General features: G+C 73.2%; 50 protein-coding genes (1 of these 50 only partly in view). 18 read left to right on the top strand and 32 right to left on the bottom strand.

From position 1 onward, the window contains the following. A protein-coding gene (locus ACFYSC_RS05095; RefSeq protein ID WP_389956856.1) for a LysE family translocator crosses the window boundary here: on the top strand, positions 1-119 show its final stretch. It extends 514 nt beyond the left edge of the window; 119 of the gene's 633 nt are visible here — the last part of the coding sequence; its start codon lies beyond the left edge, outside the window; its stop codon occupies positions 117-119. Positions 120-141: 22 nt separating this feature from the next. On the opposite strand, the gene ACFYSC_RS05090 is transcribed toward ACFYSC_RS05095, so the two are convergent. The 8 genes from ACFYSC_RS05090 to hppD all read right to left on the bottom strand — a co-directional run bounded on the left by ACFYSC_RS05090 (position 142) and on the right by hppD (position 9,195). After that, positions 142-1,323, bottom strand: a complete 1,182-nt coding sequence (locus tag ACFYSC_RS05090; protein ID WP_389956853.1) for an ABC transporter permease — start codon at positions 1,321-1,323, stop codon at positions 142-144. 46 nt (positions 1,324-1,369) lie between these two features. Next, positions 1,370-2,089, bottom strand: coding sequence for an ABC transporter ATP-binding protein (locus ACFYSC_RS05085; protein WP_389956850.1), 720 nt, complete (start codon positions 2,087-2,089; stop codon positions 1,370-1,372). Then, positions 2,082-3,854 (bottom strand): peptidoglycan-binding protein, encoded by a 1,773-nt coding sequence (locus ACFYSC_RS05080; RefSeq protein WP_389956847.1) that lies wholly within the window; start codon positions 3,852-3,854, stop codon positions 2,082-2,084. The genes ACFYSC_RS05085 and ACFYSC_RS05080 overlap by 8 nt, the downstream gene beginning before the upstream one ends. A gap of 139 nt (positions 3,855-3,993) precedes the next feature. Beyond that, entirely contained in the window at positions 3,994-4,869 is an 876-nt protein-coding gene (locus ACFYSC_RS05075) for a hypothetical protein (RefSeq protein ID WP_389956845.1), read from the bottom strand. A gap of 146 nt (positions 4,870-5,015) precedes the next feature. Continuing rightward, positions 5,016-5,948 carry a hypothetical protein gene (locus ACFYSC_RS05070; RefSeq protein ID WP_389956842.1) on the bottom strand — a complete coding sequence of 311 codons (933 nt, stop codon included), beginning with the start codon at positions 5,946-5,948 and terminating at the stop codon, positions 5,016-5,018. Beyond that, entirely contained in the window at positions 5,945-6,283 is a 339-nt protein-coding gene (locus ACFYSC_RS05065) for a PadR family transcriptional regulator (protein ID WP_389956838.1), read from the bottom strand. Before ACFYSC_RS05065 ends, ACFYSC_RS05070 begins: the two co-directional genes overlap by 4 nt. A 143-nt stretch (positions 6,284-6,426) precedes the next feature. Beyond that, positions 6,427-7,899: a M1 family metallopeptidase gene (locus ACFYSC_RS05060; protein ID WP_389956835.1), complete on the bottom strand. Its 1,473-nt coding sequence runs from the start codon at positions 7,897-7,899 to the stop codon at positions 6,427-6,429. A gap of 186 nt (positions 7,900-8,085) precedes the next feature. Next, entirely contained in the window at positions 8,086-9,195 is a 1,110-nt protein-coding gene (gene hppD / locus ACFYSC_RS05055; RefSeq protein ID WP_362931127.1) for a 4-hydroxyphenylpyruvate dioxygenase, read from the bottom strand. Positions 9,196-9,297: 102 nt separating this feature from the next. On the opposite strand from hppD, the gene ACFYSC_RS05050 reads away from it, so the two are divergent. Further along, positions 9,298-9,777 carry an Lrp/AsnC family transcriptional regulator gene (locus ACFYSC_RS05050; protein WP_389956832.1) on the top strand — a complete coding sequence of 160 codons (480 nt, stop codon included), beginning with the start codon at positions 9,298-9,300 and terminating at the stop codon, positions 9,775-9,777. Between the two features lie 104 nt (positions 9,778-9,881). After that, positions 9,882-12,095, top strand: coding sequence for a transglycosylase domain-containing protein (locus tag ACFYSC_RS05045; protein WP_389956829.1), 2,214 nt, complete (start codon positions 9,882-9,884; stop codon positions 12,093-12,095). Positions 12,096-12,259: 164 nt separating this feature from the next. Here ACFYSC_RS05045 and ACFYSC_RS05040 read toward each other — a convergent pair whose 3' ends face one another. The 7 genes from ACFYSC_RS05040 to ACFYSC_RS05010 form a co-directional block, all read right to left on the bottom strand. Further along, positions 12,260-14,266, bottom strand: a complete 2,007-nt coding sequence (locus ACFYSC_RS05040; protein ID WP_389956827.1) for a thioredoxin domain-containing protein — start codon at positions 14,264-14,266, stop codon at positions 12,260-12,262. An 83-nt stretch (positions 14,267-14,349) separates the two neighbouring features. Beyond that, positions 14,350-15,144, bottom strand: a complete 795-nt coding sequence (locus tag ACFYSC_RS05035; RefSeq protein ID WP_389956824.1) for an SDR family NAD(P)-dependent oxidoreductase — start codon at positions 15,142-15,144, stop codon at positions 14,350-14,352. Next, positions 15,144-16,355, bottom strand: a complete 1,212-nt coding sequence (locus ACFYSC_RS05030) for a ketopantoate reductase family protein (protein WP_389956821.1) — start codon at positions 16,353-16,355, stop codon at positions 15,144-15,146. Before ACFYSC_RS05030 ends, ACFYSC_RS05035 begins: the two co-directional genes overlap by 1 nt. Beyond that, positions 16,352-17,623, bottom strand: a complete 1,272-nt coding sequence (locus ACFYSC_RS05025) for an amidohydrolase (protein WP_389956818.1) — start codon at positions 17,621-17,623, stop codon at positions 16,352-16,354. Before ACFYSC_RS05025 ends, ACFYSC_RS05030 begins: the two co-directional genes overlap by 4 nt. Then, positions 17,620-18,936, bottom strand: a complete 1,317-nt coding sequence (locus tag ACFYSC_RS05020) for an amidohydrolase (RefSeq protein WP_389956815.1) — start codon at positions 18,934-18,936, stop codon at positions 17,620-17,622. The genes ACFYSC_RS05025 and ACFYSC_RS05020 overlap by 4 nt, the downstream gene beginning before the upstream one ends. A gap of 20 nt (positions 18,937-18,956) precedes the next feature. Then, complete coding sequence (locus ACFYSC_RS05015) at positions 18,957-20,009, bottom strand: dipeptidase (RefSeq protein WP_389956812.1); 1,053 nt, start codon at positions 20,007-20,009, stop codon at positions 18,957-18,959. Continuing rightward, the gene (locus ACFYSC_RS05010) at positions 20,006-21,316 is read right to left on the bottom strand and encodes an MFS transporter (protein WP_389956809.1); all 1,311 of its coding nucleotides are present in this window, start codon (positions 21,314-21,316) and stop codon (positions 20,006-20,008) included. Before ACFYSC_RS05010 ends, ACFYSC_RS05015 begins: the two co-directional genes overlap by 4 nt. Positions 21,317-21,455: 139 nt before the next feature. Here ACFYSC_RS05010 and ACFYSC_RS05005 point away from each other — a divergent pair, with 139 nt between their 5' ends. Together ACFYSC_RS05005 and ACFYSC_RS05000 are read left to right on the top strand one after the other, a co-directional pair. Next, a complete protein-coding gene (locus ACFYSC_RS05005; protein ID WP_389956806.1) occupies positions 21,456-22,454 on the top strand; it encodes an Lrp/AsnC family transcriptional regulator in 999 nt (332 codons plus the stop codon). A 128-nt stretch (positions 22,455-22,582) separates the two neighbouring features. Then, entirely contained in the window at positions 22,583-23,731 is a 1,149-nt protein-coding gene (locus ACFYSC_RS05000; RefSeq protein ID WP_389956803.1) for a hypothetical protein, read from the top strand. Positions 23,732-23,920: 189 nt separating this feature from the next. On the opposite strand, the gene ACFYSC_RS04995 is transcribed toward ACFYSC_RS05000, so the two are convergent. Both ACFYSC_RS04995 and mca read right to left on the bottom strand, forming a co-directional pair. Next, positions 23,921-24,103: a hypothetical protein gene (locus ACFYSC_RS04995; RefSeq protein ID WP_389956801.1), complete on the bottom strand. Its 183-nt coding sequence runs from the start codon at positions 24,101-24,103 to the stop codon at positions 23,921-23,923. Between the two features lie 34 nt (positions 24,104-24,137). Further along, positions 24,138-25,028, bottom strand: a complete 891-nt coding sequence (mca, locus tag ACFYSC_RS04990; protein WP_389956798.1) for a mycothiol conjugate amidase Mca — start codon at positions 25,026-25,028, stop codon at positions 24,138-24,140. A 243-nt stretch (positions 25,029-25,271) separates the two neighbouring features. Here mca and ACFYSC_RS04985 point away from each other — a divergent pair, with 243 nt between their 5' ends. From ACFYSC_RS04985 to ACFYSC_RS04935, 11 genes are all read left to right on the top strand, one after another. Next, entirely contained in the window at positions 25,272-25,700 is a 429-nt protein-coding gene (locus ACFYSC_RS04985) for a DUF4307 domain-containing protein (RefSeq protein ID WP_389956795.1), read from the top strand. A 111-nt stretch (positions 25,701-25,811) separates the two neighbouring features. Beyond that, complete coding sequence (greA, locus tag ACFYSC_RS04980; protein ID WP_389956792.1) at positions 25,812-26,327, top strand: transcription elongation factor GreA; 516 nt, start codon at positions 25,812-25,814, stop codon at positions 26,325-26,327. 240 nt (positions 26,328-26,567) lie between these two features. Continuing rightward, positions 26,568-27,860: a C40 family peptidase gene (locus tag ACFYSC_RS04975; protein WP_389956789.1), complete on the top strand. Its 1,293-nt coding sequence runs from the start codon at positions 26,568-26,570 to the stop codon at positions 27,858-27,860. A gap of 172 nt (positions 27,861-28,032) precedes the next feature. Continuing rightward, a complete protein-coding gene (locus tag ACFYSC_RS04970) occupies positions 28,033-28,560 on the top strand; it encodes a hypothetical protein (protein WP_362931163.1) in 528 nt (175 codons plus the stop codon). Between the two features lie 289 nt (positions 28,561-28,849). Further along, positions 28,850-30,652: a phosphoenolpyruvate carboxykinase (GTP) gene (locus ACFYSC_RS04965; RefSeq protein WP_389956785.1), complete on the top strand. Its 1,803-nt coding sequence runs from the start codon at positions 28,850-28,852 to the stop codon at positions 30,650-30,652. 142 nt (positions 30,653-30,794) lie between these two features. Beyond that, positions 30,795-31,814, top strand: a complete 1,020-nt coding sequence (locus ACFYSC_RS04960; protein WP_389956782.1) for a TIGR04222 domain-containing membrane protein — start codon at positions 30,795-30,797, stop codon at positions 31,812-31,814. Beyond that, on the top strand, positions 31,807-32,658 hold the full coding sequence (locus tag ACFYSC_RS04955; protein ID WP_389956779.1) for a DUF692 family multinuclear iron-containing protein: 852 nt from the start codon (positions 31,807-31,809) through the stop codon (positions 32,656-32,658). Before ACFYSC_RS04960 ends, ACFYSC_RS04955 begins: the two co-directional genes overlap by 8 nt. Before the next feature lie 76 nt (positions 32,659-32,734). After that, a complete protein-coding gene (locus tag ACFYSC_RS04950) occupies positions 32,735-33,127 on the top strand; it encodes a hypothetical protein (protein WP_389956776.1) in 393 nt (130 codons plus the stop codon). 1 nt (position 33,128) lies between these two features. Then, on the top strand, positions 33,129-33,662 hold the full coding sequence (locus ACFYSC_RS04945) for a hypothetical protein (protein WP_389956773.1): 534 nt from the start codon (positions 33,129-33,131) through the stop codon (positions 33,660-33,662). A gap of 82 nt (positions 33,663-33,744) precedes the next feature. Then, positions 33,745-34,512: an isoprenyl transferase gene (locus ACFYSC_RS04940; RefSeq protein ID WP_362931175.1), complete on the top strand. Its 768-nt coding sequence runs from the start codon at positions 33,745-33,747 to the stop codon at positions 34,510-34,512. Between the two features lie 246 nt (positions 34,513-34,758). Next, positions 34,759-36,087 (top strand): PhoH family protein, encoded by a 1,329-nt coding sequence (locus ACFYSC_RS04935; RefSeq protein ID WP_389956770.1) that lies wholly within the window; start codon positions 34,759-34,761, stop codon positions 36,085-36,087. A gap of 69 nt (positions 36,088-36,156) precedes the next feature. On the opposite strand, the gene ACFYSC_RS04930 is transcribed toward ACFYSC_RS04935, so the two are convergent. The 3 genes from ACFYSC_RS04930 to ACFYSC_RS04920 form a co-directional block, all read right to left on the bottom strand. Continuing rightward, a complete protein-coding gene (locus ACFYSC_RS04930) occupies positions 36,157-36,732 on the bottom strand; it encodes a hypothetical protein (protein WP_389956767.1) in 576 nt (191 codons plus the stop codon). 74 nt (positions 36,733-36,806) lie between these two features. Next, positions 36,807-38,210 carry a sensor histidine kinase gene (locus ACFYSC_RS04925; RefSeq protein WP_389956764.1) on the bottom strand — a complete coding sequence of 468 codons (1,404 nt, stop codon included), beginning with the start codon at positions 38,208-38,210 and terminating at the stop codon, positions 36,807-36,809. Next, positions 38,207-38,881, bottom strand: a complete 675-nt coding sequence (locus ACFYSC_RS04920) for a response regulator (RefSeq protein ID WP_389956761.1) — start codon at positions 38,879-38,881, stop codon at positions 38,207-38,209. Before ACFYSC_RS04920 ends, ACFYSC_RS04925 begins: the two co-directional genes overlap by 4 nt. Before the next feature lie 297 nt (positions 38,882-39,178). Between ACFYSC_RS04920 and ACFYSC_RS04915 the strand changes: the two genes are divergently transcribed. Together ACFYSC_RS04915 and ACFYSC_RS04910 are read left to right on the top strand one after the other, a co-directional pair. Beyond that, positions 39,179-39,967 carry a lytic transglycosylase domain-containing protein gene (locus ACFYSC_RS04915; RefSeq protein WP_389956758.1) on the top strand — a complete coding sequence of 263 codons (789 nt, stop codon included), beginning with the start codon at positions 39,179-39,181 and terminating at the stop codon, positions 39,965-39,967. 60 nt (positions 39,968-40,027) lie between these two features. Further along, positions 40,028-42,031, top strand: a complete 2,004-nt coding sequence (locus ACFYSC_RS04910) for a glycosyltransferase family 2 protein (RefSeq protein WP_389956755.1) — start codon at positions 40,028-40,030, stop codon at positions 42,029-42,031. A gap of 97 nt (positions 42,032-42,128) precedes the next feature. On the opposite strand, the gene ACFYSC_RS04905 is transcribed toward ACFYSC_RS04910, so the two are convergent. From ACFYSC_RS04905 to ACFYSC_RS04850, 12 genes are all read right to left on the bottom strand, one after another. Further along, positions 42,129-43,493, bottom strand: a complete 1,365-nt coding sequence (locus ACFYSC_RS04905) for a tannase/feruloyl esterase family alpha/beta hydrolase (RefSeq protein ID WP_389956752.1) — start codon at positions 43,491-43,493, stop codon at positions 42,129-42,131. Positions 43,494-43,496: 3 nt separating this feature from the next. Further along, a complete protein-coding gene (locus ACFYSC_RS04900; protein WP_389956750.1) occupies positions 43,497-44,516 on the bottom strand; it encodes an alpha/beta fold hydrolase in 1,020 nt (339 codons plus the stop codon). A gap of 21 nt (positions 44,517-44,537) precedes the next feature. Further along, positions 44,538-45,872 carry an MFS transporter gene (locus ACFYSC_RS04895; RefSeq protein WP_389956747.1) on the bottom strand — a complete coding sequence of 445 codons (1,335 nt, stop codon included), beginning with the start codon at positions 45,870-45,872 and terminating at the stop codon, positions 44,538-44,540. Positions 45,873-46,202: 330 nt separating this feature from the next. Beyond that, positions 46,203-48,137, bottom strand: a complete 1,935-nt coding sequence (locus tag ACFYSC_RS04890; RefSeq protein ID WP_389956744.1) for a helix-turn-helix domain-containing protein — start codon at positions 48,135-48,137, stop codon at positions 46,203-46,205. A 184-nt stretch (positions 48,138-48,321) separates the two neighbouring features. Continuing rightward, positions 48,322-49,065, bottom strand: coding sequence for a 3-hydroxybutyrate dehydrogenase (locus ACFYSC_RS04885; protein ID WP_389957927.1), 744 nt, complete (start codon positions 49,063-49,065; stop codon positions 48,322-48,324). A 297-nt stretch (positions 49,066-49,362) separates the two neighbouring features. Beyond that, on the bottom strand, positions 49,363-49,749 hold the full coding sequence (locus ACFYSC_RS04880; RefSeq protein WP_389956741.1) for a tautomerase family protein: 387 nt from the start codon (positions 49,747-49,749) through the stop codon (positions 49,363-49,365). 232 nt (positions 49,750-49,981) lie between these two features. Beyond that, a complete protein-coding gene (locus ACFYSC_RS04875) occupies positions 49,982-51,373 on the bottom strand; it encodes a class II fumarate hydratase (RefSeq protein WP_389956739.1) in 1,392 nt (463 codons plus the stop codon). 184 nt (positions 51,374-51,557) lie between these two features. Continuing rightward, positions 51,558-51,971, bottom strand: a complete 414-nt coding sequence (locus ACFYSC_RS04870) for a VOC family protein (RefSeq protein ID WP_389956736.1) — start codon at positions 51,969-51,971, stop codon at positions 51,558-51,560. Between the two features lie 132 nt (positions 51,972-52,103). Further along, positions 52,104-53,819 (bottom strand): serine/threonine-protein kinase, encoded by a 1,716-nt coding sequence (locus ACFYSC_RS04865; RefSeq protein WP_389956734.1) that lies wholly within the window; start codon positions 53,817-53,819, stop codon positions 52,104-52,106. Positions 53,820-53,854: 35 nt separating this feature from the next. Further along, entirely contained in the window at positions 53,855-55,012 is a 1,158-nt protein-coding gene (locus ACFYSC_RS04860; RefSeq protein ID WP_389956731.1) for a serine/threonine-protein kinase, read from the bottom strand. Positions 55,013-55,249: 237 nt separating this feature from the next. Continuing rightward, on the bottom strand, positions 55,250-55,678 hold the full coding sequence (locus ACFYSC_RS04855) for a TIGR03668 family PPOX class F420-dependent oxidoreductase (RefSeq protein ID WP_389956728.1): 429 nt from the start codon (positions 55,676-55,678) through the stop codon (positions 55,250-55,252). Between the two features lie 6 nt (positions 55,679-55,684). Further along, a complete protein-coding gene (locus ACFYSC_RS04850) occupies positions 55,685-57,337 on the bottom strand; it encodes a fumarate hydratase (protein WP_389956725.1) in 1,653 nt (550 codons plus the stop codon). Between the last annotated feature and the right edge of the window lie 62 nt (positions 57,338-57,399).

Raw genomic sequence — 57,399 nt, 5'->3', positions numbered from 1 at the left:
TCGTCGGCGCGCTGCGCAGGGTCTTCGCCCGGCCCACGGCGCACCGGGTGATCGACGGTCTCTCCGGGACGGTCCTCGTCGCGCTGGGCATCCGCCTGGCCTTCTCCGCCCGCCCCTGACTCCCGGGATGGGAACCCCCGCTCACCGCAGGGCGTCCGCCGGTTCCATGCGGGCGGCGCGGAGGGCGGGGTAGAGGCCGGCGAGCAGGCCGACCAGGGCGCCCGCCACGGGCGCGGCCAGGGCGAGGCGGGCGTCGAGGACGGGGGTCCACCGCTGCGCGGCCGAGATGGCGACGACGGAGACCAGGCCGGCTCCGGCGCCGATCACCCCGCCGGTCATGCCGATCAGGGTGGACTCCAGGAGGAACTGGGCGGCGATGTGGCGGCGGGCGGCGCCCAGGGAGCGGCGCAGGCCGATCTCGGCGACGCGTTCCATCACGGTGACCAGGGTGACGTTGGCGATGCCGACCGCGCCGACCACCAGGGAGACCAGGCCGAGGATCAGGAAGAGGCCGTTGACGTCGTCCTGGACGCCGTCGCGGGCGCGCTTGGGGGTGGGCGGCGAGATGACCTGGAGCTCGTCGTGGTGGTTGGGGCTCAGCGCGACGGGAGCCTGGCGGGCGATCAGGTCGGCGGCCCCGAGGGAGGTGTTGACCAGCACGCGGGTGACGTTCCTCAGTCCGAGACCGGCGCCGGCCGTGGGCGGCACGATCACCGCGGTGGACAGGACCTGCTCGCGGCCCAGGCCGCCCAGGACGCCGATCACCGTGTAGGCGCGGTCCTCGATGAAGACGGCGGGGGCGCCTGTCAGGCGGGTGACGCCCAGCATCCGCGCGGCCTGGTCGCCGAGGACGACCACGCGGTCACCGCGCCGCACGTGGCCCGCGTCGAAGAAGCGGCCCTCGACCATCCGGCCGCGGGCGGCCCGCGGCAGCTCGGGGTCGCCGGCCACCACGGCGAGGGTCTGGCCGGTGACCCGGGTGGGATCGACGAGGTCGTTGGCCGTGACCCGCAGGTTGGAGCTCTCCTCGGTCTGGGCGAGGGCGGCGGCGGAGGTGACCCCGCGGAGCCGCCGCACCTCGGCGGGGGAGTCCCAGCCGACGAGGGGGCCGCTCCCGGGTTTGGCCGGCACCTCGACCGTGATCGCGGTGGCGGTCAGCTCGTCGAACCGGCCGACGATCTGGTTCCCGGCGGTGGCGGCGACACCCAGGGTGATCACCAGGGTCGTGATGCCGAGGACGGTGCCCAGCGTGGTCAGCGCGGAGCGGACCGGGCGGGCGAGCACGCCGGCCAGGGCCTCGGCCCACAGGTCGCGGATGTCCATGGTCTCCTCTCACGGGGTACGGCTCTCACGGGGTACGGCCGGGCGGTCACTCCTCGGTCAGGACGCCGTCGCCGATGCGGACGCGGCGGCCGGCGCGGGCGCTCACCTCGTCCTCGTGGGTGATCACCAGGAGGGTGAGGCCGCGGGCGTGCAGGCCGTCGAACAGGTCGAGCACCGCCTCGGTGTTGCCGCTGTCGAGGTTGCCGGTGGGCTCGTCGCACAGCAGGAGGGCGGGCTCGCCCATCAGCGCGCGGGCGATCGCCACCCGCTGCCGCTCGCCCCCGGACAGCCGTCCGGGCGGGAACTCCACCCGGTGGGACATGCCGACCAGTTCCAGCGCCTCCAGCGCCCGCCGCCGCCGGTGCCGGCGCGGGTGCCCGCCGTAGACCTCGGCGAGCATGACGTTCTCCGCGACGGTCCGGTGCGGCAGCAGGTGGAAGGACTGGTAGACGAAGCCGATCTCGCGTCCCCGCAGCCTCGTCCGCGCGGCGTCCCCGAGGACGGTCGTCTCGGTGCCGTTCAGCAGGTAGGAGCCGGAGGTGGGCCGGTCCAGCAGGCCGAGCGTGTTCAGCAGGGTGGACTTGCCCGATCCCGAGGGGCCCACGATGGCCACGTAGTCCCCCCGCCGGATCCGCAGGCGGACGTCACGGAGCGCCCGCACGGGCGGGTCCGTGGGGAACACCCGGCTGACGGCGTCCAGGACGATGACGTCGGGCATGGCATCGGACATGACGTCGGACGTGACATCGGGCATGGCGTCAGGCATCGCTCACCACCACCCGGTCGCCCTCCTTCAGCGTGCCGGGCCGTACGGGGGTCACCTCGACGTCGCCGTCGGCGGCCAGCCCGGTCCTGACCTCCACGTCGGACACCCGGTCGCCACCCCCCGGCAGGGCGACCCGGACCCTCGCGCGGCCGTCGGCGGAGGTGACGACGGCGGCGACCGGCACGGCGAGCACCGCGCCGCCGGTCGCGCCGACGGAGATCCTGGCGGTGACCGGTGTGCCGACCGCTTCCCTCAGGCCCTCGGTCCTCGTCGGGGTGAGCAGGACCGGCACGGATCCCGTCGCGTCGCCGAAGGGACTCGTCGCCTTCTTCTTCTCCCCGGCGTCACCGCCGTCCGCGCCGGTGTCCGAGGGTTCGGCGTCCTTGCCGGTGGCGGTCAGCACCGCCGGGAACGCCGCGCCGTCGGCGGTCTCCAGGGTCGCCTTCAGACCCTTGCGCAGCAGCTTGGCCTCGTCCCGGTCCACCGAGCCGGTCACCGCGAAGGACGAGCTGGTCACGGTGGCGACCTTGCCCTCGACGGCGTCCCCGGGCCGGACCGCGGCCTTGCCGAGCCGGGCGGGCAGCGTGGACAGGAAGACGATCTCCCCGGGCGGGACGCTGACGCCGTAGGACTTCAGGTACTCGGCCAGGAGCGCCTTGGCGCCCGCCACGTCACGGCGGCCGTTGGCGACCTTCAGCCGGAGCGGGGAGAGCCGCCGGGCCTCGCGCAACGCCTGGCCGGCGGTGGCGACGGCGTCCTCGGCGACGCGCACCTCCTTGGTCAGCCCGGCGAGGCGGGTGGCCTTGCCCGCCCGGGCCTCGTCGTCGAAGGCGGCCAGCGCGTCCTGGGCGGCCCGCAGGTTCTCCCGGGCATTGGAAGCCTTGGCCTCCAGGAGCGTCTTGTCCTCCTCGGGCTTGGCGGCGGCGAGCGCCTGGCCGGCGGCCAGGACCGCCTCCTCCGCCTGCCGTACGGCCCCGGTCAGCTCGGTGAGGCGGGTGGCCTCCTCGGGGCTGATGTCGCGTGCCCTCTCCTCGGCCAGCGCGTTCCGCGCCGCCCGCAGGTCCTCGCGGGCGTTGTCCAGTTTGACCGTCAGGGGCTTGACGTCGCGCCCGGTGTCGAGGGCCGCCGTGTCGGTGAGGAGGTCCTCCTCGGCGGTCCGCACGGCCTGCCGGAGGGTCTCCAGCTCCCGGCGGGCGGCCAGGTCGGGCTCCTGCGCCCGGTAGCCGCGCGCGGCGTACCAGCGGCGTACGACGGCGGCGGTGGCGGAGTCGAAGACGCCGGTGGACGGCGCGCGGTACCCGAGGCGCCGCAGCGCCGCCTGAAGCTGCCGGACGTCGGCGCCGCCGGTGCCGGGCGCCATCGTCCGGTGCATGGGGACCTTGCCGCGCAGGGCGAACACCGGGCGGCCGTTGACCTCCAGCAGCACCGACCCCTCCTTGATCTTCCCGGGGCGGGGGGCGCGGGTGACCCGCTGGAGCCCGCCGCCGGCGGCCGCCCCGGCGGCGTCGGTTCCCCCGGCGCCACCCACCACGCCGGCGAGGGTCACCGGCAGCGGCGAGCCGTACGCCAGGGTGCCGCTGACGGCGATGGCACTGGTCAGCTTCTTCCGCGCGACGGGGGAGGTGACGAGGGACGCTTTGGGCGGCCGGCGCAGCGCGGCCTCGTCGGCGGGGGAGCGCAGCCGCGTGCCGACGGCCCAGCCGGCGCCGGCGACCAGGACGACCCCGGCCAGGATCCCGCCCAGCACGCGGCGCCTGTTCCTCACCGCCGCGGCCATCGGAGCCCTCTGAGCGCTCTGAACCCTCTGAACTCGCAGAACCCACGGAGCCGCCGGAGCCGCCGAAGCCACCGAAGCCGCCGGACCGTCGGGGGGCGGGAGCCCCGACGGCACGCGGGGAGCCGCGTCACCACTGGATCACCCCGTGGCCGAACTCGTCGTAGGCCTTCGTCATCTTGTTGCCAGCGGCGTAGGCGGGGTAGAAGTCCCGGCCGCACTCCAGGTCGTCGAGCGCCGCCTTGATCTCCCTGTCCAGGTACGGCCGGGCCTGCGCGGCCGTCAGCTTCGGCTGGTACTCGGCCCCGTCGACGGGGTCCTCGGCCTGCTCCCTGCCGAGCCGGTTCAGCTCAGCCCTCAGCTCCGCGCCGCCGGCCTCGGTGACCTTCGTGGGCCGGAGCGAGGCGACCTTGTAGCCCTTGCCCCGGAGGCACTCGCCGTACTTCCGAGCCAGCTCGATGAGCTTGGGATCGCCGTCCGTCTCGCGGTCCGCCTGCTCCAGGCGGCGGTTGAGCTGGTCGTAGTAGTCCTGCTCGCTGGTCACGGTCTTGCCGGTGAACTTCTTGATCGCAGCGTTGCGGCAGTCCACGTCCGCCTCGCCCCACGCGGCGAGCTGGGTCGCCGACAGGGAGTTCTTGATCGGCTGGTTGGCGGTGTTGTCGTAGATCTCGTACTGGGCGGCGGCCGGGTCGTCCGGGTAGACGAACTCGGCGAAGTACTTGAACCCGTACTTCTGCCGGAACCGCTTCATCGTCTCGTAGTCGCCGGCGTCGAGCTTGCGCTTCTCGTCGCTGACCCGCTTGGGCGGCGGGACGTTCATGTTGTATTTGAAGCCCTTGCGCTTCATGCAGTCGGCGCGGTCGGACTCCATCTGACGGATCCTGTTCTGCGTCGCGTCGGAGGGGGAGGGCGTGGCGGCGGCCTGCGTCGCGGCCGGTCCGCCGCAGCCGGTCAGCGCGGCCAGGGCCAGGCCGATCGCGGGCACGGCGAGGAGAACTCGTGGCATGGTGACCTCGTTTCGGCACGCGGGCGGGCCGCGGGTGCGGCGACCGCTCGCGGTGGGTGAGGGGTTCGGGAGGACCGCGGAGGCCCGCGGGAGCCCGTGGGGAAGAGCCGTCCGGAGCCTTCGAGGGCGGGGCCGGGGGACGACGGCTAGAGGGCGGGGTGCCGCCTCGCGCGGTACGGCACGGCCGCGGCGAGCGCGGTGGCGAGGAGCACCACGGCCAGGTGGGCGAGGTCGGGCTCGGAGTGGACGCCGAGGTTCTCGGCGTAGACGGCGCAGACGGCGACGAGATGGACGCCGGCCGCCACGGCCCAGCGCGGGTCGCGCGCCACGTGGCCGGCCCGGGCCGCGAACAGCAGAAGCGCGAGCTCCAGCCCGGTCCTGACCATGTCGAGGGCGTCGCCGCCGCGGCCGAAGTCGAGTCCGGCCGGGTCGGCGCCGGCCAGCAGCGGGACCGCCGGAAGCCAGAGCCACGAGCGCCTGCCGAGCCGGCCCCGGTGAGGGGTCAGCACCAGCAGGCCCAGGAAGGTCAGCCCGTAGCCGACCATCGGAGCCACCGGCCCGCCGCCGCCGTAGAGAGCCCCGGCGTGCCAGGCGGGCGGGGCGTCGACGGGCAGCAGGGTCGGATCCAGCCAGGGGTGTCCCAGCGTGATCGCGCACACCTTCGCCGCGACGAGCGCCACGACCGGGAGGGCGAGCCGTACCCGGCCGCGCAGGACGAGCAGGAGGGCCAGCGCCGACAGGCTTGCCCAGATCGGCACCGACGCCGCGTACGGCACCAGCGTCGCGAGCTGGACGGCGCACAGCGCGGTCACCCCGAGGTGCAGGCCGTCGAGCCAGGCCGGCCGGTCCGCCGCCGCGACGATCCTGGCCCGCAGCCCGCCGGAGACCAGCGCCCGCGCCTCGCGGAGCGGGGGCAGCGCGCGTCCCGGCTCCGCCGTTTCGAGCAGGGTGGCGATGATCTCGCCGCCGTGCTCGGCGCGGTAGCGGCGGGGGTAGCACAGCAGCAGTCGCCGGTAGCGGCGCTCCAGGGAGCTCCCGCCCGCCCCCGTGGCGGCGGGCGGCTCCAGGGCCGCGGTCACGCGAACGCCGATCCGGGACGGAGCCGTCCGGTCACCACCGAAGCGGCCTGCTGCATGCGCAGCGCCTCGGCGGAGACGACGTCGTGCCCGTGGTCGGTGAGCCGGAAGTATCTCCGGGGCCTGCCCTCGACGACCTCCTCGCGGTCCACGGCGATCAGGCCGTTCGCCGCCAGCCGGTCGAGCGCGCCGTACAGCGTGCCGACCGGCAGCCGCACCCGGCTCTCGGAGAGGTCGAGCGTCCGCTTGATGATCCCGTGGCCGTGCAGCGGGCCGTCGAGCAGCGAGGCGAGGATGAAGTAGGTCGCCTCACTGACCGCTGGTGATCCTTTAGCCATGCGGGAGACCATACTTCGGTTGGCGAAGTATGGTCAACTCGGGCATCCCCCATGAGGGCGGGCGAGTCCGTCCGGGTGCCGGGACGCGGCCGGGCCGGTGCGGTGCGGCCGGTGGTCCCGGGGCGGATCCGGCCTGGCGGGTGTCAGGCGGCGGGTCTGACCGGTTTGAACAGCCAGGCGTCGAAGAGGGCGTCGAGCTGCCTGCCGGAGATCCGCTCCGCCAGGGCGACGAACTCCTCGGTCGTCACGTAGCCGTAGCGGTGCTCGGCCGTCCAGGTCCGCAGGACCTTGAAGAACGCCGCGTCGCCGATGCTCCGCCGCAGCGCGTGCAGCGCCATCCCGCCGCGCCGGTAGACGGAGTCGTTGAACAGGTCCTGCGACTGCGCGCGGCCGGGGGGATACTTCCAGATCGCGTCGCCCGCGGGGTGCGCGTCGTACGTGGCGCGGAAGGACCGCTCGGCGGGGACGCCGTTGTGCTCCTTCCACAGCCACTCGGCGTACGTCGCGAAGCCCTCGTTGAGCCACAGGTCCTTCCACCGCCGGATGCTCAGGCTGTCGCCGAACCACTGGTGGGCCAGCTCGTGGGCGACGGTGTCGTCGTCGGGGACGAACCCGCCGTACATGGGCTTGGTCTGGTTCTCCAGGGCGTAACCCGCGGAGAAGTCGTCGATCACGCCGCCGGTGGAGGAGAACGGGTAGGGGCCGAACACCGTGCTCCAGTAGTCGGTGATCCGCCCCGACTGGCTGTACAGCCTGCCCAGGGAGTCGCGGTAGCGGGGGTCGACCGCCGCGAGGTTCGCGATCCCGGAGGCCGTCGTGCCCTGACGCAGCTCGAACCGGCCCAGCGTGATGGTGGCGAGGTAACTCGCCATGGGGTGGCTCTCGCGCCAGCGGAAGGTCGTCCTGCCCCCGCTCGTCACCGGGGCGCCGACCATCTCGCCGTTGGCCAGCACGGTCAGTCCGGCCGGGACGGTGACCTCGAAGTCGTAGCGGGCCTTGTCGGCGGGATGGTCGTTGCCGGGGAACCAGGTCTTGGCGCCGTTGGGCTCGCTGGTGACGAAGGCGCCGTCACGGGTCGGGATGAATCCGTAGGTGCCGAGGTTGGAAGAACCGGTGATCGGCTTGGGCTCACCGTCGTAGGAGACCACGACGGTGAAGCGGCCGGAGGCCGAGAGGGGCGTCGCGGGAGTGACGGTCAGCTCGGTGCCGGCCCGGGTGAACGTCGCCGCCCGCCCGTCCACGGTGACCCGGGCGACGCGGAAGCCCGACAGGTCGAGGTTGAACGCGTCCAGGTCCTGGGTGGCCTTCGCCGTGATCGTGGCCACGCCCTCCAGGCGCCGGGAGGGCGGATCGTAGCCGATCCGCAGGCCGTAGTGCTCGACGTCGTAGCCGCCGTTGCCGTCGGTGGGGAAGTCGGGATCGCCGATCCCGGGGGCCCCGATCCGCCCCGATCGCCGGGCGTCGTGCCGGGGCGCCGGATCGCCGTCGGCGACGTGGGCCGCGGGGGCCGCCTCCCCCTTCGATGCCGTGCACGCGGTCGCGCCGACCCCGCCGAACGCGGCGAGCGTGCTGAGAAACGTGGCGGTTGCCCCGATGGCCAGTCGACCGGACGCCATGCCCGTGGATCCCCCTTCCGGGCCCGGACCGTGCCGGGCACCGCACGCAGACTACGTGACGGGGAGGTGCTACCCACGGTAACGGAGCATCGGCCGGGGGTGTCCGTGGGGTCGTGTCGCGGATGACCCGTTCGCGCCGCGGCCTTTCCGGGCGGCAGGACGCCCGGAAAGGCCGCGCGGGCGGCGTCAGAGGTTGCCGCGGCGGTCCTGCTCGCGCTCGATCGCCTCGAAGAGCGCCTTGAAGTTGCCCTTGCCGAAGCCGAGCGAGCCGTGCCGCTCGATCAGCTCGAAGAACACCGTCGGGCGGTCCTGAACCGGCTTGGTGAAGATCTGCAGGAGGTAGCCGTCCTCGTCGCGGTCGACCAGGATCTTGCGCTTCTTCAGCTCCTCGATCGGGGCGCGGACCTCGCCGATGCGGGCGCGCAGCTCCGGGTCGTCGTAGTAGGAGTCGGGCGTGTCGAGGAAGTCGACGCCGGCGGCCCGCATGTGGTCCACGGCGCTGAGGATGTCGTTGGTGGCCAGCGCGACGTGCTGGACGCCCGGACCGCCGTAGAACTCCAGGTACTCGTCGATCTGCGACTTCTTCCGGGAGACCGCCGGCTCGTTGAGCGGGAACTTCACCTTGCGGGTGCCGTCCGCGACGACCTTCGACATCAGCGCCGAGTACTCGGTGGCGATGTCGTCGCCGACGAACTCGGCCATGTTGGTGAAGCCCATGACCTTCTTGTAGAACTCCACCCACTCGTCCATCCGGCCGAGCTCGACGTTGCCCACGCAGTGGTCGACGGCCTGGAAGAAACGGCCGTTCTTCACCGCGGGCGCGGCGACGATCGGCTCGGCGGCGACGAAGCCCGGCAGGTACGGCCCGCTGTAGTTGGACCGGTCGACCAGGGTGTGCCGGGTCTCGCCGTAGGTGGCGATCGCCGCCATCACGACCTTCCCGTGCTCGTCCTCCACGGTGTACGGCTCGGCCAGCCCCCGGGCGCCCTGGGAGATCGCGTAGGAGTAGGCGGCCTCCACGTCGGGGACGTCGATGGCCAGGTCGATGATGCCGTCGCCGTGCTCGGCGACGTGCCGGGACACCCCGGTGCCCGCGCGCACCGCGCCACGCAGCTCGAACCGGGCGCCGCCGGAGGTCAGGACGTAGGAGACCTCGTCACGGCTGCCGGTCTCGGGCCCCCGGTACGCCACCAGCTTCATGCCGAAGGCGCTGGAGTAGTAATGGGCGGCCTGCTTGGCGTTGCCCACGGCGAAGACCACGGCGTCCATGCCGTTCACAGGAAAGTTGTCCCTCATGCCGATACTTTCGGATTTCATGAGCTGTGTGCGCAAGAGTTACGTGAATCACTGGACAATATGCCCATTCAGCCGCGCGCCTTCCGGGGGTATCTGGACATCATGACGATCGATCAGCTCGACGCCCGGCTCATCGCCCTGCTCACCAGGGAACCGAGGCTCGGGGTGCTGGAGTGCTCCCGGCGGCTGGGCGTGGCCCGGGGCACCGTGCAGGCCCGCCTCGACCGGCTGGCCGCCCGGGGAGTGATCACCGGGTTCGGGCCCGACGTGTCGCCCGCGGCGCTCGGCTACGACGTCACCGCGTTCGTCACCCTGCAGATCCGTCAGATCAGTGGGCACGACCCGGTCGTCGACCAGCTCGCCGCCATCCCCGAGGTGCTGGAGGTGCACACGATCACCGGCGGGGACGACATGCTCTGCCGGGTCGTGGCGCGCAGCAATGCCGATCTCCAGCGGGTCATTGACCTGATCGTTGACGTCCACGGGGTGGTCAGGACCTCGTCGGTGATCGCCTTGGACACTCCCGTGCCATACCGGGTCCTCCCTTTGGTGGCCGATGTGCCGCGCCAGGTCAAGAGCTAGCCGTACCATCCCAAGCAGGGTTCAGGCACCGTTATGCATCGTTTACCCTTACGGTTCGCGCAGCTGACGGGGGGTCGGCCGCGCCAGGGGATGGGGGTCACCGCGTGCGAGAGGGCGGGAAGAGAAGGCCGGGACGGCGGTTCCTGCGGCTGACGCTGATCGCCTTGGGCGTCGTCATCGTCTCCATGGTGGGCGTTCTCGGGGTGGTGTGGGCGATGACCCCCATCCCGGACAGCACACAGCCGAAGGCCACCGCGCAGGGCTCGGTGATCTACTATCGCGACGGCAAGACCGTGCTGGCCAAGCAGGGGGTGAACCGCCGCAGCGTGCCCCTGGCCCAGGTGCCGGAGAGCGTCAGGAACGCCGTCATCGCCGCCGAGAACCGCTCCTTCTACGACGACAAGGGCGTCTCGCTCAGGGGCACCTTCCGCGCCATGTGGTCCACGGTCACCGGGCAGCAGCTCCAGGGCGGCTCGACGATCACCCAGCAGATGGTCCGCAACTACTACAGCGGCCTGAGCCAGGAACGTTCCATCGTCCGAAAGCTCAAGGAGGTGATGATCTCCTTGAAGGTCGACCAGTCCAAGCCCAAGGACTGGGTGCTGGAGCAGTACCTCAACACGATCTACTTCGGCCGGGGCGCCGACGGCGTCCAGGCCGCGGCCCAGGCGTACTTCGGCAAGGACGTCGCCAAGCTCGACGTCGCCGAGGGCGCCTACCTCGCCGCGGTGATCCAGCAGCCGTCCCGGTTCGCCGACCCGCACGGCGCCGACCTCGACGCCGCCCGGACGCGCTGGCGGTCGGTGGTCGACGGTATGACGCAGATCGGCGCACTGACGCCCCAGCAGGCCGCCGCCACCACCTTCCCCGTCCTCAGGAAGCCCCGCCCGGTCTTCTCCCTCAAGGGCCAGCAGGGCTACATGCTCGACCAGGTGGCCGCCGAGCTCAAGCGCCGGGGATACACCGACGAGACCGTCAACCAGGGCGGCCTGAAGATCGTTTCGACCTTCGACAAGAACCTCATGGCCGCGGCCCAGCGGGCCGTCACCTCCGTCATGCCCGCCGGCACCGCGAAGAAGGTCCGCACCGGCCTGGCCGCCGTCGACCCCGGCACCGGCGAGGTCGTCGCCTTCTACGGCGGGCGCGACTACGACGCCAACAAGTTCGACAACTCCTTCTCCGCCAAGGTGCAGGCCGGCTCGACGTTCAAGGCGTACACGCTGGCCGCGGCGCTGGAGAACGGCCTCGGCCTCGGCACGCGGGTGAACGGCAACTCGCCGATGACGGTCGCCTCCGCCCCCGACCACCCCATCCCCAACTCCGGCGGCACCTCCTACGGCCAGATCGACCTCGTCACCGCCACCCGCAACTCGGTGAACACCGCCTTCGTCGACCTCGGGCAGAAGGTCGGCCTGGACAAGGTCGTCAAGGCGGCCAAGGCCGCGGGCATCCCCGCCGAGCAGCTCACCCCGCACCGCGGCGCGGCCACGCTCCCGCTGGGCGTGGCGTCGGTGAGCGCGGTGCAGAACGCCTCCGGCTTCGCGACGTTCGCCGCGGGCGGCGTCCACCGCGACGCCCACGTGATCCGGTCGGTGACCGACGCCACGGGCAAGGTCACGAAGTTCGACGCCAAGGGCAGGCGGGCCTTCGGCGAGCAGACCGCCGCCGACGCCACCTACGCGCTCACCCAGGTCGTCGAGGGCGGCACCGGCTCGGCCGCCCGCCTCTACGACCGGCCGGTGGCCGGCAAGACCGGCACCACCGACGGCTCGGTGTCGGTGTGGTTCGCCGGCTTCACCCCGCAGCTCGCGACCGCGGTGGACATGTTCCGCGACGACCACAAGCCGGTGGTCATCAACGGAGCCGTCCAGTACGGCGGAAGCTACCCCGCGCAGGTCTGGCGGGCCTTCATGACCGAGGCGATGAAGGGCAAGCCGGTCAAGGAGTTCCCCGAGCCGTCCGACTACGGCTACGACCCCTACGGCGGCGACGGCCCCTCCGCCTCGCCCGACGACGGCTACGGCGACGACGGTTACGGCGACGGCGGCTTCCGCGACGACCCGTCCGCCCCGCCGTTCGACGACGGCCCGCCGTCCCCCGACCCCGGGGACCGCGGGACCGGCCCCCGGAACGACGGCCCCGGGGACGGCCAGGGCGACGGCACGGGCCCGCAGAACGACCCCCGGAACGGCCCACCGGACCGCACGGGCGACGGCGGCCCCGGCCAGGGCTTCGGCGACGGGACCGGCGGCGGCGACCCCCGCACCCAGGACCCCGCCCGGCAGGAGGGCCCCGCCCAACGGTTCCCCGTCGGCTGACCGCGCCGGGCGCCCCGGACGGCCCCCGCCTTCCAGAGGTTCCCGTCGCCTGACCGCTCCGCCGTGTCCCGGATGGCTCCCACACGGATGCCGCGGATCACGCGGTGATCCGCCCGGCCCCGCGGCGGCCCTTCCGGCCGGCCCGGGGCCGCGCCGCCCGCGGGTCAGGCGGTCAGCTCGGCCCGGAGCGCCTCCGGCGTGGTGACGGGCATCCGGCAGGTGAACCCGCGGCACACATATGCCGCCGGGGCCCCGTCCACCGTCCCCCGGCCTTCCAGGAGGGGGACGCCGGCCGTGCCGGGCTCGCCGAGCGCCACGACCATGCCCGGAGCGGGCGACATCAGGGCCGCGCGGTGCAGCGCGACGGTCGCCGGGTCACCGGCCGGACCCACCACCGCGACCTCCACGGGGCCGGAGACGGCCGCCTGGGCCACCGCCAGCCCCCACCCGGCGAACCGGGCGTGCCGGTCGGCCAGGACGCTCACCGTGCCCAGAGCCGCCTCCGCGGCCTCCCGGTGCCGTGCCGAGCCGGTCAGCGCCCCGTACGACAGCAGCGCGCCCGCGACGGCGAACCACCCCGACGGGGTCGCGTTGTCGGTGGGGTCCTGCGGGCGCTGGAACAGCCGCTCGGCGTCGTCGGCGGTGTCGAAGAACCCGCCGGCGCCGTCCGCGAACCGGTCGAGCGCGCCGTCCAGCAGCGTCCCGGCGAGCCGGAACCAGCGGATCTCACCGGTCACGCCGTACAGCGCGAGCAGGCCCTCGGCCAGGTCGGCGTAGTCCTCCAGGACGCCGGCGCCGGTGCCGGCCCGGCCGCCGAGCGACGTGCGCAGCAGCCGGCCACCCTGATCGACGTGCACCTCGTCGATCAGGGTGGCCGCGGCCCGCGCCGCCTCCACCAGGTCGGGCCGGTCGAACAGCGCCCCGGCCTCGGCGAGGGCGGCGATCGCCAGGCCGTTCCAGGCGGCCACCACCTTGTCGTCGCGGCCGGGCCGTACCCGCTCGGACCGGGCGGCCAGCAGGGCGGCGCGGACGCGGGCGAACCGCTCGGGGTCGTCGGGGTCGGCCAGGAGCTGCAGCACCGAGGTGCCGTGCTCGAACGTGCCGGTCACCTCGAACAGCGAGACGGCCCAGGCTCCGTCGTCCTCGCCCAGGACCCCGGTGATCTCCTCGGGCGTCCAGACGTAGAACTTCCCCTCCACGCCCTCGCTGTCGGCGTCCAGGGCCGAGGCGAAGCCGCCCTCGGGGGTGCGCATCTCGGCCAGCAGCCAATCGGCGGTCTCCAGCGCCACCCGCCGGGCGAGCACCGACCCGGTCGAGCGCCACCAGTGCGTGTAGACCCGCAGCAGCAGGGCGTTGTCGTAGAGCATCTTCTCGAAGTGCGGCACCACCCAGCCGGCGTCCACGCTGTATCGGGCGAAGCCGCCGCGCAACTGGTCGTAGATGCCGCCCCGCGCCATCGCCTCCAGGGTCCGCTCGGCCATGGCCGCCGCCTCGCCCGCGGCGCTCCGGTCGCCCTCCGGGCCGGCGGGCCGGGAGGCGGCGGCGTAGCGCAGCAGGAACTCCAGAGCCATCGACGGCGGGAACTTCGGCGCCCCGCCGAACCCGCCGCGGTCGGGGTCGAAGGACTGCCGCAGGCTCCGCACGGCCCGGTCCAGCGTGTCGCGGTCCGGCACCGGGCCCGACGGCAGCGCCGCCTGCTCGTTCAGCGCCTGGACGATCTTGGAGCCCTGATCCAGCACCGCCTCGCGGTCACGGGCCCAGGCGTTCGCCACCCCGGTCAGCAGCCGCTGGAAGTGGGGCCGCGGGAAGTACGTGCCGGCGTAGAAGGGGTGCCCGTCCGGGGTGGCGAAGACCGTCATCGGCCACCCGCCCTGGCCGGTCATGGCCTGGGTCGCGGTCATGTAGACCGCGTCCACGTCCGGACGCTCCTCCCGGTCGACCTTGACGTTGACGAAGTGCTCGTTCATCAGCGCGGCGGTCTCGCCGTCCTCGAAGGACTCGTGCGCCATGACGTGACACCAGTGGCAGGCCGAATAGCCGACGCTGATCAGCAGCGGCACGTCCCTGCGCCGGGCCTCGTCGAACGCCTCCTGTCCCCAGGGGCGCCATTCGACGGGGTTGTCCGCGTGCTGCAGCAGGTACGGGGAGGTCTCACCGGCGAGCCTGTTCATACGCCCACACTCTCACAGGCCCCGGCGTCGCCTCGCGGGCGTGCCGGGGCCGCGCTCCCGGCGGACCGGGAGGAGACGGCGGGTCAGCGGGGTGACTGCGCCGAGGTGGGTTCCGTCCAGTGCACCGGAAGCGCGGGGTTGCCCGCCGACGAGCCGCCGTCCACCCGCAGCACCGCGCCGGTGGTCCAGGCGGCCTCGGGTGAGGCGAGGAAGAACACCGCGGCGGCCACGTCGGCCGGCTGCCCGACCCGGCCGAGCGGGTTGCCGGAGACCGCCGCCGCGTACTCCTCGGTGATCGGGTTCACCTCCTGGCTGCTGCCGGCCACGAACCCGGGCGACACGGCGTTCACCCGGATCCCCGCGGCGCCGAGCTCGACCGCGCAGGAGCGGGTGAGCATCTCCAGCGCCGCCTTGGACGTCGAGTAGTGCGCCGCGCCCGGTCTGGCTCGGATCGCCGCGCCCGAGGCCAGGTTGACCACGCTCGCCGGGCGGCCCTCGGCCACGGCCAGCCGGGCCAGCGCCACCGTGGTCAGCATGGGGGCCCGGGTGTTGACGGCCAGCACGTGGTCCCACATCGGCGCGGTCATCTCCAGCAGCGGGGTCGCGGGCCAGATGCCCGCCGCGTTCACCAGCACGTCCACCGGGCCGGACCTCTGCCACGCCCGGTCGACGACCTCCCCCGCGCCGGGGCCGCCCAGGTCCGCCGTGACGGCGTCCGTGGCGACGCCGTACGCCGACGCGATCGCGCCGAGCCGCTCGCGCAGCGGCTCCTCCCGGGCGTCGACCCCGGTGATCCGGTCGCCCGCCGCGGCGAACCGTTCGGCGATGGCGCCGCCGAGGCCGCCCGCGACTCCGGTGATCAGTACGTGACGTGACATCAGGTGTTCCTCTCCTCGTCGTGAAGCGCCTCGGGGTCCCCGCCGGGGGCCTCGCCGTGAACCGTGTCCGGTGCCTCGCCGTGAACCGTGCCCGGTGTCCCGCCGTGAACCGTGCCCGGTGTCCCGCCGTGAACCGTGCCCGGTGTCCCGCCGTGAACCGCGCCGGGGCTCCCGCCGTACGCCGTGCCGGTGTTCCCGCCGAGGACCGCGTGTTCGAGCTCGGCCGGGTTGTCCCGGGACATCGGCCGCCGTCCGGCCTCCAGCTCGCCGATCAGCCGGAGCACGGCCTCGACGCCGGGGCACCGGAGGCCGTGGCCTTCCGCGAGGCGCAGTACGGGGCCGTACTGGGCCGGGACCTCCGTGGGGCGGCGCCGGACCGCCAGGTCCCGCCAGATGCCGGTCCTGGTCTTCGGCTGCGTGCGCAGCCAGGCGCAGAACCCGGCCAGGGCGGCGCGCGTGAGGTCCGGCGGCGCGTCCTCGGCGAACGCGTCCGCCCGCCAGGCGTCGAACGACTCCGGCGTGACCCCCTGCGCCGCGGCGACGGCGTAGACCTCCCGGGCCAGCGCGACGGTGAGCCCGGGATGCCGCTCGATGGTGTCGGCGACCGGGTCGTCGCTGGTGGCGCTGGCCGCGGCGACCGCGCCGTAGGCGAGCTTGGACCACAGGAAACCGGCGACGTTCCCGTTCGCCGTCGCCGGGCCCCACGCCTGAAGGTCCGCGACGATCCTCCGCACCCGGGGGCCGGCCGTGCCGTCGAGCTCGCCGACCACCAGCGCGCCGGGCCCGCCGTCGGCGATCACCCCCGGCTCGACCAGGTCGGCGAACAGGTTCACGAAGGCGGAGACGGTCCGCCGGGCCCCCACGGCCGCCGCGATCTCCGGTTCGCACAGGCCGTTCTGCAGGCTCACCACGAACCCGTCCTCGGCCAGCCTGGGGGCGATCCACCGCGCGGCCGTCGCGGTGGCGTTCGCCTTCACCGCGAGCAGCACGTCGTGCAGCGGTTCCGTCACCTCGCCGGGGGTGCGGGCCTCGATCCGCACGGTCCGCTCGGTGCCGTCGGCGCGGCGGATGGTCAGGCCCCGCTCGCGCACCGCCGCCACCTGCGCGGCGTCGGAGTCGACGACGAGCACCCGGTGGCCGGCCCCGGCCAGGTGGAAGGCGATCGTGCCGCCGATGGCGCCACCGCCGACGACGGTGTAGGTCCCGCTCACCACTGTCCTCCTCGTACGGCTCGCTCCAGCCAGGCCACCGCCACCGGCAGCACCTCCTCGTCCACGTCGAATCCGGGGGAGTGGGGAGGGCCGGGGCCGTCCGACCCGACGACGGCGTAGCCCGCCACGCCCCCCGCCTCCTGCACGGCCCGCATCAGCAGGCTCGCGTCGTCGCTCGCGCCGAGCGGATGGGTGGCGCGCACCTCGGCCAGCCCCTCGGCGGCGGAGGTCAGCGCCGCCGCGACCGCCGGGTCGGTCGTGGCCGCGGTTGCGTGCCCGGTGCGGGTCAGTTCGACGTCGACCTCGTGCATCGCCGCGGCGGCGCGTACGACGACCTCGGCGCGCCGCGCCAGCTCGTCCGCCACGCCGGCCGTGTCCGCGCGCGTCTCGTACGCCAGCTCCGCCTCTCCGGCGATCACGTTGGCCGCGACCCCGCCCTGCAGCCGCCCGACGTTGATCCGCGTGGCCGCCCCGGCGAAGCGGGGCAGCGCGTGCAGGTTCAGCGTGGCCGTCGCGGCGGCGAGGAGCGCGTTGCGCCCCTGTTCGGGCGCCTTGGCGGCGTGCGCCTCGCGGCCGGTGAACCTGGCCAGGTGCTTGGACGTGGCGATCAGCTCGGTGGCCGCCGGGGCGAGCCGCCCGCTGGGCAGGCCGAATCCGAGGTGGATCGCGAGCAGCACGTCCACGTCCGCGCAGGCGCCCGCCGCCACCATGGGCTGCGCGCCGCGCACCCCCTCCTCGGCGGGCTGGAACAGCAGCCGCACGGTGCCGGGGAAGTCGCGTGTGGACAGGGCCGCGGCCAGGGCGAGGCCGATCGCGACGTGCCCGTCGTGGCCGCAGGCGTGCATCACGCCCGGGTGCCGGGAGGCGAAGCCCCGCAGAAGCGGCGGGTGGCCGTCGTCGGCCGTCTCGGTGATGGGCAGCGCGTCCATGTCGAAGCGCAGCGCGACCGTCGGTCCGGGCCGGTCGCCGCGCAGGGCGGCGACCACGGCGGTGCAGCCGCCGGAGAACCGGGTCACCAGGTCCTCCGGCACGCCCTCGGCCGCCGCGCGGCCGGCCGCGTGCTCCAGCACGGCCGCTCCGGGCAGGCCGGGCAGCCCGGCCGCGTCGAACACCTCCCGCCCGGAGCGGACGCTCCAGCCGAGGTCGCGCAGCGCGGTGTCGACCCTGGCGGCGGTGCGGATCTCGGTGAAGCCGAGCTCGGGGTGGGCGTGCAGGTCACGGCGTACGGCGACCACGTCGGTCACGTCGCGGGGCCACGGGGACGTCATGACGGCAGGTCCGGCCCGCTGACGGCGAACTCCGCCCGCGCGGCGTCGAACAGCTCGGGGTCGGCGAGCAGGTCGGCTCCGGCGCAGGCCAGCGCGGTGGCCATCCGCAGCATGGCCTGCTGCGCCCGGGGCAGGGCGACCGCCTCGGCCATGGCCGCGGAGTGGGTCGGCGTGCCGGTGTCCATCACCTGCAGGTAGGGGTGGACGGTCGGCAGCACCAGGCTGACGTTGCCGATGTCGGAGGAGCCGGTGCCGCCGCGCAGCACCGGCTGCTCGACGGTGACGCCCTGGCGGCGCAGGTGCCCGGCGACCAGGCCGGCGATCAGGTGGTTGTTCTTGCGTTCGGCGTAGCCGAGTCCCCGGCTGATCCGGACCGTCGTCCCGGTCGCGGTGGCGGCGGCGCCGGCGACCGCCTCGACCCGGCCGACGATGTCGTCCACGACGTCGCCGGTGAGCGCCCTGACCATGAACTCGGCGCGGGTGTAGGCGGGCACCACGTTGGGCGCGTCACCGCCGTGCGTGATGATCCCGTGCAGGCGGCTGGTCTCCGGCACGAACTGGCGCAGCGCGTCCACCCCGGTGAAGAACTGGATCATCGCGGCCAGCGCGCTGCGCCCGTCCTGGGCGCTGGCGGCCGCGTGCGCGGCCACGCCGTGGAACTCCAGCACGAGCTGGCGGGTGGCGGTGGCGTGCCGGATCGGCATCGTCGTGTCGCCGGGATGGAACATCAGCGCGGCGTCCACGCCGTCGAACACGCCGGCCTCCAGCAGCAGCACCTTGCCGCCCGCGCCCTCCTCGCCCGGCGTGCCGACGCAGGTCACCGTGCCGGGCAGCTCCGGCGCGGCGCGGCGCAGCGCGATCGCCGCGCCGGCCCCGCCGGCCGCGATCAGGTTGTGCCCGCACCCGTGCCCGATGCCGGGCAGCGCGTCGTACTCGCAGAGGAAGGCGAGCACCGGCGACCCGGCGCCCGCGGTGCCGCGGAACGCGGTGGGCAGGCCGCCCACCCCCTCCTCCACCGCGAAGTCCGCGCGCAGCAGGTCGGTCAGCCGCCCGGCCGCGTACTTCTCGTTCATCGCCAGCTCGGGGTGGGCGTGCAGGTCCAGGCTCAGGCCGATCAGGTCGTCCGACAGCCCGCGGATCTCTTCCTCGATCCGCTCGTGGATCTCGGCGGCGGCGCCGCTCACAGGGATCTCCTTCGTCGTGGGGTGGGTCGGCCGTACGGCGGGCCGGCCGCCGTACGGGTCGTACGGGGAGAGCCGGCCGTACGGCGGCCCGGCCGCCGTACGGGGCGTGCCCGCCGTACGGCCGGGCATGTGACCGGGCGTACGGCGGGTCAGCGCAGCACCGCGTCGAGCACGCGGCGGGCGTTGCCGCCGAGGACCTTGGCGATGTCGGCGTCGGTCCAGCCGCGCCGTACCAGCCAGCCGGCGGCGTTGCGCGGCGCCTCCGCGGGGTTCTCCATGCCGGAGACGTACCCGGGCAGCGCGAGCCCCTCGTGGCCGGGCACCGGCTGCGGCGCCCATCCGGCGGCCGCGTACAGGCCGGTGTGGTCGCCGAAGAAGGTGTCGGGGCCGAGACCGACGTGGTCGACGCCGACGAGCTCCGCGATGTACTCGACGTGCGCCATCACCGCGTCCAGGTCGTGCTCGGGGCTGCCCTCCACCCTGGTGGAGCCCGGCGCGGCCTCCACGCCGATCACCCCCGAGGTGCCGGCGACCGCGCGCAGCACGTCGTCGGGTTTCATCCGCGGGCTGGGCCACAGGGCCCGCGCGCCGGCGTGGCTGATCACCACCGGCGCCTCGCTGATCGCGGCGGCCTCGACGGCGGTGCGGTCGCCGGTGTGGGACAGGTCGACCAGCATGCCGAGCCGGTTCATCTCGGCCACCGCCCGCCGGCCGAGCGGGGTGAGGCCCCCGTCGACCGGCTGCCCGAGCCCGCCCCCGAGGGGGTTGCCCGCGTTGTAGGCGAGGCCGGCGGAGCGGATCCCGGCGTCGTACAGGTCCGCGATGCCGTCCAGGTCGGCGCCGATGCTGCCCAGGTCCTCCAGGGCCGGCAGGATCACGGGCCCGGAGGCGACGGCGGCGAGGGCGTCGCGCATCCGGCGGGCCCAGCGCAGCAGCCGGTCCTGGTCGGGTTCGGCCAGCGAGCTGGCCAGCACCACGTCCAGCCCGGAACGTTCCAGGCCGGCGTGTCCCAGGTGCTCGGTCCCGCTCTCGCCGTACTCCGCCCAGCTCTCCGGGGTGAGGGGGTCGGGCAGCCGGACCGGGTGGTCGTGCAGCGACACCACCGTCCCGGACATCAGGCGGTCCACCCGCTCGCGCTGCCGGTCGTCGAGGTCCAGCGGGTACGGCGGCAGCCGGTCCACGTCCGCGGCGAGGGGGATCACGCGCGCATCTCCACGTCGTGCGTGTCCACGCCCCTGGTCTCCCGCATGAAGTAGAAGAACACCCCCGTGACCAGCGCGCAGACGCTGACGTAGAGCGGGACGGCCCAGAGGTTGCCGCGGGCGCCGAAGAACTGCATCACGCTGGGCGCGGTGCCGCCGAAGATCGCGTTCGAGATGGCGTACGGCAGGGCGATGCCGATGGTGCGGACCTGCGGCGGGAACAGTTCGGCGAAGACCGTCGCGAGGTTGGAGTGGTTGAGCGACAGGAACGCCATGCCGACCAGCGACACGATCAGCACGCTGCCGAAGCTCGGGCCCAGCATGGACAGCAGGGGGAACGGCAGGATCACGAACGCCGCCGCGTAGACCAGCATCGTCGGCCGGCGTCCGAACCGGTCGGACAGCAGCGCCGCGAACGGCAGGATCACGACGAAGAAGGCGAGTGCGAGGGTGTTGGCCAGCTGCGCGTCCGCCTTGTCGGCGTTCTGGGTGAGCACCGCGTAGGTGGGCAGGTAGGTCAGCCACATGTAGGTGATCACCGAGCCGGCGATGGAGATGCCGAACACGAACCACGCGCCGCGCCGGTGACCCGCGGTCATGGCGCCCAGCGGGCGCTGCTCCCGCTTCCCGCTCTGCTCCAGCAGGCGGAACGCCTCCGGCTCGGCGAGGCGCCGCCGGATGTACATGCCGACCAGGCCGATCACCGCGCCGAGGGCGAACGGGACCCGCCAGCCCCAGGAGGACATGGCGGCGTCGTCGAGGACCCGGGTGAGCACGGTGGCGCTCAGCGACGCGCACAGGATGCCCAGCACCACCGAGACCTGCTGGAAGGATCCGGCGAAGGCGCGGCGTCCCGGCTTGGCCCACTCGACGAGGAACGAGGCCGACGTGCCGAACTCGCCGCCGGTGGAGAACCCCTGCAGCAGCCGGCCGACGATGAGGATCGCCGGGGCGAGCCAGCCGACCGCGTCGTAGGTGGGGGCCAGGGCGATGAGCAGGCTGCCCCCGGCCATCAGCAGGATGGTGAGGGTCATGCCGTGCCGGCGCCCGTGCCGGTCCGCGTAGACGCCGAGCACGGTCGCGCCGACCGGCCGCATGAAGAAGCTGATCGCGAACACCAGCAGCGTCGACAGGGTGGCGGTGGTGCCGCCGCCGGGGAAGAACTGGTCGGCGAAGTACACGGCGAAGAACCCGTACACCGACCAGTCGAACCACTCGACGAAGTTGCCGATGGTGCCGCCGACCAGCGCGTTCGCGGTGCCACCCGCGGTCCGGGCCCCGGGGGCGGCCGTGGTGGAGGAGGACATGTGCGACTCCACGGAAGAAATAGGGAGGGGGGTGATGATGCATCACATAGTGCGACTTGCATACGCTAAACAGCAATGTTGATGATAAATCTGCATGAATACGTCAATTTGTGCTTGCCGGGTGAAGGATGTCGCTCGCATGGATGAGGTCGACCTCCGCGTCATCGCCGCCCTGATCGCCGACCCGCGCGCGAGCTGGCCCGCGGTCGCCAGGGCGGTGAACGTCTCCGAGGCCACGGTGTCCCGGCGCGCGGCCAGGATCCTCTCCTCGGGACTGGTCCACGTCGCGGCGACCCTCGACGTGCTGGCCACCGGCCGCGGCGTGCCCGTGTTCGTACGGGTGCGGTGCGAGCCGCGCAGGACGGTGTCGGTCGCCAACGCGCTCACCGGCTGGCCGAGCGTGCGGTTCGTCTCCCTGGTCTCCGGGGCGGCCGACTGCCTGGTCGAACTGGTGGCCGCCGACCGCAGCGACCTGCTCGACCTCACCCTGCTGCGGCTGCCGGAACTGGACGGGGTCGTCGGCAGCAGCTCCGAGATCGTGCTGCGCCGCTTCACCACCGGGGTGGGCTGGGACCCGGGCCTGCTGGACCCCGCGGCGGTGACGGCCCTGCGCGCGGGCCGGCTCGACCGCTGGGACAGGGCGCACCCCACCGAACTCGTGCCGCCGCTGTCCGACGTGGACGAGCTGCTGGTCGCGGCCCTCGCCGAGGACGGCCGGATGCGCTGGCGGGACCTCGCGGCCCGCGTGGGGACCATGGAGAGCACCGCGCGCCGGCGGGTGGAGAACCTGTGCAGGTCCGGCGCGCTGAGGCTGCGCACGATCGTCGAGCCGGAGACGCTGGGACTGCCGGTGACCGCGTTCCTGTGGCTGCGGGTCGACCCGCACCGGGTCGACGCGGTGGCCGAGGAGCTGGCACGGCATCCGGCGGTGCTGCTCCTGTGCGCGACGGCCGGCGAGCACACCATCTGCGGGGAGGTGGCGGTGGCGGAGTACTCGGACCTGCACGGGTTCCTCACCGGCACCCTCGGCGCGATCCCCGGGATCCGCGACGTGGACGTGACGATGGGCCTGCAGACCCTGAAACGCGCCTCCATCGTCAGCCCGTGGTTCCCCCAGCCACCCCCCTCGCCGCTCTGATCACCCCTGACGCTCTCCGCCGGGAGCGCGGGGGTACGGGGGGCGCCGTACGGCTCGGCGGGGCGGCGCGCCGCCGGGAGCGGGGGATAGGTGTGTTCGGGAGGGTTCGGGGCGTAGGCTCGTTGAGCGTGGATCTCGACTTCGTCCGCGTGCACGCCGCAAGGCCGGTCGCGGAGCTGACCCGGCGTGATGTGGTGCGCGCGTTGCTCGCCGTGCCGTCCGGCGTGGCACTGGTGGCCCTTCCCGACCTGCGCCGGGCGATGGAGCGGGCCGGCAACCCGCTGACCGCGCCCTTCTGGGAGTCCGCCAGGACGGCGCTGGGGGCGATCGAGTCGGGCGCCGCGACCGTGGGCGACGTGCAGCGCTGGCTGGAGTCCACCGGCACCGAGCCGCTGCTGCTGACCCGGAGCATGTTCGTCTGGCCCGAGGAGGACGAGCGCGGGCCGGTCGCCGAGGAGATGTTCCACCGGCTGGTCGCCCACCTGGAGCGGAGGGTCGCCGCGGGCGAGATCGACCCGGACGCCCTCGCGCTGGGCGACGAGTCGGCCAGGACCTCCTACGAGGAGATCCAGGAGCGCTGGCTCGGCGCCCCGCTGCCCGACGGGCGGGTGCCCAGGGACGCGGTGAGCGACGAGCAGGACGAGGAGCTGTCGGCCGCCTGGCACGAGGAGGAGGCGTTCGCCCTCGGCGAGCTGCGGCGCATCATGGCCGACCTGCCCGAGGCCGAGCGGCCCGGAGAGGCGCTGCGGGCGGCGAGCACCCGGCTGCGCGAGCTGATGACGGCCCCCGGCTACCCGGGCAACGTGCTGCGCGCCTGCGCCGGCTACGAGGGCGGCCCGCTGCCGGCCGACGACGAGGAGCTGTGGCTCACGGTCGCGGCGGGGATAGCCGGGCCGATCTCCGACCTGCCGGAGGAGGGCGACACGGCCGACGCGTTCGCCGACCTGGAGGGCGAGCTGAACTCCGAGGACTCCGTGCTGGCGGCGCTGTGCGCGATCGACCACGCCGACTGGCTGGCGGTGGTGGCCGCGCTGGCCAGGCGCGGCCCAGGGGTGCTGGCCTCACCGGAGCGGATCGCCCGGCTCATCGCGGAGTCGGAGGACATCGACGTCCGGATGGACGAGCCGGAGGACCTGGAGTCGGCGGAGGCGCTGTTCGGGTCGGTCACGCCGCTGTGGGCCTGCCTCGGGATCGTCGACCGGAGCGAGGTGCTCACCCCGCTGGGCCACTGGGGCCTGCCCAGGGCCCTGGACCGGGCCTGGTCGGAGGCCGGCTGAGCGGCCGTACGGCCGGAGCCGCGGCGGGCCCGGTCACGGCGGGCCGAGCCCGTACGGCCGGGCCGCGCGGGCCGGGTGGCGGCGTACGGCGGCCCGGCCGCGAGCGGCGCGGAGACGCCGGTCCCACCGGCGCGGGAACGCCGGCCCCGCTCCCGGGGCACGGCCGGCGGGACCCCGCGGCGGATGCGGTCAGGCGTTTCCGCCGGGCTTGCGGGGGTCCCGCTCGGCGGGAAGGTCGATCTTGGAGATCTGCTTCCGCATCGACTTGACGAGCAGGAAAAGCGCGAAGCCGATGGCGGCGACGACGAGGAAGCCCAGCACACCCGGGCTGACGTCGCCTTGGGCGGCGGCGGCGAACACGATGGAAGTCACCTCTCAAGTCTGCCACCGCCCCCCGGCGGTCCCGTCAGTGGCGGGCGGGGGAGGTCTCCTCGGCCAGGACACCGGTGAACAGGTCGTCCTCGGGAAGCTCGGTGTCCACCAGGGAACGCGCCAGGTGGTAGTCCTCGGTCGGCCAGACCTCGATCTGCACGTCGCGCGGGCAGACGAACCAGAACCCGTCGGGGTCGACCTGGGTGGCGTGCGCGATCAGCGCCTGGTCGCGGACCTCGAAGTAGTCCCCGCAGGGGACCCGGGTGGTGACCGGCCACCTGTCCTTCTGCGGGCGGTCCTCCCAGCGGGCGATCCAGTCGCTGTAGGGGGAGCCGAGGCCGCGGGAGACCATCGCCTCGTGCAGGGCCTCGAACCGCTCCCGGGTGAAACCCATGTGGTAGTAGAGCTTCAGGGGCTGCCAGGGCTCGCCGGCGTCCGGGTAGCGGTCGGGGTCGCCGGCCGCCTCGAACGCCTCCACCGAGACCTTGTTGGTCATGATGTGGTCGGGGTGGGGGTAGCCGCCGTCGTCGTCGTAGGTGAGGATCACGTGCGGCCGGAAGTCGCGCACGGCCGCGACCAGCGGCGCCGCGGCGGTCTCCAGCGGCTGGAGGGCGAAGCAGCCCTCGGGCAGCGGCTCGTTCTCGTCCTCGGGCAGGCCCGAGTCGACGAAGCCCAGGAACCGCTGCCGCACGCCCAGGATCTCGCGGGCGCGCTCCATCTCCAGGCGGCGGACCTCGCCGATGTTCTCGAGGATGTCGGGACGGTCCATCTTGGGGTTGAGGATGGAACCGCGCTCTCCGCCCGTGAGGGTGCAGACCAGCACCTCCACGCCCTCGGCGACGTAACGTGCCATCGTGGCGGCGCCCTTGCTCGACTCGTCGTCGGGGTGCGCGTGAACGGCCATAAGCCTCAGCGGTGCACTCACGGGGCTCGCTGTCTCCTCTTTGTCTGTCACGCTCATCTGTCTGTCACGCTCGGATCTCCGTCTGCCCCGCCGCGGCCCGGGGGACCGGCCGCCCGCGCGAGCCCTGGAGCGCCGTGCCGTTCCACAACCCGGCCTGAGGCACTCTAGAGAGAGGTTAGTTTCTCGTGGGCGGTCGCGGGGGCGACGCCCCCGCGGGGGACAATTGTCTCGGACAACGCCGCGGTAGTGCTTGGAGATTCCGTCATGGCCATCAGTGAGGCCGAGCAGGGCCGGGAGCCCCGGCCCGTGCTCGGCAGTCCCGGCGACTTCCCGGAGCGGGAGCGCCGCCGGGGCAACTTCGTCGTGCACATAGTGATCGCCATCCTGTGCGCGGTGTGCGCCGCCGGATGGGGTTACGTCATGTGGGCGTCGAAGGGCAGCACCGACGTCATCGACGAGGTCATCGCGTTCGACGCCAACCGCAGCGATTCCCTGCAGATCACCTTCGAGGTGGTCAAGCCGTCCGACCGCGCCGCCGTCTGCCGGCTGCGGGCCGTGGACGTCAACCACGTCGAAGTGGGCAGCCGTGAGATCGATATTCCTGCTGGTAAGGGATATATCCGCCTCACCGAGCGGCTGCAGACCAGTGCCCAGGCGACTTCCGGCTCGGTCCAATACTGTCATCTCGTATAGTGAGATATTTGGGGAAGCGTTCGAGCCGTTAACTTGTTAGCCTGTCGAGATTCGACCGTGCGCCACCCAGCGTACGAATGCCTGTCCGAGTACGAAGCCCCCTTCAAGAGGATGCAAGGAGAACCCGTGGCCGACTCCCACAACGAGAGCGTCACCTGGCTCACTCAGGAGGCGTACGACCGCCTGAAGGCGGAGCTGGAATACCTCTCGGGGCCCGGGCGCGTCGACATCGCCAAGAAGATCGAGGCGGCCCGCGAAGAGGGTGACCTGAAGGAGAACGGCGGCTACCACGCCGCCAAGGACGAGCAGGGCAAGATGGAGGCCCGGATCTTCCATCTCCGCCAGATCGTCGACAACGCCAAGGTGGGTGAGGCGCCCCGCACCGAGGGCGTCGTGGGCCCCGGCATGACCGTCACCGTCCGTTTCGAGGGCGATGACGAGGAGGTCACGTTCCTGCTGGCCTCCCGTGAGGAGAGCGGCGCCCCGATCGACGTCTACTCGCCGAAGTCGCCCCTCGGCTCGGCGATCAACGGCAAGAAGGTGGGCGAGAAGGCCACCTACACGATGCCGAACGGCCGCTCCAACTCGGTGGAGATCCTCGACGCCGTGCCGTACGTCGGCAGCTGACCCGCCGGCCCGTGACCTTCCGGGCCGAGATGCTCCCAGCCGGCGGATCCGCCGGGACACCGTCCCGGCGGATCTCCGTGTGCGGGGGCTTCGCGCCGCGTAGGTCCGCGCGCCGCCGGGGAGAGCGCCGTTCCGGTCGCGCGGCGATAAGTCGTTAGAGAACTTTTAGCGGCTTTCCGTGCGTCATCGCCTGATTTCCGGCACTCTTGGTCTGGCACCGGGTTGAGGGAAGGAGACGACGTGTTCGAGGGGCGGACGCGCGTCTCCCAGCTGATCCACGAGGCCCGGCAGGACCTCGCCTACGCGCCGCGCATCCGGCGCGCCGAGCCCGGCCTCCCGCGGCGCCGGCGCCTGTTCCCCGTCGTCCTGCTCCTCCTCGTCACCGCCCTGGCGGCCGGGACGCTGGTCGTCGTCACCCTGCCCGAGCGGGTCCCCGAGACCACGGTCGCCCTGCGCAGGCCGGTCACCACGGAGACCGTCCGGGCCGCCGCCACGCCGGCTCCCGCGGCCACGGGGAACGCGTCCCCCCGGGTGGCGCCGCTCACCTCGATCCACAAGCCCAGCATGTTCGTCGTCGCGAACCGGGCGCTGAGCTCGGCCGTGGTCGCGAAGGTCGCCCAGATCCCCGGGGTGCGGGCGGTGGAGCGCGCCGACGCCGCCGAGGTGGGCATGGACGGCAAGCGCGTGCAGACCCTGGGGGTCGATCCCTCGACGTTCCGCGCCTACACTCCCAAGCCGACCGCCCGCTCCGACCGCCTCTGGCACAACGTCGCCACCGGCGAGATGGCCGTCTCCTTCGTCCTGGGCAACGACGGCGGCATGCCGCTGGGCAAGGTCGTGAACGCGGCCGGGCGCAACCTGCGGGTGGGCGCCTACGCGACGATGGGCATGGGCGCCATCGACGCGGTCGTCTCCCGGGACACCGCGCGGGCGCTGGGCGTCCCGGAGAACAACGCGCTGGTGGTGAGCGCGCCCAGGGCCGGCACCGCCAGGCTGCGCGCCGCCCTGCTGCGGGCCCTGCCCAAGGGCAGCCAGGTCGCCGCGATCGACCCGGTGCTGCGGGCGCCCGTGCAGCAGCCCGGGAAGGAGTCCGGGAAGCAGCCCGGGCGCACGGTCTGGCCGGCGGGCTCCTTCATGACCGCGGGCCAGATCAGGGTGGCCCTCACCGCGGCCGCCGGCAAGCTCGGCCGGCCGTACGTGTGGGGGGCCGAGGGACCCGACACCTTCGACTGCTCGGGCCTGGTGCAGTGGGCCTTCGCCCAGGCGGGCGTGAGGATGCCCCGGGTGACGCACCAGCAGTTCGTCACCGGCCCGCAGGTCCCGCTCTCCCAGGCCCAGCCCGGCGACCTGCTGTTCTGGCGGTCCGACCCCACCAACCCCGGGTACGTCTCGCACGTGGCGATCTACTGGGGCGACGGCAAGATGCTCCAGGCTCCGCGGACCGGTGACGTGGTCAAGTTCAGCCCGATCAGCACCCGCAACCTCGCCGGGGTCGTCCGGGTCAGCCCGGTCGCCGCGGCCCGCGTCCGCTGACCCGCGGGGTCCTTCCCCCCACCCCCCCGCGTACGGCCCCGGCCGGCCACGCGACGCGCTCGCCTTCCCGGACGTCCCGCCCGGACGGCCGCATGGCCTGCCCGCGCCCGTTTCCCGCGTACGGCGGATCCGCCCCTGTTCCCAACGTCTTTAGCGTTGTAATGTCGATTACATGGATATCGAGGAAGCAACACAGAAGCTGCGCGGCTGGTTCTCCGGGCGGCTGCCCGAGGACTGGTTCGAGGGGCAGCCCGAGATCGTCCTGGACCGCGAGGAGATCACGGTGATCGGCCGGCTCCCCGCACCCTCCTTCGCCGACGACGTCTCGGAGGTGGAGCGCGCCGCAGCACTGGAGGGCGGCATGCAGCGGTTCCGCGAGGAGACCCGGGAGCGGCGCATCGAGATCGCCCTGGAGGCGGAGCGCCGCTTCCGCCGCAAGGTCTCCTGGGGGATCGAGGTGGGCGACGAGACGGTGATGTTCACCACACTGTCGGTCCCCGTCATGACGCGGCTGAGGCAGCCGGAACGCCGGGTGCTGGACACCCTCGTGGCCGCCGGAGTGGCCCGCAGCCGCAGTGACGCGCTGGCCTGGTGCGTCCGTCTGGTCGGCAGGAACACCGACTCCTGGCTGGCGGATCTGCGGGACGCGCTGCGGCACGTGGACCAGGTCCGGGCCGCCGGACCCGACCTGGATTCGTGAGCCTGGTCAGGGAAAACGGCCGCGAATTGGTCTGAACCTGTTCATTGATTGGTTTAGACCTTTCTCAGTGGCCTATACCACTGCGGTAAGCGTCTTTTTAGGCTCGCTTCTTTTGGGTAGGTCGTCTCAATCGACATGCCCCCTGCCAGCTCATACGTCCGGGAGCCGGGCGGGTGAGGGGCCAGGGCGACCGCCGGCCGCGTCAATTCACTGGTCTACGCCAATTGGATCGGACGCGGTTTCCTGGTCAATGATGTTTTGGCCCTGAGAAGCGTAAGGAGCCGTAGCAGTGTCCGTTATCGAGGACGTAACCGCCCCCAGCCCGACCAGCCACGCCGGACTGGCCGCCTGGGTCGCCGAGATCGCCCAGCTGACGCAGCCCGACCGGATCGAGTGGTGCGACGGCTCGGAAGCCGAGTGGACGCGCCTCACGAACCTCCTGGTCGAACAGGGCACGTTCAAGCGCCTGGCCAAGCGGCAGAACAGCTTCTACGCCGCCTCCGACCCCAGCGACGTCGCCCGCGTGGAGGACCGGACCTACATCTGCTCCGAGCGCGAGGAGGACGCCGGGCCGACCAACAACTGGATCGCCCCGGACGAGATGCGCAGGACCTTCGGGGAGCTCTTCTCCGGCTGCATGCGCGGCCGCACCATGTACGTCGTGCCGTTCTGCATGGGTCCGCTCGGCGGCGAGATCTCGCAGCTCGGCGTCGAGATCACCGACTCGCCGTACGTCGCCGTGTCGATGCGAGTCATGACCCGCATGGGCGAGGCCGCGCTGCGGCTCATCGAGGAGCGCGGCGACTTCGTCAAGGCCGTCCACTCGGTCGGCGCCCCGCTCGGACCCGGCCAGGCGGACGTGCCGTGGCCGTGCAACTCCACCAAGTACATCAGCCACTTCCCCGAGACCCGTGAGATCTGGTCCTACGGCTCGGGCTACGGCGGCAACGCGCTGCTCGGCAAGAAGTGCTACGCGCTGCGCATCGCCAGCACGATGGCCCGCGACGAGGGCTGGCTGGCCGAGCACATGCTCATCCTCAAGCTGACCCCGCCGGAGGGCGAGACCCGCTACGTCGCGGCCGCGTTCCCGAGCGCGTGCGGCAAGACCAACCTGGCCATGCTCCAGCCGACCATCCCCGGCTGGAAGGTCGAGACGATCGGCGACGACATCGCCTGGATGCGGTTCGGCGACGACGGCCGCCTGTACGCCATCAACCCCGAAGCGGGCTTCTTCGGCGTGGCGCCCGGCACCGGCGAGTCCACCAACGCCAACGCGATCAGGACGCTCTGGGGCAACAGCGTCTTCACGAACGTCGCCCTCACCGACGACGGCGACGTGTGGTGGGAGGGGCTCACCGACGAGCCCCCGGCGCACCTGACCGACTGGAAGGGCCGCGACTGGACCCCGGACAGCGAGGAGCCGGCCGCGCACCCGAACGCCCGGTTCACCGTGCCCGCCGGCCAGTGCCCGACCATCGCCCCCGAGTGGCAGGACCCCAAGGGCGTGCCGATCTCGGCGATCCTGTTCGGCGGGCGCCGCGCCACCGCGGTGCCGCTGGTCACCGAGTCGCTGAGCTGGCAGCACGGCGTCTTCACCGGGGCCAACATCGCCTCCGAGAAGACCGCCGCGGCCGAGGGCAAGGTCGGCGAGCTGCGCCGCGACCCGTTCGCGATGCTGCCGTTCTGCGGTTACAACATGGGCGACTACTTCGGCCACTGGATCAACGTCGGCCGTCGGGAGGGCGTCCGGCTGCCGAAGATCTACTACGTCAACTGGTTCCGCAAGAACGACGAGGGCGATTTCATCTGGCCCGGCTTCGGGGAGAACATCCGCGTCCTGAAGTGGATCGTCGACCGGATCAACGGCAGGGCCGAGGCGGTGGAGACCCCGATCGGCCTGCTGCCCGCCGAGCTCGACACCGACGGCCTCGGCCTCTCCGCCGAGGACCTGCGGACCCTGCTGAGCGTCGACACCGAGGTCTGGAAGGAGGAGGCCGCGCTGATCCCGGCCTTCTTCGAGACCTTCGGCGACCACCTCCCCAAGGAGCTCTGGGACGAGTACAACGCCCTGGTCGAGCGCCTGGGCGGGTAGCGCCGGCCGCCGCACCCCGGAGCGATCCGGGATGCGGCGGGAAACGGCCGAAAAACGGTCTCCGCGGCGAACTTCCGTGATGCCCCGATCGTCTACATGACGGCGGGGCATCCGCATCTCCTCCACCCCCAGGAGGCCGGACATGGCAGCAACACTGCTCGTCGTCGCACTGATCCTCCTCGCCGCCGTGGGCTTCACCGCGTCGGCCCTGTCCAGGGAGCATCGCCGGGTCCGCTCGGCCTCATCCGTCACCCTCACCGGCTCACCCGGTCACTACGAGCTGGCCTACCTGGCCGGTGGGCCGTTGCGGGCGGTCAACACCGCCCTGGCCGTGCTCGCCAGGGGCGGCGGCGTCCGCGTGTCCCGGGGCGGCCAGGTCAGCCTGGTCGCCGGGGCCCCGCCGTCCCCCGACCCGATCGAGCGGGCCGTCCTCGAGGCGCTCCGCGTCCGGGGCGGGTCCTGCCAGGCCGGGCAGCTGCGTCACGCCGTGGCCGAGGACCAGGCCATGAACGACCTGCGCGACGGCCTGACGCGGGCGGGTCTTCTCATTCCCGACGGCGCGGTCGCCCCGGCCAGGAGGCTGCTCAACGTCCTGCTGGTCCTCACCGTCATCGCCGTCGCCTTCGAGGTCCTCGCCTTCGGCCCCCTCGTCTTCGAGTTCCTCACCGTCATGTTCATCAGGGGCGGGGGAGGGCTCGCCGTGGTGACGCTGCTGGCCGGCGCCCTCGCCGCGGTCGTCGGCCTGACGACCTACCAGCGCCGGAGGCGTGAGCTGCGCGGCATGCTGACCGACGCCGGACGTGAGGTCCTCGCCGACGCCGGCAGAACCCACGTGCGGGGCGTCCCCCGTGCCGCGGGCCTGCCCCTGTACGCCGCGGTCGGCGTCCCGGTCGCCCTGTACGGCCTCGCCGAGGCCGGTGACCCCGTCCTCGCCGAGGAACTGGCGCACCGGCACGCGCACGGCACCACGAGCTGCGCCTCCGGCTCCTGCGGGGGCTCCTCCGGATCGTCGGGCGACGGCGGCTCCTTCGGCGGGGGCGGCGACTTCGGCTCGGGCGGCTGGGGCGACTCCGGCGGCTCCGACGGCGGCGGGTCGAGTTGCGGCGGTGGATCGAGCTGCGGTGGCGGTGGCTGCGGTGGAGGGGGGTGCGGCGGTGGCTGAGCGGCACGCCGGGACGGTGCGGGGAGGCGACATGACGGGGACCGGGCGGCTGGGGGTCGGCATCGGGTGGCGGCCGGAGATCGACCTGACCGTGGAGCGCCTGCCGGACGTGGACTTCGTGGAGGTCGTCGCGGAGAACATCCGCCCCGGCGACCTTCCCGAGTCGCTGCGGGTGCTGCGCGGCCGGGGCCTGCCGGTGATCCCGCACGGCGTCGGGCTGGGACTGGGCGGCGCCGAACCGCCGGACCCGGACCGCCTGGCGCACCTGGCGGACTGCGCGAGGGCCCTGGACGCCCCGCTGGTCAGCGAGCACCTGGCCTTCGTCCGCGCGGGCGGCATGGAGGCGGGCCACCTGCTGCCGGTCCCGCGCACCCGCGCCGCGCTGGCGGTGGTCGCCGACAACGTACGGCGGGCCCAGGCGGCCCTGCCCGTCCCGCTGGCCCTGGAGAACGTGGCCGCCCTGTTCGGCTGGCCGGACGACGAGATGACCGAGGCCGATTTCCTGGGCGAACTGGTGGAGAGGACCGGGGTCGGGCTGCTGGTCGACGTGGCCAACCTCTACACCAACCAGGTCAACCTGGGCCTGCCGGCCGTCGGCGCGCTGGACGCCCTGCCGCTGTCCGAGCTGGCCTACGTGCACGTCGCCGGGGGGCACCTCCACAACGGCGTCTGGCACGACACCCACACCGCCCGCGTGCCCGGCGAGGTGCTGGACATCCTGGCGGCGCTGCGCGCCCGGGTGGAACCGCCGGGCGTGCTGCTGGAATGGGACGGCGACTATCCCGGCGACGACGTGCTGGAGGCGGAGCTCGGCCGGATCCGCGAGGCGGTGACCCGTGCCTGACCCGGTGGGCCGCCCCGCCCTCTCACCCGTGCCCGATCCCGCCCTCCGGCCCGCTCCCGGTTCCACGTCCCGTCCTGTGCCCGATCTCCGGGTCGAGCTGGCGCGGGCGCAGGCGGAGCTGCTGGCCGCCCTGGTGGCCGGGGGTGAGCCGCCCCGGGGGTTCGACGAGGGGCGGCTGCGGATCCAGGCCGCGAGCCTGGTCTCCAAGAGACGCGGGGTCGTGGCGCGGCTCCGGCCGGACCTCGTGGCGCTGCTCGGCGCCGGGTTCGCCGCCGAGTTCGACGCCTACGCCCGGGTCCGTCCCAAGCCGCCCGGCGGCTCCAGGGCCGACGCCCGGGACTTCGCCGAGCGGCTCAGGGCGGCCGGGCACCCGCTGCCCGAGCCGGAGCCGCACGCGGGGCGTCGCCGGTGGACCCGGTTCGCGCGGATGCCGCGGTTTGGCGGGACGGGGCGGGGATACCTACTCTGACGTGGGGGGACTGCGCTGTCTTGACGGGTCGTACCTGACCGTGACGCCGGTGGCGTGCCGGGACAGCGTCGGCTCGCCGTACGAGGTCACGCTCGAACTCCACCGCGACGGTGTGCTGTACGGCACCGTGGGGGAGCGCTGCGGGTGGCTGCTCGCCCGGCTGGCCCGGGAGGTCACCGAGGCCCGTGACGGTCACCGGGACCAGTGGCCCGATCCCGACGACCGCTTCCCCGGCCTTCCGGGGGAGGACGAACTGTTCGCGTTTCGTTACCGCACCAGGAACGGGATCGTCAGCGGCGGAGAACTCCGATGTCAGCTGCGCACCATCCCGGTCTGGACCCCGGGACGGCGGGGCGGGCCGGGGGAGTGGCGGCTGACGCGGAGGGCGTTCGTCGAGGCGTGGTGCGGTGGCGGGATCGGCCTGCGCGCGGTCCTCACCTCCGCTGAGCTGGGGATCTTCATCGACGCGCTGGTCGCCGAGGCCGAGGAGTGCCTGGGCCGAGCAAGCCCGGCAACCCATCCGGGATCCCCATAGAGGGGGCAACGGGTCCCCGGGACGGCGATAATTGCCTGTCAGCGCCCTCTTCCCACCCCGGGCGTTGGAAGGAGGGGATTCCATGGATGTGCGCGATCTCGTCTACCGGCTGTACGAGCGGCGGCTGGAGGCGAAGCTGTCGCGGCAGCCGGAATCGGTCCCCCGGCACGTCGGCGTCATCGTCGACGGCAACCGGCGCTGGGCGCGGGCGATGGGCCTCGACGACGTCAGCCGCGGTCACCGCAAGGGCGCCGACAAGATCTCCGAGCTTCTGGGCTGGTGCCGGGAGGCCGGCGTCGAGGTCGTCACCGTGTGGCTGCTCTCCAGCGACAACCTCAACCGCTCCAAGGACGAGCTCGACCTCCTGGTGAGGATCATCGAGGACGTGGTCCAGGAGCTCGCGGCGGTCGGCTGGCGCGTCAACCCCATGGGGGCGCTCGACCTCCTGCCGGACCGTACGGCCCGCGTCCTGAAAGAGGCGAAAGAAGCGACATCCCATCGCCCCGGGCTGATTGTGAACGTTGCTGTTGGGTATGGAGGAAGGCGTGAGATCGCTGATGCGGTGCGCTCCCTCCTCCAGGAGCACGCCAGCAAGGGCGCGAGCATCGAGGACCTGGTCGAGGTCCTCGACGTCGAGCACATCGCGGAGCATCTCTACACGCGCGGCCAGCCCGACCCGGACCTCGTCATCCGGACCTCGGGAGAGCAGCGTCTCTCCGGATTCCTGCTCTGGCAGAGTGCCCACTCCGAGTTCTACTTCTGCGAGGCCTACTGGCCCGATTTCCGCAGAATCGACTTCCTGCGGGCGCTCCGCTCCTACGCCGCGCGGCACCGGCGGTACGGTTCCTGACGATCCCTGTGACCAATGCCCCCTTTTGGATAGGCATGGGACATTGGAAGATCGGGTATTCAGGACGTACCGTAACAAGTGGGTGGTCACCGGCCGCCCACACCGGAGAGGGCCCGCCTTTGCGACAACGTTCCGCCAGGGAGGGCCGGGCACCGGCGTCCCTGGCGTGTCGCGCGGCGGGATCCGGTTCCGGTCCGCATCCCAGCTCATGGCAGGGCGCCCCCCAAGGCGCCCGGGGGAGAACGCGTGGCAAACCCTTCGTCCTCAGCCACGTCGCCGGACACCACCCGGCGTACGTACGTCCTGGACACCTCGGTCCTCCTGGCTGACCCGGCGGCGATGAGCCGCTTCGCCGAACACGAGGTGGTCCTCCCGATCGTCGTCATCACCGAGCTGGAGGCCAAGCGGCACCATCCGGAACTCGGTTACTTCGCGCGCAAGGCGCTGAGGTACCTCGACGACCTGCGGGTGACCCACGGGCGGCTGGACGAGCCCATGCCCGTCGGAGACGGCACCATCCGGGTCGAGCTCAACCACAGCGACCCCTCCATCCTTCCCGTCGGCTTCCGGCTCGGTGACAACGACACCCGCATCCTGACCGTGGCGCGCACCCTCGCGGCCGAGGGCCACGACGTGGTCCTCGTCTCCAAGGACCTGCCCATGCGGGTCAAGGCCGCCTCGATCGGGCTGGCGGCGGAGGAGTACCGCGCCGAGCTGGCCTTCGTGGAGTCCTCCGGCTGGACCGGCATGGCCGAGCTCCAGGTGGCCGACGACGACGTCCAGACGCTCTTCGAGAACGGCACCGCGGACGTGCCCGAGGCGCGTGACCTGCCTGCCCACACCGGCCTGCGGCTGCTGTCCAACCGGGGTTCGGCGCTGGGCCGGGTGATGCCCGACAAGTCGGTGCGGCTGGTGCGCGGCGACCGCGAGGTCTTCGGCCTGCACGGCCGTTCGGCCGAGCAGCGCATCGCGCTCGACATCCTGATGGATCCCGAGATCGGGATCGTCTCGATGGGCGGCCGGGCGGGCACCGGCAAGTCGGCCCTGGCCCTGTGCGCGGGCCTGGAGGCGGTCCTGGAGCGCCGCCAGCACCGCAAGGTGATCGTCTTCCGCCCGCTGTACGCGGTCGGCGGTCAGGAGCTGGGCTACCTCCCCGGCAGCGAGAACGACAAGATGAACCCCTGGGCGCAGGCCGTCTTCGACACCCTCGGCGCGATCACCACCCCCGAGGTGATCGAGGAGGTCATGGACCGCGGCATGCTGGAGGTGCTGCCCCTCACCCACATCCGCGGCCGCTCCCTGCACGACGCCTTCGTCATCGTCGACGAGGCCCAGTCGCTGGAGCGCGGGGTGCTGCTGACGGTGCTGAGCCGGATCGGCGCCAACTCCCGCGTCGTGCTCACCCACGACATCGCCCAGCGCGACAACCTCCGGGTGGGCCGGCACGACGGCGTGGTCGCGGTGGTGGAGAAGCTCAAGGGCCACCCGCTGTTCGCGCACGTCACGCTGACCCGCTCCGAGCGCTCGCCGATCGCCGCGCTGGTCACCGAGATGCTGGAGGACATCACGATGTAGCGGGCCCGTCCCCGGCGGGCGGCCGTGCCGCCGCCCGCCGGGGACGGTTCCCGGTCGCGGAGAGACCGGTCACGGGGGCAGCCGCACGCCGTCGGCCGCGAGGTCACGGAACTCGAAGCAGGTGTGCTCACCCCACGACCTGGGCTCGCCGGGGAACAGCCGGGTGATCTCGACGCTCCAGATGCCCTCCTGCTTGTTCTGCCGGATCGTGCAGGTGATCTGGGCGATCCCCGCCCGGGAGAGCCTGCCCTCCCCCGACAGGATCACGTTCAGCCGGTATCCCGTGTCGTCGCCGAGGTCCTTACGGCGGCCCGCCTCGGCGTACCGGGTGGTCTCGGTGTCGTAGTGCCGGAACGCGTCGAGGTCGGTGGACAGCTCCGGCTCGGGCGGCTGCCTGCCGGCCCGGAACAGGGTGTCGACGATGTCGGAGGCGCTGTCGGAGCCCACGGGGATCCTGACGGGCTCCAGGCGGCCGTCGCGCAGCAGGTAGACGGTCACCCACGTGGGGCTGTAGCTGATCACCGGGGGTCGTCCGCGGTCCTGGACGCCGGTGGGGGCGATCCCGCATCCGCCGAGGGCGAGGACGGCCGCCAGGGCGGCGGCGTGCCACCACGGCGGGCGGCCGGGCCGTTCCGTGCCCCTCACCGGGCCGGGCCGTCCCGCGTGCCGTACGGCAGGCCGGTGCGGTGCCGCCTCCCGGGCGGCGCTGTGGCGCGCCCTCATCGCTCGGGCAGCCAGACCGTGAAGAGGACGCCGGGGTCCTGCGCGCGCGCCGAGACGGTGCCGCCGTGCAGCTCGGCGTTGGCGCGGGCGATGGACAGCCCGAGCCCGCTGCCGTCGCCGCCGCTCGCCTTGTAGAAGCGGTTGAACACGTGCGGCAGGTCGGCGGGCGGGATTCCCGGGCCGTGGTCGCGCACCTTCACCTCCAGTCCGCCGGGGGCGCGGCGGGCGGTCACCACGACGGGGGGCGCGCCGTGCCGCAGGGCGTTGCCCACCAGGTTCGCCACGATGACGTCGAGGCGCCGCGGGTCGGCGGAGAAGGCCAGCGAGCGGGGCACGTCCACCTCCACCCGGTCCGACCAGCCCCGCATCTCCAGGCAGTCGTCGATCACGTCGGCGACGTCCACGGCCTCGGCGTTCAGCGTCGCCGCGCCCGAGTCGAACCGGCTGGTCTCGATGAGCTGCTCCACCAGGGTCCGCAGCCGCCTGATCTCCCGCAGGACGAGCCGTACGGCCGCCGCGGGCTCGGCGGGCAGCCGTTCGGCCTCCTCCGAGAGCATGTCGGTCACCGCCGTCATCGCGGTCAGGGGGGTGCGCAGCTCGTGCGAGACGTCGGCGACGAACCGGCGGGACATCGCCTCCAGCGAGCGCAGCTCGGAGACGCTGCGCTCCAGGGCGGCGGCGGTGTCGTTGAAGGTGGCGGTGAGCTGCGCCAGCTCGTCCTGGCCGTGCACCGGCAGGCGGGTGTTGAGCCGGCCGGCTCCCAGTGCCCGGGCCGCCGAGCCCAGCCGCCGGACCGGCAGCAGAACCCGCCTGGCCGACACCAGGGCGACGGCGAGCGCGACGACCAGCATGATGGCGCCGGCCGCGGCCAGCGGGCGGCGCAGGTCGTCCAGGAGGCGCTCCTCCTCGGTGAGGGGGACGAACGCGAAGACGCTCATCCCGGTGGGCCTGGCGATGCCGAGGGGCTCGATCCGCCACACGGGGGTGGCGATGAGCAGCCACATCCGTCCCCGGACGGTCCGGCGGGCGGTCATCATCTCGCGGGTGGACGCGGCGGCGAGATCGGCCGGGACGTCGCCCATGCCGAAGTCGCCGTCGGGGTAGTCGTAGTTCTCGTAGCGGACCACCACCCGGCCGTCGCGGGCGCGCAGGCTCCGCTGGAGGGCGGCGATCTGCGTGTCGGCCGGCGGGCCGTCCCCCGGCCAGCGGGCGCCGACCGGCACCTTGATCCCTTCGACGATGTCGCGCACGTCGCCGACGGCGACCTGCTCGGTCCGGTCGATGACCCGGCGTTTGACGAGCTCGTAGCCGATCACCGCGACCAGCGTGGAGGCGGAGACGGCGATGAGGGTGAAGGCGATGACCAGGCGGCCCCGCAGACCGGTGTGCGGAGGCCTCACGGCGGGCTGAACCGGTAGCCGAACCCGCGGACGGTGTGGATGAACTCCGGTTCGGCGGGCACCTTCTCGATCTTGGCGCGGATCCGCTGGACGCAGGCGTCCACCAGGCGGGAGTCGGCGACGTGGGTGTGGTCCCAGATGGTCCGCAGGAGGTATCTGCGGTTGAGCACCTGGCCGGGGTGGCGGACCAGTTCGAGCAGGAGCCGCAGCTCGGTGGGGGTCAGGTGGATCTCCCGGCCGGCCAGCGACACCTTGAGCGCGCCCCGGTCCACGACCAGGTCGCCGAAGGTGACGCGGTCGGAGGCGGCCGACTCCACGCGGCGCAGCACGGCGCGGATCCGCGCGTCCAGCACGCGCGGCTCGACGGGTTTGACCACGTAGTCGTCGGCGCCGGCCTCCAGGCCCACGACCACGTCGAGGTCGTCCCCGCGGGCGGTGAGGAGGATGACGGGCAGCTGGTCCATCCGGCGGATGCGGCGGCAGACCTCGACCCCGTCGATGCCGGGGAGCATGACGTCGAGGACGGCGATCTCGGGGCGGCGCGACCTGATGTGGGCGAGGGCGTCCTCGCCGTTGTCAAAGGAGGTCACGGTATGCCCCTGCCGGCTCAGCGCCAGCTCCAGCCCCGTCCGGACCGAGGGGTCGTCTTCCACCAGAAGGATGCCCGCCACGTCGCAATTATTCGCCCAAATGCCAGCAGATCGACGCCTGTCATTGAACTGTGACAGGGGTGGGACGGGCCGGGCGGTACGGCGGGCCCCTCCGGGACCTCCCGCTCCGGCGCGCGGTCCGGAGTGACTGCGAGTCGTGAAAATGTGACTGAAATCACAGTCAATAACCAAATGACGGGAAAGTCCATGTAATCAGCAGGTAAGCAGGGGGAACGTCCGCTGATCTCGCCGAGGAGGCAGACCAACTCCGCCGTTCAGGTTGCGGAGCACCCCCCCGCGCACGGCAAGCTCAAGGTCGTGAGCTCAGGACCGCCGCAGTTGAGGGAGCATCCGGCTCCGCGCCCCCGCCGTAGCGCCAGGAAACCCGCCAGACGGGACAAGACGGCCTCCCAGGCCCCACAGACCCCGCAGGACCCGCGGACCGGGCGAGCCGGGAAGAAGAAGGGGTGGCTGACCCCCAAGCGCGCCGTCATCCTCGGGACGACGGCGGCCGTCGTCGTGGGCGGCGGAGGGTTCACCGCCTACACCGCGATCCAGAACGCCTCCGCCCCGAAGCAGGCGCCGCTCTCCCTGAACGAGATGTCGAAGATGTTCGGCGGCGGCGACCCGTTCGGACCCGACCCCGAGGGCGACGTCCTCAAGGCCCAGGCCGCCCAGGCGCTCAAGGCCGACCGGCTGGCCGCCCAGCGGGAGAAGGGCCGCAAGCTCAGCCCCATCAAGATCGTAAAAGAGGCGCCCGGCGGCAACGGCTTCGACCCCAAGCAGCTCCCCTCCGGCTCGGCCAACCCGTCCGGCAACCGCGCGCTGGGCAAGCAGATGCTGGAGTCGCGCGGCTGGGGCGACCAGTGGGGCTGCCTGGAGAGGCTCTGGACCAAGGAGAGCGGCTGGAACGAGCGGGCGATGAACCGCTACAGCGGCGCCTACGGCATCCCGCAGTCCCTGCCCGGCAGCAAGATGGCCAGCGCCGGCGGCGACTGGCAGACCAACCCCGCCACCCAGATCGCGTGGGGCCTCGGCTACATCAAGGGCCGCTACGGGACGCCATGTGGTGCCTGGGCCCATTCCCAGGCCACGGGCTGGTATTGAGACACCAGGACTCGGCAAGTCTGACCGCCTCCATGCCATGGGCGACGCACCCTGGGGCTCATGGATGTGAAGGTCAGCGTGGTGGTGCCGGTGCGAGACCCCGGCACCGCGGCAGACGCCTGTGTCCGCTCGCTCCTGGAACAGTCGATGGCCCCGGAGGAGTACGAGGTCGTCTTCGCCGACGCCGGACCGGGCGACGGGATCCGGCGGCGCCTTGAGACGCTGTCGGCGGCGCGGCCGAACGTCCGGGTGATCCACCTGGAGGAGACCGGCTCGCCGATGCGGGGCCGCAACAGCGGCATGGCCGTCGCCCAGGGCGAGTACGTCTACCTCATGGAGCAGACCGATCGGCTGGAGCGGACCGCGCTGGAGCGGATGTACCGGCGGGCCGTGCAGACCGACGCCGACGTCCTCCTCGGACGGCTGGCATCCGGCCGGACGCCGCCCTCCCCGGTGTTCGAGGCCGACCGCGACCGCGCCGACGTCCTCAAGGACCGGCTGCTGTCGGCGCTGACCCCGCACAAGCTCTACCGCCGGGCGTTCCTGGACGCCGAGGCGCTCTGCTTCCCCGACCCCGGCGGGCGCCTGGCCGAGGAGGCCTTCGTGCTCCGCGCCTACCTGCGGGCCAAGGTCGTCGCGGTCATGGCCGACGAGGTCTGCTGCCACGTCGCCGAACGCCCCGAACCGCCGGGCGACCCGTACGTGCAGGGGGCGGAGCTGCGCGAGCTGCTCGACGTCATCGACGCCGAGCTGCCGCCGGGACGGCGGCGCGACCGGATGTACGCGCACTGGCTGCGGGCTTCGGTGCTGCGCCGGCTCGGCGGCAACCGGTTCGTCACCGCCTCCGCCCGGGAGCGGGCGGCCGCCTTCACCACGCTGCGCGAGCTCGTCATCCAGCGCTTCCCACCGCACCTCGACCGCTACCTGCCCGTCCACCTGAGGGTCCGCGCGGCCCTGCTGCGCGCCGGCCGCCTCGACCGGCTCCTCGCACTGGCCGAGGCCATGCGCGGCGCCCATCTGCGGGCCGACCTGAGGGAGGCCGGCTGGCGGGACGGCGCGTTCGAGATGACGCTCACCGTCGAGATCATGCGGGCCGGCGGCGAGCCGATGCGGTTCGTCCCGTACGGGGAGACCGGCCTGCTGTGGGATCCACCGGTGCCGCTGGACGTCCACCTCCCCCCGGAGCTGGTGGACGTCACCCGGGCCGTCTCGCAGGCCCGGGTCGAGGTCTACGTCAGGCACCCCGGCAGCGGGCTCGTCCACGCCCTGCCGGTGACGTCGTCGCTGACCCGCTGCCGGCACCGCAACGGGATCAGGCTGCAGGCCGGGGCGACCGCCCGGCTGGAGGTGGACACCGCGGCCCTGGGCCGTCCGCTGCCGGCCGGCTCATGGGAGGTCCACGTGCGCATGCACGGCGGGGCGCACCGGGCCCGCGCCCGGGTGGCCGGCGCCCCGGACGGCTGCGTCGGCGAGCTGGCCGGCGGCTCCCGGCGGCTGGTCGTCCCCTGGTGGTCGGAGGAGGGGGAGCTGAGCGTCTGCGTGGAGCCCCGCTCGTTCTCCGAGTCGATCGTCCTGGTATCGACGGGCACGACGGTCATCCGCGACCGGGGACAGGTCTTCGTCGTCGTGCCGGTGCCGTACGTGCCGCCGAGCGGGGGGCCGCCCGCCGAGCTGGCGCTGCGCCGGGCGGCCCGCCCGGACCAGGAGGTGTGCGTGCCCGCGCTCATCGAGCCGGGCGTTCCGGGACGCCACGCGGGGCGGCTGGTGGCCAGGGTCCCGACCCGGCTCGCCGCCCAGGAGGGGTTCCTGTGCCCGGGGGAGTGGCTGCCGTTCCTGCGGCTGGACGGAGGGGAGACGGCCCTGCGCTTCCGGGTGCGGATGGGCCGCACCGGCCGGGTGGAGGCCGGCGGCGCGGACGGCGCGGACGGCGCGGACGGCACGGACGGCCGGGCCGCGGCCGGACCCCGGCACCCGCCGGTCCGTCGCGCGGTCCTGCGGGTTCCCGGGGTCCGGGGCGCCGTCCGGCTGGCCCGGACGGTGCGGCGGCACTACCTGCCGAGCTGACGGGCCGTCGGCGGGACCGTCGCTCCGCGGACCGCCGGCGGGGCGGGCGCCCGGCGGGGCCGCGCCGCCCGGGTGACCCGGGCGGCGCCGCGGGACGCTACCCGTCGAGCCGGCAGCCGTTGACGAGGTCACCGCTCTCCGGGCGCGGCAGGGTCGCGCTCGGCGGGGGAGCCTGACCCTTCTCCACCCAGCCCGCGAGGGCGTCGAAGGCGGTGCGGAAGCACGGCAGCATCGGCCTGAGCCTGTCGGGGAAGCTCGCGTACAGGCCGTCGGTGTGGGTGCCGTCGGTGATCCGGTAGTAGCGGAACGGCCGGTCGCCGACCATCTTCGCGTAGACGTCCCCGGTGCGGGAGATCGGCAGCAGCGTGTCCAGCGTGCCCTGGAGGGTGATCAGGGGCTTGCCGATCCGCCCGGTCAGCTCGATCTTCCTCACCGCCGGCGCGACCTGCTTCCTGCGGGCCGCGTAGTGGTAGTCGGCGTCGCAGGCCGGCGTGCCCGAGGCGCAGTACGGCGTGCCCGCCTCGGCGTCGCCGTCGTAGCCAGGGTCGAGCTCCTCACGGTAGAGCCGCTGGGTGAGGTCCCAGTACACCTGGTGGTGGAAGGGCCACAGGAACTCCGACCCCTTGGCGTAACCGGCGTCGTACATCGCCTGGGCGTCACCCGCGGGGTAGGCCCGCAGCGCCGGCGGCAGGAAGGTCAGGAGGTTGTCGTCCTGCGTCCACAGGGTGCCCTCCCAGTCCACCCCGCCGTCGTAGAGCCACGGCCGGTTCTCCAGCTGCCAGCGGACGAGGTAGCCGCCGTTGGAGATGCCCGCGGCGTAGGTGCGGCGGGGGAGCCTGCCGTACCGCTGCGCGACGACGGCCTTGGCGGCGACCGCCACCTGCGTGACCCGGGTGTTCCACTCGGCGAGCGCGTCGCCGGGCTGCCTGCCGTCCTTGTAGAACTCGACGCCGGTGTTGCCCTTGTCCGTCGCCGCGTAGGCGTAGCCCTTCGCCAGCGCCCAGTCGGAGATGACGAAGTCGTTGGCGTACTGCTCGCGGTTGCCGGGGGTGCCCGCGACGACCAGCCCGCCGTTCCAGTCGTCGGGCAGCCGGATCACGAACTGCGAGTCGTGGTTCCAGCCGTGGTTGGTGTTGGTGGTGGAGGTGTCGGGGAAGTAGCCGTCGATCTGGACGCCGGGCACGCCGGACGGGCTGGTCGCCCCGGCCGGGTGCAGGCCCGACCAGTCGGCGGGGTCGGTGTGCCCGGAGGCGACCGTTCCGGTGGTGGTGAGGTCGTCCAGGCAGGACTTCTCCTGGTGCTCGGCGCCCACGACCGTCAGCGGTCTCATCGGCCCGCAGTGCCGGCCGGAGGCGCCGGCCGTCTCGGCGGTGGCGGCCGGGGCGGACGCCAGGGCGGCGGCGGTGAGGAGCGCCGCGCCCGCGGCGAGCGCGGCGGGCCGTCGGCGGCGGGATGTCGTCATATGTCAGCTCCGCTTCAGGTGGTCGGTGAGGGCGGCGCGGAACTCCTCGGGCCGCTCGACGTGCGGGCTGTGCCCGCAGTCGAGGACGACCTCGGTGAAGTTCCCGTACCGCCGCAGCACGGTCCTCGTCTGGGTCACCATCGGCTGGGCCGGGGTGCCGGGGGACCCGGGGACGATTCCGAGGGCGCCCAGGTGGGCGAGGTCGAGCATCGAGGTGTCGGAGACGATCACGTCGGAGTCGCCCCTGACCCACAGGACCGGCGGCTTGGGATCGACAGTGTGCAGGTCGTCCAGCCGCAGGTAGGTGGGGGCCATGGTGTTGAGCACCCCGCGGGGACCGGGGGCGGTGCCGGGCCAGGCGTCCGAGGGGACCGCGTCGCCCGGGTAGTTGTCCTCGCCGACCCTCGTGGTGAGCATCGAGGAGACGTAGACGTCCTCGTCCTCGGGAGCCAGGACCGTGCCGGGCTTGACGTACGTGGCGCGCAGCACGCTCCGCGGCGACAGGGGCGAGTCGGCCGACCGGTCGCCGGCGGCCAGCAGCCGCACGAACTCCGGGTTGGCCGCGCCCGCGCCGCCGCCCGCCCCGTCGGGGTGGTTCAGCGTGCCGTCCGGCCCGTGCGTGCCGCCGAAGCCGTACGGCGAGACCGGGTTGACCAGCGTCACGCTCCGCACGGCCGAGGGCCGGTCGCGCAGCGCCTGCAGCACGACCCCGCCGCCCATGCTCCACCCCACCAGGTGCGCGTCCGGCAGGTCGAGGGCGTCGAGGAGTGCGAGGACGTCGTCGGAGAAGTCCCGCAGGCCGCGGGTGGCGTCGACCGGCGCCGGGTCGCTTCCGCCGAAGCCGCGCAGGTCCACCGCGAGCGGCCGGTAACCGCCGGGCAGGGCGAGCATCGTCTCCCGCCAGAAGACGGAGCTCGACACGTTGCCGTGGACGAACAGCACCGGCTCGCCCCCGGCCACCCCGGAGGTCAGGACGTTCTGGGTGATCCGGGCGGTGGGCACCCGCCGGTTCTCAAGATGCATCGGACGCTCTCCGGTACGGGCTCAGCGGACGGTCGGGGCGGAGGCGGCGTCGCCCTCGGCGCGCACGGTGGCCAGGTCGCGGTCCTTGGTCTCCCGGGCGACGAAGACGGTGATCAGGGTGACCACGGCGGCGATCAGTACGTAGATCATGACCGGCACGGCGGAGCCGTACTGCTGCAGCAGGGCCACCGCGATCAGCGGGGCGATGCCGCCGGCGACGATCGAGGCGAGCTGCGCGCCGACCGACACGCCCGAGTAACGCATCCGGGTGGCGAACAGCTCGGAGAAGAACGCGGCCTGCGGGCCGTACATCGCGCCGTGCAGGATCAGGCCGACCGTGACCGCCAGGGTGACCGCGAAGAAGTTCTTCGTGTCGATCAGCGGGAAGAAGGCGAAGGCCCACACGCCCACCCCGGCCGCGCCGATCAGGTAGACCGGGCGACGGCCGAGCCGGTCGGACAGCGCGCCCCACATCGGGATCGAGAAGAAGTGGATGGCCGAGCCGATCAGCACCGCGTTGAGCACCGTGGGCTTGTCCAGGTCCGCCGCCTCGGTGGCGTACACCAGCACGAACGCGGTGATCACGTAGTAGGAGACGTTCTCCGCGAAGCGGGCGCCGATCGCGATGAGGACGTCGCGCCAGTGGTAGCGGAACACGTCGGCCATGGGCGTGCGCTTGACCGGCTTGTGCTCGGCGTTGGCGACCGCCTGCTGGAAGATCGGCGACTCGCTGATGGACAGGCGGATCCACAGGCCGATCAGCACCAGGACACCGGAGAGCAGGAACGGGATGCGCCAGCCCCAGCTGTTGAACGCCTCGTCGCTCTGGAACGCGGCCAGCAGCGCGAGCACCGCGGTGGCCAGCAGGTTGCCGCCGGGGGCGCCGGACTGCGGCCAGGAGGCCCAGAACCCACGCCGCTTCGGGTCGCCGTGCTCGGAGACGATGAGCACCGCGCCGCCCCACTCGCCGCCGAGGGCGAAGCCCTGGACCAGCCGCAGGGCCGTCAGCAGCAGCGGGGCCGCGGCGCCGACCGTCGCGTAGGTCGGCAGGCAGCCGATCAGGAAGGTCGCGGCCCCCATCAGCAGCAGGCTGATGACCAGGAGCTTCTTACGGCCGAGGAGGTCACCGTAGTGACCGAAGACGAGCGCGCCGAGCGGGCGGGCCACGAAGCCGACGGCATAGGTCAGGAACGCCAGCAGGGTGCCGGTGAGCGGGTCGGACTTGGGGAAGAAGAGGGCGGGGAAGACCAGCGCGGCGGCGGATCCGTACAGAAAGTAGTCGTACCACTCGATCGTCGTGCCGATCAGGCTGGCGGCGACGATCTTGCCGATAGGGGTTCGGGTTTTTTCTGGCATCTCACTCACCAAGGGGTTGCGCTGTTGGGGGGATGTCGGCTCACGGTACGTAGTGACCGGCATCACTCCTATGGGTGCGGTCCCCATAGCCGGAGGAGAGGGTATGTGGGCGCCCGAGATCACGACACCTGACGGGACGGGCGGTAAGGGGGCTTACCCGATTGTGACCTATGTGCCCGGGACGGCGGACCCGGGCGGCGCGGACCCGGGCGGCGCGGACCCGGGCGGCGCGGACCCGGGCGGCGCGGACCCGGGCGGCGCGGACCCGGGCCGGGCCGATGGGCGGCCGCGGGTCCGACCGGTCGCCGGGCCGCGGGAAAGGGCCGCGGGTCAGTTGCTGAGGCGGTGGAGGCGCAGGGCGAGCTGGATCTCCAGCGCCCGGTCGGGGTCCTGCCAGCCCGCGCCGAGGAGCCGGCCGATCCGGTCCAGCCGCTGGGTGACGGTGTTGACGTGGATGTGCAGGGCCTCCGCGGTGCGCGACAGCGAGCCCCCGGAGGCGAAGTAGGCGGTGAGCGTGCGCTCCAGGGCGGTCCCCCGGCGCGCGTCGTAGGTGAGCACCGGGCCGAGCGTCGAGGTCAGGAACGCCTCGATGTCGTGCCCGTCGCCGACGAGCAGCCCGACGAAGCCCAGCTCGGCGGCGCTCGCGCCGTCCCCCGTCCGGCCCAGCGCGAGCAGCGCGTCGGCGCAGCGCTGCGCCTCGCCGTGGGCGGCGGCGATCGGCTCCGAGCCGCGCACGGGGCCTGCGGCGCCCGCCGTGGCAGGGCGGCCGAGGGACGCGCTCAGCTCGGACGCCACCTGTCTGGCCAGGGGGCCGGGCCGGTCGCCGGGCAGCAGCAGAACCACCTCGTCGCCCCGCAGGGCGGCCAGGCCGCCCTTCAGCGTGGCCTGGGAGGAGGCCCAGAACGCGGCGCGCTCGCGCCCCCCGCCGTGGCGGACCACGATCACCACGTGGTCGGCGTTCAGGTCGACCCCGACCCGCCGGGCCCGCTGCGCCAGGCCGTCCAGGCCGGGCCGGGAGATCAGGTCGTCCAGCAGCTCGCCCCTGACCCGGCCCTCGGCCTCGGCGGCGGTGCGCCGTGACAGCAGCAGCAGCGCGGTGACCAGCGCGGCCCGCTCCAGGATGCGCTGGTCGGTGTCGGCCACCGGGTCCTCGTGCCGCAGCACCAGCGTGCACAGCGGCTCGCCGCCGACGTCCATCGAGGCGACCAGCAGGTTGCCCTTGCGGACCGTACGGCCCAGCGCCCGCGACGACCGCGCGGCCTCGGCGATGGCCTCCGCGGTGGTCCCGGCCGCCCGCCCGCCGCGCGCCGGGCCCTTCCCGGACCCGCCCGTCCCCTGATCGAGCGCGTCCTCGCCCGGGTCCAGCGCGCCGACGTCCCCGGTGATCGCCTGCCCGGTCTCGTCCAGGACGACCAGCGAGCCGCCGAGCACCTCGGTGACCACGGCGGCGACGTCCCGGACCCCGCCGCCGCGCAGCACCAGCCCGGCCATCCGGTCGTGCGCCAGCGCGGCCCGCTCCACCGCCTCGCCGTGCGCCTTGGCCTGCCGGCTGGCCTCGCTGAGCTCCTCCAGGGCGTTCCGGGTCTCCTGCAGCAGCCGGGCGTTGTCGATGGCCACCGCCGCGTGCGCGGCCAGTGAGCCGAGCAGCACCACCTCGTCCTGGGTGAACGGCCGCACGCTCCGGTTGGAGGCGAACAGCACGCCGATGACCCGCGCGCCCAGCTTCAGCGGAACGCCGAGGATGGCCACCAGGCCCTCGTCGTGGACGGCCTCGTCGATGTGCGCCTTGTGGTTGAACCGCTCGTCGGAGAAGTAGTCGGCCGTCGCGTACGGCGTGGCGGTCTGGGCGACCAGCCCGCCCAGACCGGCGCCCATGGCCAGCCGCACGTTGCGGAACTTCGCCGACACCGAGCCGTCGGTCACCCGCATCCGGGTGTCGCCCCGCTCGGGGTCGATCAGTGTCATGTAGGCGACGTCGGTGCCCAGGAGCTGCCGGGCCCGGCGCACGATCGCCTCCAGCACGGCGTCGAGGTCGCGCAGTCCCGCCAGGTCGCTCGCCGTGTCGAACAGGGCGGCCAGCTCCGCCTCCCGCCGGGCCCGGCGCCACAGCTGCGCCCGCACCTTCAGCGCGGTGAGCTTGGCGTCCTCCAGCTCGGCGAGCGTGGCCGCGTCCACCCCGGCGGCGCGGGCGGCCAGGATGGGCCCCTCGAACTCGACCGACGACGCTTCCCTGGCCAGCAGTTCGAGGTAGATCCCTACGTTCATACCCTCCATTGTCGCGGCGCTTCCTATCTATCCCGATCTGCCCCGGTATCGCTCACCGCTGGGCACGGGGAGCGATCCGCCGGGTGCGGGGAGCGGCCCGCCGGGTGCGGGGAGCGGCCCGCCGGCCGTCCCCGCGCCGCGGGCGCGCGGTGGTGCCCGGCCCGCGCCCCGCACGGGCCGGGGGTCAGTGGGCGGTCCAGCCGCCGTCGACGGGCAGGGACACCCCGGTGAGGAACGAACCGTGCGGGCCGCAGAGGTAGGCGACCAGCTCGGCCACCTCCTCCGGCTCGATCAGCCGCTTGATCGCGGCAGGGGCCAGCATGATCTTCTCGATCACCTCGTCCCTGCCGATCCCGTGCGTCTCGGCCTGGGCGTCGACCTGCTTCTCGACCAGCGGCGTGCGGACGTAGGCGGGACACACGCAGGTGGAGGTGACCCCGTGCGGGGCTCCCTCCAGGGCGATGACCTTCGACAGGCCCTCCAGCGCGTGCTTGGCCGTGACGTACGCCGCCTTGTACGGCGAGGCGCGCAGCCCGTGGATCGAGGAGATGTTGACGATCCGGCCCCAGCCGCGCTCGTACATCCCCGGCAGGACCGACCTGACCAGCAGGAAAGGGGCCTCGACCATGACCTTCATGATCTTGGAGAAGACCTCCGGCGGGAAGTCCTCGATCGGCGCGACGTGCTGGAAGCCCGCGTTGTTGACCACGATGTCCGTGCCCGGGGGGAGGGCGTCGGTGAAGTCCGGGGCCGACAGGTCCGCGACCACCGGCGTGCCGGACACCTCCGTGGCCACCTTCGCGGCGGCCTCCGCGTCCATGTCGACCACCACCACGTGCGCCCCGGCGGCGGCCAGGCGGTGTGCGCAGGCACGCCCGATCCCGCTGCCCGCCCCGGTCACCACGGCCCGGCGTCCTGTCAGGTCCATCATGCCGCCGAATGTATGCAATCGGCCGAACACCGGCCCATGTACGCGGTCGCCATAGTCCCATGGTCGGCTATGTGTGCGTCGCGGGTCCCCCGGGGTGCCGGGCGGTCCACCCGCCCGGCCGGGGCGGGCGGCGCGGGACGGCCGCCGGCGGTCCACCCGTTCGGCCGGAGGCGTAGGGCGGTCGCCGGGTGGCCCGCCTCCCTGTCCGGGACGGCCCCCGGCGGTTCGCCTGCCCGTCCGGGACGGCCGTCGGGCGGTGACCGGCGGATCGGTGTCGCGACCGCCGCCCGGTCCTCAGACGGTGACCGGGTAGGTCAGCGCCAGCTCGTCGCCCGGCAGGCCCCGGATGCCCCAGTTGACCTGCGGCGCCTCCAGGAGCACGATCTCCAGGTCCTCGGACGGCAGGCCGAGGACCTCCCGCGCCCTGGCGAACAGGGTGCGGATCAGGTCGCGCTTGGCCTGCGGGGAGCGGCCCTCGAAGCAGATGATCTCCACGATGAGATACCGCTCGCTCCGCTGCGGACAGACCATGTCCTCGGCGTCCAGCAGCAGGAACCGGTGGAACCGCTTTTCCGCGGGGAGCTTCCACGCCTCCGTCAGGCAGCCGTGGACGGTGTCGGAGAGCTCCCGGCGCCGGTCGGCCCAGACGTCGCGGCGGCCGTAGAACTTGACCTGTGCCATGGTTCGATTCTCCTGCGGGGAGGCCCCGGACGTCCGTCCGGGGCGGAATCGGGGACACCGAGTCTTCCATGTCTCCCGCGTCTCCCACGGCGTCCCCGGCCGCCTGACGGCCTGACGGCCTGACCGTACCCGGGGCGCCGGGCGCGGGTCGTCCGCCGCCGCGTCGCCGTCCGCTCCGCCCATGACCCTCAGGAGCCCCCGCGGCTCCCCGGTCTCCGGCGGGGGAGCCGCGTCAGGACGGTCGCCGGGTCATGGACAGCACGTCCAGCAGGTCGTCGAGCTGTTCCTCGGTGACGGCGCCAGAGGCGACGTGGCCGCGCTCGACGACGACCTCGCGGATCGTCCTGCGCTCGGCGAGGGCCTGCTTGGCGATCTTCGCCGCCTCCTCGTAGCCGACGTACCGGTTGAGGGGCGTGACGATCGACGGGGACGACTCGGCGTACTCGCGCATCCGGTCGGCGTTGGCCGTGACGCCCTGGACGCACCGGTCGGCCAGCAGCCGGGAGACGTTGGCGATCAGCCGGATGGACTCCATGATGTTGCGGGCGATGACCGGCAGCATCACGTTGAGCTCGAAGTTGCCCGAGGCCCCGGCGAACGCGATCGCCGCGTCGTTTCCGATGACCTGGGCGGCGACCATGTGCGTCGCCTCGGGGATCACCGGGTTGACCTTGCCCGGCATGATCGACGATCCCGGCTGGAGGTCGGGCAGGTCGATCTCGCCGAGGCCGGCCCTGGGGCCCGAGCCCATCCACCGCAGGTCGTTGGCGATCTTGTTGAGCGAGACGGCGACCGTACGGAGCTGGCCGGAGAGCTCCACGATCGCGTCCCGCGCGCCCTGGGCCTCGAAGTGGTCGGGAGCCTCGGAGAACGGCAGCCCGGTGGCCTCCCGGAGCTTCTCGATGACCTTGGGCACGAAGCCGGGCGGGGTGTTGATCCCGGTGCCGACGGCCGTGCCGCCCAGCGGGAGCTGAACCAGGTGCGGGATGGCCGAGCGCACCCGGGCGACGGCGTTGTCGATCTGGGTGGCGTACCCGCCGAACTCCTGGCCGAGGGTGACCGGCGTGGCGTCCATCAGGTGGGTGCGGCCGGACTTGACCACGCCCTCGAACTCCAGCGACTTGCTCCGCAGCGCGGTGGCCAGGTGCCGCAGCGAGGGGATCAGGTGGTAGGTCACCTCGGTCGCGGCGGCGACGTGGATGGAGGTGGGGAAGACGTCGTTGGACGATTGCGAGGCGTTGACGTGGTCGTTGGGATGGACCGGACGGCCCAGCCGCTCCTCGGCCAGGGTGGCGATCACCTCGTTGGCGTTCATGTTGGAGGAGGTGCCGGAGCCCGTCTGGAAGACGTCGATCGGGAACTCGGAGTCCCATTCGTTCTCGGCGACGTCGGTGGCCGCCTCGGCGATCGCCTGCGCCAGGTCCTTCTCCAGGACCCCGAGTTCGGCGTTGACCTCGGCGGCGATCGCCTTGATCAGGCCGAGGGCGGCGATGTGCGGGCTCTCCAGCCCCCGCCCGGATATCGGGAAGTTCTCCACCGCCCGCTGTGTCTGCGCCCGCCACTTCGCGTCCGCCGGAACCTGTACCTCGCCCATCGAGTCGTGCTCGATCCGGTATTCGGTCATGGGTCCAGTCTGCGTCCTGCCGGATAAAGCCGTAATTCAGCATCCTCCGGACGAACCACTCCGGCTCCGGATCGGCCGGCACCGACCGACCGTCCGACCGTCCGTGCGTGCGGCGCCGGTCGTCCGTGCGGCGGCGCCGACCCCCGCCGGCGCCGCCGCGTCTCCGTACGGCGGTGCCGCCGCGTCAGCCCTTCGGCTGCTGGAAGCGGATCATGTTGCCCGCCGGGTCGCGGAAGGCGCAGTCGCGGACGCCGTACGGCTGGTCGATCGGCTCCTGGACGACCTCGGCGCCGGACGCACGGACCTCCTCGAAGACGGCGTCGCAGTCCGGGGTGGCGAAGACGACGGCGCGCAGCAGGCCCCTGGCGAGCAGGTCGCCCAGCGCGGCGACGTCCTTCGGGTCGGCGTTCGGGTCGGCCTCGAGGGTCTCCAGGACGACGTTGACGTCCGGCTGCGACGGCGGGCCCATGGTCAGCCAGCGCGCCTTCCCGTACGCGACGTCGTTGCGGACCTCCAGGCCGAGCGCGTCCCGGTAGAAGGTGAGCGCCTTCTCGGCGTCGTCGACGGTGATGTAGCAGTAGTGCAGGGTGAGTTCCATGCCGATCACGCTATGGCCGGCGATCCCTCCGGGACTTCTCGATTCCTGACCGGTTCGGCGGGACACCGGTCGCCGGGTGTCCGTGAAGGCGGTGCTTGGCGCGGGCCGCCGGATGCCCGTGAAGGCGGTGCGTCAGGCGAAGGCGGCCACCGCCATGATGATGATCACGATCAGCGCGACGGCGGCGATCCCCAGGAGGGCGATCAGGCCGATGCGGGTACGGGGCGGTGTGGTGTTCTGCACGCCCTTGCCGCCCTGCCCGGCGATCGCGAACAGGTCGGTGCCCAGCCCGTGGGAGCGGAGCTGGTCACCGGTGAGCCGGGCCCCGGGGGCGGCTCCGGGGCCCCGCGCGTGGTCCCAGGGCGCTCCGGGTCCGCCGGGATCGCCGTGCGCCCCGACGGGGGGCAGCATGCGGGTGTCCGCGGCGCCCTCGTTCGCCGGTCCCGGCGCCGCCGGGGCACGGGGTGGGAAAGCCTGTGCCGAAGACGGCCCCCGGGCCGGAGACGCGGTCCCGGGCCCGCCGGGTGGCCGGTCATGGGAGCCGAGCGCCTGGTCGCGGGCGGGCAGGCGGAGGCCCCCCTGCGGGCGGGCGACCACCATGGTCCGGTCGGCGTCGAACTCCCCGTCCTCACCGGGAGGCGTGCCCGCCGGGCCCCGCGGCGCCGGGGACGCGCCGCCGGGTGCGGAGGGGGCGGACGGTGCGGCACCGGACGCGGCGGGCCGGGAGGCCGGGAGACCGTACGGCGGCGTGGCCGGGCGCCCGGTCTTCGGCGCGGCGGTCCCGGGCGGCCGCGGAGGCTCCGTTGACTGCGGCGGCCGCGGGGGCTGCGGCGAGGGCCGCGGGGGCTGCGGGGCCGGATGCGGGCTCGGCTCCGGGGCCCGGAAAGCGGTGGGCTGGGGAACGGGGGAGGCGGAGGGGTGCGGCGCGGGCGGCGCGGAGGGGACGGGCCGTGCCGCGAACGTGCCGGTGGAGGGGATCTCGTCCGGCGAGGCGGGATGCCCGGCGCCCGGGGCCGCCGGGCCCGCGGGGGCGTCGGCCACGGCGCGGAGCATCGCCATCGCCCTGCCCGGTTCGGGCCGCGCGCGGAAGTCGCGCTCCAGGAGCCGCTCCAGAACGGGCCGCAGCGGCCCGGCCAGCACCGGCGGATCGACCCGGTCGGTCATCAGGGCGGCCAGGGTCTCCGACACCGAGGACCGCTCGTAGGCGGGCCTGCCCTCCACCGCGAAGTACAGCGTGGCGCCCAGGGACCACAGGTCGGACTCCGGACCGGTGTACTCGCCGCGTGCCCGCTCCGGCGGGGTGTATCCCGGCGAGCCGATGACCATGCCGGTGCTGGTGAGGCTGTCGTCCCCCTCGGCCTTGGCGATGCCGAAGTCGGTGAGCACGACCCGGCCGCTCTCGGTGAGCAGCACGTTGCCGGGCTTGACGTCGCGGTGCAGCACCCCCTGGGCGTGAGCGGCGCGCAGCGCCCCGAGGAGGTCGACGCCGATCTCGGCGACGAGCCTGGGCGGCAGCGGTCCCTCCTCCTCGATCACCTGCTCCAGGGAACGGGCGTGCACCAGCTCCATGATGATCCAGGGGCTGTCGCCCTCGATGATCGCGTCATGGACGGTGGCCACCGAGGGGTGGCCGATGCGGGCGGCCGTACGGCCCTCGCGGATCATGCGCTCCCGGAGCTCGGCGCGCTGGGCGTCGCTGAGACCGCGCTCCTGCCGGATCTCCTTGATCGCGACTTCGCGCCCGAGGGAACGGTCGTAGGCCCGCCACACCGTGCCCATCGTGCCCCGGCCGATCGGAGCGATCAGCTCGTAGCGGTTCGCGAGCAGGCGCCTCTGCTGTTCCGGCATGAGAAGAAGATAGCGATTGTTGGTTGTAGATCGCTTTACCCGCGCTTGCGAAGCTTTTTCGGCCAGAGGAGACGCGGCAGCATCAGCCTGATCATCGGCGTCAGGATCGGCCCGAACGGCTGCGGGGCGGGAAGCCGCTCCACCGGCTTGCGGTGCACGCCCTCGGCCGGACGCCGGTGGCCCCGCAGCGGCCCCGTCGGCGTCGGGGTCGGCGCGGCGGGGGCCTGGAACGGGCCCGGCGGCGGCACGAACGACGGGGGAGCGCTCTGCGGGCCGACCCGGTGCAGCCCGCGGTGCTGCGGACGGCGGTTGAACGACGGCACCGTGATCGTCGTGCCGTTCCGCAGCGGGCGGGGGATCGGCTCCTCCACCACCCCGCCGGCCGCCACCCGGGCGAGCAGCAGCGAGGCACGGACCGCGTCGAGCCGGGTCGCCGGGTCGATGGCGAGCAGGCCGCGCAGCACCGGGGTCAGCGGCCCGGCCTTCTCCATCGGGATCGGCTCGCCGCTGGTGAGCGCGGCCAGCGCGGCGGCGGCCGTACGGCGTCCGTGCAGGCCGCGTCCCTCGACGGCGGTGTAGAGGGTCGCGCCCAGTGACCACAGGTCGGCGGCCGGGCTGGCCTTGGCGCCCAGGACGCGCTCGGGGGAGATGTATCCGGCCGAGCCGAGCACCATGCCCGCCTGGGTGATCGGCACGTCCCCCTCCAGCGCGGCCAGGCCGAAGTCGGTGAGCACCGCCCGCTCGGGCGTCACCAGGACGTTGCTGGGCTTGACGTCGCGGTGCAGGATGCCCTTGGCGTGCACGGCGCGCAGCGCGCCGAGGACCTGCCGCCCGATCTCGGCGACCTGGCGGGGCGGGAGCGGGCCGTGATCCTGAAGGAGCTGCTCCAGCGACCTGGCGCGGAGCAGCTCCATCACGATCCAGGGGCGCTCGTCCTCCGTCACCACGTCGTAGACCGTGATCACCGACGGATGGGCGACCATCGCGGTGGCCCGCCCCTCGCGCTCGGTCCTGGTGCACAGCTCGGCCCGGAGGTCCTCGTCGAGGACCAGGGGCAGCCGCACCTCCTTGACCGCCACCTCCCGGTCGAGCCATTCGTCGTGCGCGCGCCAGACGGTGCCCATGCCGCCGCGCCCGACCGGCTCCGCCAGCCGGTAGCGCGCTGCGAGAAGGTATCCGGAGGGCGCACGCATGATTGGCAGCTTACCGATTTGCGTATTGAGACCTGTAGACACCGGGCCGAAACTTCTTGCGATCTTCTGTCAGATTTTCGTACTCGTCATGGTCGATAAACACTCGGTGACCTCCGCCGCCCGTCCGGCTTCCCGGTTTCCCGTGTATTCAGACGCGCGTTCCGGCTTTACGGGTGACGGCCATACCCGGCGCGCATGACGCCGGGCCGCGGCCGCCGCCTTCCGGGGACGGGGCGCTCAGGACGGCCCCGCGCCCGCCGCGTAGGACCACCCCGACCAGCGGTCCACCTCGACGACCACCACGGGCCCCTCCGGCGGGCGGTCGCGGTACGGCGGGTAGCGCGCGGCGAGCCGGGCGAGCGCCCGCTCCCGCTCGGCGCCCTCGCCGGCGATCCGGGCCCGCCCGTCGGCGCGCGCCCACCACAGCCGCGACCAGTCGTCGTCGTAGTGGTCCGCCAGCAGGCACACCCGGTCGTTGGCCGCGATGTTGCGCAGCCGGCGCAGGTCCGTGGTGCGCTTGGGCTTGTGGTCGACGGCGAACGCGATCACGTCGCCGTCGACCTCGAAGGTGACCGGCACGAGGTGGGGCGTGCCGCGGGCGTCGGCGGTGGCCAGCCGGGCGACCCTGGCCGTCCGGAACCTCTCCCTGGCCTCACCCGCGTCCATCGGCGGTCAGCGGCGGCCGATGGACAGGACGGGGCCGGTCGTGTCGGCGAAGAAGTCGTCTCCCTTGTCGTCCACCACGATGAACGCGGGGAAGTCCTCGACCTCGATCCGCCAGACCGCCTCCATCCCCAGCTCGGGGTACTCCAGAACCTCGACCTTCCTGATGCAGTCCTGGGCGAGGCGGGCGGCCGGGCCGCCGATGGAGCCGAGGTAGAAGCCGCCGTGGGCCTTGCAGGCGTCGGTGACCTGCTTGGAGCGGTTGCCCTTGGCAAGCATGATCATGGAGCCGCCGGCGGCCTGGAAGCGCTCGACGTAGGAGTCCATCCGGCCGGCCGTGGTGGGGCCGAAGGAGCCGGAGGCGTAGCCCTCGGGGGTCTTGGCGGGGCCGGCGTAGTAGACCGCGTGGTCCTTCATGTACTGCGGCATCTCGCCGCCGTCGTCGAGGAGCTCGGCGATCTTGGCGTGTGCGATGTCGCGGGCCACGACCAGGGGGCCGGTCAGCGAGAGGCGGGTCTTGACCGGGTACCTGCTCAGCTCGGCGAGGATCTCCGGCATCGGGCGGTTGAGGTCGATGCTCACCACGTCGTCGGAGAGCTGCTCGTCGGTGGTGTCCGGCAGGAACCGCGCGGGGTCGGTCTCCAACTGCTCCAGGAAGATCCCCTCGGGGGTGATCTTGGCCAGGGCCTGGCGGTCGGCGCTGCAGGAGACCGCGATGGCGACCGGGCAGGAGGCGCCGTGGCGGGGGAGGCGGATGACGCGGACGTCGTGGCAGAAGTACTTGCCGCCGAACTGCGCGCCGATGCCCAGCTTCTGGGTCAGCTCGAAGACCTTGGCCTCCAGGTCGAGGTCGCGGAAGCCGTGGCCGCTGGGGGATCCCTCGGTGGGGACGGTGTCGAGGTAGCGGGCGCTGGCGTACTTGGCCGTCTTCAGCGCGAACTCCGCGGAGGTGCCGCCGACGACGATCGCCAGGTGGTACGGCGGGCACGCGGCCGTGCCGAGGGAGCGGATCTTCTCCTCCAGGAAGGCGAGCATCCGCTTCTCGTTGAGGACGGCCTTGGTCTCCTGGTACAGGAACGACTTGTTGGCGCTGCCGCCGCCCTTGGCCATGAACAGCAGCTTGTACTCGTCGGGGTGGCCGTGCGGGTCCTCGGCGTACAGCTCGATCTGGGCGGGGAGGTTGGAGCCGGTGTTCTTCTCCTCCCACATGGTCAGGGGTGCCATCTGGGAGTAGCGCAGGTTCAGCCGGGTGTAGGCGTCGTACACGCCGCGTGAGACGTGCTCGGCGTCGGCGCCGTCGGTGAGCACGTGGCGGCCGCGCTTGCCCATCACGATCGCGGTGCCGGTGTCCTGGCACATCGGCAGCACCCCGCCGGCCGAGATCGAGGCGTTCTTCAGCAGGTCGAGGGCGACGAAGCGGTCGTTCCCGCTGGACTCCGGATCGTCGATGATCTTTCGGAGCTGGGCGAGGTGGGACGGCCGCAGGTAGTGGGAGATGTCGTGGATCGCGGTCTCGGTCAGCAGTCGCAGCGCCTCGGGGTCGACCTCCAGGAACCTGCGGCCCGCGGCCTCGACCACGCGCACCCCGTCGGTGCCGATCAGCCGGTACGGGGTCTCGTCCGGTCCCAGGGGGAGCAGGTCGGTGTAGTCGAACTCGGGCATCGTCTTTGATCCTCCGTGCCGCGTGGCTGCTTCCGGTGCCCCTAGAGGGTAAGCCCTCGTGC

The sequence above is a fragment of the Streptosporangium sp. NPDC004379 genome (assembly GCF_042873875.1).
Taxonomy (GTDB): Bacteria; Actinomycetota; Actinomycetes; order Streptosporangiales; family Streptosporangiaceae; genus Streptosporangium.
This window is presented reverse-complemented; position numbering and strand designations above follow the sequence as displayed.

What these genes read in the sequence shown, in the direction of transcription:
- ACFYSC_RS05090 (WP_389956853.1), bottom strand. Translation starts at nt 1,323, where the DNA reads ATGGACATCCGCGACCTGTGGGCCGAGGCCCTGGCCGGCGTGCTCGCC.
- ACFYSC_RS05085 (WP_389956850.1), bottom strand. Translation starts at nt 2,089, where the DNA reads ATGCCTGACGCCATGCCCGATGTCACGTCCGACGTCATGTCCGATGCC.
- ACFYSC_RS05075 (WP_389956845.1), bottom strand. Translation starts at nt 4,869, where the DNA reads ATGCCACGAGTTCTCCTCGCCGTGCCCGCGATCGGCCTGGCCCTGGCC.
- ACFYSC_RS05065 (WP_389956838.1), bottom strand. Translation starts at nt 6,283, where the DNA reads ATGGCTAAAGGATCACCAGCGGTCAGTGAGGCGACCTACTTCATCCTC.
- ACFYSC_RS05060 (WP_389956835.1), bottom strand. Translation starts at nt 7,899, where the DNA reads ATGGCGTCCGGTCGACTGGCCATCGGGGCAACCGCCACGTTTCTCAGC.
- hppD (WP_362931127.1), bottom strand. Translation starts at nt 9,195, where the DNA reads ATGAGGGACAACTTTCCTGTGAACGGCATGGACGCCGTGGTCTTCGCC.
- ACFYSC_RS05050 (WP_389956832.1), top strand. Translation starts at nt 9,298, where the DNA reads ATGACGATCGATCAGCTCGACGCCCGGCTCATCGCCCTGCTCACCAGG.
- ACFYSC_RS05040 (WP_389956827.1), bottom strand. Translation starts at nt 14,266, where the DNA reads ATGAACAGGCTCGCCGGTGAGACCTCCCCGTACCTGCTGCAGCACGCG.
- ACFYSC_RS05035 (WP_389956824.1), bottom strand. Translation starts at nt 15,144, where the DNA reads ATGTCACGTCACGTACTGATCACCGGAGTCGCGGGCGGCCTCGGCGGC.
- ACFYSC_RS05025 (WP_389956818.1), bottom strand. Translation starts at nt 17,623, where the DNA reads ATGACGTCCCCGTGGCCCCGCGACGTGACCGACGTGGTCGCCGTACGC.
- ACFYSC_RS05020 (WP_389956815.1), bottom strand. Translation starts at nt 18,936, where the DNA reads ATGCCCGGCCGTACGGCGGGCACGCCCCGTACGGCGGCCGGGCCGCCG.
- ACFYSC_RS05010 (WP_389956809.1), bottom strand. Translation starts at nt 21,316, where the DNA reads ATGTCCTCCTCCACCACGGCCGCCCCCGGGGCCCGGACCGCGGGTGGC.
- ACFYSC_RS05005 (WP_389956806.1), top strand. Translation starts at nt 21,456, where the DNA reads ATGGATGAGGTCGACCTCCGCGTCATCGCCGCCCTGATCGCCGACCCG.
- ACFYSC_RS04985 (WP_389956795.1), top strand. Translation starts at nt 25,272, where the DNA reads ATGGCCATCAGTGAGGCCGAGCAGGGCCGGGAGCCCCGGCCCGTGCTC.
- greA (WP_389956792.1), top strand. Translation starts at nt 25,812, where the DNA reads ATGCAAGGAGAACCCGTGGCCGACTCCCACAACGAGAGCGTCACCTGG.
- ACFYSC_RS04970 (WP_362931163.1), top strand. Translation starts at nt 28,033, where the DNA reads ATGGATATCGAGGAAGCAACACAGAAGCTGCGCGGCTGGTTCTCCGGG.
- ACFYSC_RS04960 (WP_389956782.1), top strand. Translation starts at nt 30,795, where the DNA reads ATGGCAGCAACACTGCTCGTCGTCGCACTGATCCTCCTCGCCGCCGTG.
- ACFYSC_RS04940 (WP_362931175.1), top strand. Translation starts at nt 33,745, where the DNA reads ATGGATGTGCGCGATCTCGTCTACCGGCTGTACGAGCGGCGGCTGGAG.
- ACFYSC_RS04910 (WP_389956755.1), top strand. Translation starts at nt 40,028, where the DNA reads ATGGATGTGAAGGTCAGCGTGGTGGTGCCGGTGCGAGACCCCGGCACC.
- ACFYSC_RS04905 (WP_389956752.1), bottom strand. Translation starts at nt 43,493, where the DNA reads ATGACGACATCCCGCCGCCGACGGCCCGCCGCGCTCGCCGCGGGCGCG.
- ACFYSC_RS04900 (WP_389956750.1), bottom strand. Translation starts at nt 44,516, where the DNA reads ATGCATCTTGAGAACCGGCGGGTGCCCACCGCCCGGATCACCCAGAAC.
- ACFYSC_RS04895 (WP_389956747.1), bottom strand. Translation starts at nt 45,872, where the DNA reads ATGCCAGAAAAAACCCGAACCCCTATCGGCAAGATCGTCGCCGCCAGC.
- ACFYSC_RS04890 (WP_389956744.1), bottom strand. Translation starts at nt 48,137, where the DNA reads ATGAACGTAGGGATCTACCTCGAACTGCTGGCCAGGGAAGCGTCGTCG.
- ACFYSC_RS04885 (WP_389957927.1), bottom strand. Translation starts at nt 49,065, where the DNA reads ATGGACCTGACAGGACGCCGGGCCGTGGTGACCGGGGCGGGCAGCGGG.
- ACFYSC_RS04880 (WP_389956741.1), bottom strand. Translation starts at nt 49,749, where the DNA reads ATGGCACAGGTCAAGTTCTACGGCCGCCGCGACGTCTGGGCCGACCGG.
- ACFYSC_RS04875 (WP_389956739.1), bottom strand. Translation starts at nt 51,373, where the DNA reads ATGACCGAATACCGGATCGAGCACGACTCGATGGGCGAGGTACAGGTT.
- ACFYSC_RS04870 (WP_389956736.1), bottom strand. Translation starts at nt 51,971, where the DNA reads ATGGAACTCACCCTGCACTACTGCTACATCACCGTCGACGACGCCGAG.
- ACFYSC_RS04865 (WP_389956734.1), bottom strand. Translation starts at nt 53,819, where the DNA reads ATGCCGGAACAGCAGAGGCGCCTGCTCGCGAACCGCTACGAGCTGATC.
- ACFYSC_RS04860 (WP_389956731.1), bottom strand. Translation starts at nt 55,012, where the DNA reads ATGCGTGCGCCCTCCGGATACCTTCTCGCAGCGCGCTACCGGCTGGCG.
- ACFYSC_RS04855 (WP_389956728.1), bottom strand. Translation starts at nt 55,678, where the DNA reads ATGGACGCGGGTGAGGCCAGGGAGAGGTTCCGGACGGCCAGGGTCGCC.
- ACFYSC_RS04850 (WP_389956725.1), bottom strand. Translation starts at nt 57,337, where the DNA reads ATGCCCGAGTTCGACTACACCGACCTGCTCCCCCTGGGACCGGACGAG.